The following is a 57,671-nucleotide window of genomic DNA, read 5'->3' as shown; positions in this document are numbered from 1 at the left end:
ACCAAGTGTATCATAAATTGCAGAATGTCCTGTGTACTCATAATCAGTATTATCTTTACCAACACGGTTAACGCCAATGCAATAACTCATATTCTCTATGGCTCTTGCTTTTAGGAGTGTATCCCAGGCTGTTATGCGTTGTTTTGGCCAATTTGCAACATAAAGTAATATGTCGTAGTCTTCGGTATTACGTGCCCATACAGGAAACCTTAAATCGTAACAAATTAAGGGGCAAATTTTAAACCCTTTATAAGTTACAATTAGTTTATTATTACCAGCTTGGTATACTTTGTTTTCGCCAGCTAAAGTAAAAGTGTGTTTTTTATTGTAGATATTGTAGGTTCCATCTTCAAAAACAAAAAATAGACGGTTGTATAAAATGTTATTTTCAGAATAAGCTATGCTTCCTGTAATAGCACAATTTTTATCCTTAGCAATTGCTTGCATCCACTTTAATGTTTTTTTGCCTTCTTCTATAGGTACATTGTTTGGAGTCATTGTAAAACCCGTGGTAAACATTTCTGGTAAAACAACTAAGTCTGTTTTGGTTGTTATTGCTTTTATTTTGGTAGATAAAACATTTCTATTTTCCACAGGATTTTCCCAAATAATAGGTGTTTGTACTAATGTAATGTGCAAAGTGTTACTGGAGCTCATTGTAATATCTATTTTAAACTTATGGTGTACTAGTATAAAAGTACTACTTTTAATATAAAAATAAGTAGCTCCTTGTTAGCCTATAGGGTAATTAAATAAGGATAAAAACGACATACGATATACAACCAAAATAATTAAAAAAATGAAGAAAGCAGTTTACGCATTGTTGGCAATACTACTATGTAGTTTTATGCCCTCTAAAAAAGGTTTAACTAATGCAGATAAGGAGTTAGTTGTTACTGAAATGACAAGGACAAGCAAAAAGTTGTTAAAAACTATAAAAGGGTTAAGTAATGAGCAGTTAAACTTTAAAGTAAGTCCAGAGTCTTGGTCCGTAGCAGAGTGCGTAGAGCATATAACAATATCAGAGAGTTCTATTTTTGGTATGGTAGAACAAGCGGTTAAAATACCAGCTGATGCAGCTAAAAGAGAAAAAGTTAAAGTTTCTGATGATGAGGTGATTGCTATAATGATGAATAGAAAAAACAAGTCTCAATCACCATCTGCTTTTCAGCCAAGTGGAAAATTTGGAAGCCATAAAGAAACCGTAAAAGCTTTTGTTGCTAAAAGAAAGCAAAACATTAAATATGCAAAAAAAACGGAGAACAACCTAAGAAACCATTATGGCGAAATGCGTTTTGGTACCATAGACGCCGTACAATTAATGGTTTTTATTTCTGCTCATTCTGAAAGACATACATTACAGATTGAGGAAATAATGAATAATGAAAATTTCCCTAGAAAATAGTGACAAGTTTTGGCTTTCTATTAAAATAGGCTGTGTTTTTTGTAAAAACACAGCCTATTTTTCTTTTAATTGATTGATATTTACTGTAGTTGCAATATTTTTTATCATTTTTGCACTAAAAAATAGTTTTTAAAGCAAGTTATTTCTTACTTGGTTAGAAATGTGCTATATTTAAAATAAAGAGAGGTTAAGTTTTGCAGAAAACACATACAAATATTTTTATTGATGATGCACCTATAGAGATAGGTGTTTTAGATGTTAATATGCATTTTGTAAAATGCTCCAAACTTTGGTTAAGTAAATTAGGAAAAACAGAAAAAGATATAATTGGTAAATCTTATTATGATGTTTTTCCTGATACAACAGATGAGGTAAAAAAAATTCATGAGTATTGCTTATTAGGCAGTTATATTAGTTTTGATGGGGAAAAAATTATAAATAAAGCCGGAAAAGTACAGTGGTTTAATTATAAAATTAATTCTTGGAAAAACGAAAAAGATAAAGTTGGAGGCTTAATTATAGTTAGGGAGGATATTTCCTTTAAACGGAACGAAGAAGAATACCGTTTAAAAGCACAGAGGGTTGCAAACGTTGGGGGCTGGGAAGTAAACCTAATTAGTAATGAAGTGTATTGGACCAATATCACAAAACAAATTCATGGTTTAGATGACACATATGTGCCTTCTCTAGAAAATGGAATTAATTTTTATAAAGAAGGTTATCACAGAGAAAAAATAGTTTCTTTAATAAGCGAAGCTATTAGTAATGGCACGCCGTGGGATGAAGAGTTAATTATTGTTACCGTAACTGGAGAAGAGAAGTGGGTTAGGGCTATTGGAAGAGTAGAGTATGTTAATGGAAAAGCTGTTAAGTTAACAGGTACGTTTCAGGATATAGATGAAAAAAAGCGAGCTGATTTAGAGCGTTCTGAAATTGAGAAAAGACTAAATATTGCTACTAAAACAGCAAATATTGGGGTTTGGGATTATGATTTGGCAAGGCAAGAGCTTAATTGTGATTATGAGACTTTAGCACTGTATGGAGCGGAAAAGTTTACTCACAAAAGTTTGTATGATGCCTGGAAAAAAATTTTAGTAGAAGAAGACAAGGAAAGGGTAATAAATGAAATGCATTTTGCGATACAAAATGATGATGAATTTAACACCGAGTTTAGAATCCGAACAAAAAACGGAAAGGTTAAGTATATAAAGTCCATAGGACAGTTGCACAAAGACCAAAACACAGGAGCCGTTAAAATGATAGGTGCCAACTGGGATATTACAGAGTATAAGCAAGTTGTTTTAAAGTTAGATAAAAGAAAAGAATCATTTGCAGGGGTTTTTAACAACTCTTCTGTAGGTATGGCTTTAATTGGTTTAGATGGCAAATGGTTAAAAATTAATAAAAGCCTTTGTAACAGTTTAGGTTATTCCAAAAAAGAGTTAATGAGTTTAACTTTTCAAGATGTAACCCACCCTGATGACTATTTAAAAGATCTAAATTTTTTAGATGAGTTAATAGCTGGTAAAATTGATAATTACCAAATAGAAAAAAGGTATTTTCACAAAAAAGGACACACTGTTTTCGTAATTTTATCTGTTACTAAGGTTACAAAAATAGACGGTACCTTATCTCATTTCATTTCTCAAGTAGTAGATATTACATCTCGTAAGGAGGCCGAAGAAAAAGTTAAGGCGGTATTAAAAATTACTGCAGACCAAAATGAAAGCTTAACAAATTTTGCGCATATAGTGTCTCATAACTTAAGATCGCATTCTACAAACCTATCTATGCTTACGGGCTTTTTAATTAATGAGACAGACCCAGAAGAGAGGGCTAATCTAATTAATATGTTAAATGAGTCTTCAGATAGTTTAGACGAAACTATTACCCATTTAAATGAAGTAGTAAGTGTTAAGTTAAATGTACTTGGTAAGTTAGAGGGTGTTAGAATTTTAGAAACCTTTGATTCTGTTAGAAAAAGTATAATAGCTTTGTTAAATGAAAATAACGTTATTTTAAATATACAAATACCTAAAGAGTTTGTGGTTAGTGCAGTACCTGCATATTTAGAAAGTATTTTGTTAAATTTGCTTACAAATAGTATTAAGTATAGTTCCCCCAAACGAAGATTGGTTATAGATGTGAAAACAAGACGTGAAAGAGGTAAAATTGTACTTACTTTTTCAGATAATGGTTTAGGCATTGACATGAAAAGGCATAAGCATAAAATTTTTGGAATGTATAAAACATTTCACAAGCATAAAAATTCTAAAGGTATTGGTCTTTTTATAACCAAAAGTCAAATAGAAGCAATGAACGGAAAAATTGAAGTAGAAAGTTCTGTGGACATTGGCACAACATTTACACTATATTTTAATTGTTTTAAATAATTTGTATGAATAAAGTTTTTAGCGCTTGTATAATAGACGACGATCCAATTTTTGTTTATGGTACCAAGCGTATAATGAAAGAAGTTGGTTTTTCTGAAGAAATTGAAGTTTTTGAAAATGGTTTAGATGCCATAGAGGAACTGACGCAAAAATCTATAGTTGAGAAAAAATTACCAAGATTAATTTTTCTGGATCTAAATATGCCAATTATGAATGGTTGGGAGTTTTTAGACGATTTTATAAAAATACCAGAGCATATTAGAAAAGATGTTGTAATTTATATTGTGAGTTCTTCTATTGATCCTAGAGATATAGAAAGGGTAAAGACCTATGATATTGTTACAGATTATATTCTAAAACCTGTAACTCCTAAAGATTTAAAAAATATGCTAGACGACTTAAGTGTTTAGTGTTCTCCAGGCGTAAAGTCTTCAGGTGCATTTTGTGGTAAATTTGTAGTGTTATTATTACCTGTGTCGTTAAATATAAACCACTGGTTAAATTGGTAGTTGTTAGAGCCTGTATTTATTGATTCTTTTCTTAGCGCTTTTCCGTCTTCAAACTCATGATTGGTATTAGTGCCATCTTCGCCAATAACACCAAAAACATCTATAGTAGTGCCAAATGGGTCTATTAGCACTAAATTATCATCGCCATTAGAATCTGCTACGCTATTTTTACCTATGCTTATGTCTGGTTCAATACCGTAGGTTGCAACAAACTCATCTTTATTTGGCGAAATTACAAGCGTACTTTTTGCATTAATACTATAGCCAGTTAGGTCTAAGCTAGAGCTAATATCTGTACTTGCGTTGGTGTACCTATTAATTTTCCAATTGTTTAAGTCTAAAGCTTCGTTGCTAGAGTTGTATAGCTCTATAAACCTTGCGCCGGTATTATTGTTAGGGTCTGCTAGTTCAGAGAAAAATACAGAGGTTGAGGTAAATTCTGTTACAATAGGCGCACAGCGGTTTTGAGTAAAATCTATATCAGTTAATGATCTAATTTTTAGTTTTAATTCGTTTTTATCTTCAATTAAAACAGCTGTAATATTTCCGCTTTTATTAGGTAGTATATTAGTTGCAAAATCTGCATAACCACTGTTAACTAGCTTTATTTGGTTTCCAACGCAATCTTTAATAGTGCGTTCTGTTTCTTCATTTTTATTTGCAAATGTGTTATTCAATTCTTCTTCAATAAACTCTACATTGTTTAAAACTACAAGTGTATTAATTTTGCTTGCTGTTAAATTTTCTATAGTGCTTTCTGTTGCTTGGGTGGGTGGGTTGCTGCAGGTTGTATACATGTGTTCTTGCACTTGTAAGCTAGGTAATCTGCCAACAGTTTGGTTTCCAAAGGATGTAAAAACACCGCCAATTACATATGTATTATTTTTTTTAGCAATGTAGAGTCCTTTTAACTTTATAATTACTTTTTGTCCTAGTTTGTATTGTAAATAATAATCTCTTAAATCTACTAGGAAAGAAATGCCGGTTGTAGGGTCTATAGCTTTGTCTTGAATGTGTATTGTTCCAAAAAAATTATTTTCAATATCTGATGATACAATATAGCCTTCTATAATTATGTCTTCTTGCACTTGTGTAATACCACCCTCAGTAATAGTGTTTAAGTTAATTAAGCTTAAGTTGTATGCCAGTTCTGCACATTTGGTTTCTGGAATGTTAAAATCCTTGTCCTTAACACAGCTTATTATTAAAAAAAATGAGATACTTATTGTTAGGTATTTTTTTAAAATCATATTAAAAACTAATTGCTAAGTTTAAAAAGAATGTACGCCCATAGCCATACCAGTATTTAGTGCCAAATGATGGGGTGGTGCTTAAATTGTCTTGTTTCATTTGTCCGTAGTTTCCGTTTCTACTCTGTTCATAACCACCAGTTTTAAAAACGGTATCAAACACATTATTAACACTAGCAAATACACTAACATATTTGCCATTTATAATCCAAGATTTTCCGCCAACAATGTTTAGTAAGTAAAAATCTTTCATTTTATTTTGAGCAAGTAATTTGTTTACGTTCTCTGGGGTAGCGTCTGTAAAGGGTTCATTTGTGTCTGGGTTTAAGTAAAAACTACGGGTTCTGGTAATGGTAGATATATTAGCGTAGTTATTACCTAAAAAGTTAGCAGAGCCACTAATCCACCAGTATTTAGGATCTCTATACTCTAAGCCTATTGCAATTGCTTTTTGTGGTCCTTGAGCAAGCTTGTAATTTTTAATGTTGCTTTCTCCTAAGTTGCTATATCCTTCTAAGTTTATTGCATTTTCATCATTGTTAGTGGTGTCAAAATTTATAGTAACATTAGGGTTGTTATTGTAGGTGTAGTCTGCTATTGCTGCTACTCCTGTAACTTTAACGGAAGAAGATAACTCATATTCCAAGCCAATTTCAATACCCTTGTGTTTTTTGTCTATTCCTGTAACTACCTCCTGTACAAAGTCAGACCCAATTCCAGATTCTACAAAAAAGAAATTAACATCAGTTTCGTGATTAAACAGAGAGTAAAATGCAGAAACACGACCAGTAAGTTTTGGCAAGCGTATAAAGTAATTTACATCTCCTGTTCTAATTGTTTGGTTTTTAATATTGTTAACAACAGCATTGTTTTCTCTTGGGTTAATAAAGGTATTTTGTATTGTTGGAGGTTTTTTTATAAATGCAAATTTGCCATTAACCCAATGTCTCCCATTTATTTTATAGGTAAAAGATCCTTTAAAATTTAGTGCATTAAAATTTACTTTTTTGCTTTGTCCTATTGATGTTTCTGGGTAGCGTTCATTTTTAAATAAACCGTTTCTTTGGTAACTAATTGTATTTGTGTTTATAGCCAAAGATGCATACCACTTTTTATACGTAGCTTTTATTTGTGCAAATGCATTTAAATTATTTGCGGTTAAGTTGTAGTTATAGCTAAAAATTTGATTGTTTGTTTTGTTGTTATTTCCATTAACATCATTGCTAGTGTTAGAGAATGTGTCAATATCCAAATGGTATTCTGCTCCTAATAAATCATCAATAATAGCATAATTTTTAGTGCTGAGGTTTTTGTATAATATACCAGAATCTATAGTGAAATGTTTGTTAATTGTAATATTTGCCGTAGAGTTAAAAGTTATAATTTTATCATCTACAACATCATTATATAAAACATAAGATGCCTTAGCATCTTCATAAGTGTTATTTGCGTTATAAATATTACCCCAGTTTATTTGAGAGTTTTTAATAAACGATTGTCTTGCTGTTTCTGCACTTTCAAAATTAGCGCCAATTGGACTATTTATATAAAAACTAGGAAGATAACGGTAGTATGTAGCATCTGGGTTTGGAGCATTGTAGTAGCCTAACCTACTTTTTTTATGTGGGCCAAATTTGTAACTAACTCCTGTATTTATAGTTGCGTTTTTAGTTGTATAAATATGATTAAACATTAAAATCGGTTGCGTAATTTTACGTTCTCTAGAATTTCTAATTTTGTTGTTTTGTAGGCCCCAATACGGATTATATTTTCTTCCTTTTAATAAAAAGACTTCTTCTGTTACTGCAGAAGACCTGCCTCTACGGTTAGTTGCAGCTATTGCTGTTGCTAATAATGTGTTTTTTGAATTTAACTTGTATTCCAAGGCGCCAAATACTGAATATGCATCATATAATGTTCCATTTAAATATCCTTGTTTTGCCCATCTTCTAGAGGCAGATATGCTGTAGGTTATCCCTTTTTTGTTTGTTGATGATGTATGGGTAGTCATTGCGCGTCCTGTATAAGTTCTGTTTGCTGCAGAAAATGAAACTCTTGTTCCAGGTCTCATTTTAGACGGTTGTGTGTTAATATTTGTTGTTCCTAAAATACCACCAAAACTATACTTGGCAGGTTGTAGTCCATAAGTAAATTCTTGGTTTCTTGTGACATCATTTAATCCTCCCCAGTTATTCCATTGAGGTCTTCCATCACTAATATTATTCATAGCAATACCATTTATTAATACTTTGCTATATTTAGAATCGTATCCTCTAACTCTAAAAAAAGCCTGTCCAAAATCAAAGGCTGCTCTTGATAAAAACACGTCTCTGGTTGCTTGTAATAAGCCCGAAGTAATTGTACTGGTTTCTTCTTCAGATAGGGCTGTATCTGTTAAGGTTATTAAGTTATCTACTTTCTCAACGGTAATATCTTTCTGTAAATAAATAGTACCCAAATCTATATTTTGGTTTGTAATTGTTATTGGTAGCTTTACTGTGCTGTAATCTTTAACCGTAATTTTTATGATGTAGTTGCCTTTGTTAACAGATATTTTGAAAGCATTATTTATAATACTTGTGGTAGAGTTTGTCTCTTGTATATCTACAGTACCAGCTAATTGTAATGATTTTTTTTGTGGATCTTCTACGGTTGCTTTAATGGTATATTTACCTTGAGCAACTACTATATTTACTGCAAATAATAAAGATAAAATATTGGCAAACAATCGCATAACTCTGTGAAAATAGAGTTTTTTAAGGAAATTTCCTTATTTTTATATGAAAAATTGCTAATAAAATGAATATCAAATGTAAATATATAAGTTTTTTCTTGATAATTTTTTTATGTACAGAGTTGGATTTAATGGCTCAGTCTAACCAACGTTATCAAATTAGAACTATTGCTTTTTACAATTTGGAAAATTTATTTGACACAATTAATAATCCTAATACTTTTGATGATGATCGTACGCCATTAGGAAAAGATAAGTGGACTAGCGGTAGGTATATGGCAAAACTTAAAAATATGTCTACTACATTGGCTAAAATTGGTAGTAGTGTTACTAATTCATCTCCAGATATAATTGGTGTTTGTGAGGTGGAAAATGATACGGTTTTAACAGATTTAATTCAGCAACCAGCATTAATAAATAAGGGGTATGGAGTTATACATTATAACTCTCCTGATGAAAGAGGTATTGATGTAGCGTTGCTTTATAAAAAGGATGCTTTTATACCAACATCATTTAAAAGTCATAGGCTATTATTGTTTAAGGATAATAATTATAGGGACTATACAAGAGACCAATTAATTGTTGGTGGTTTGTTAGATGATGAGGAGGTTTACTTTATAGTAAACCATTGGCCATCTAGAAGTGGAGGTGAAGCCCGTAGTAGGCCTAATAGAATTGCGGCGGCTAAGCTTAATAAAAAGATTATAGACTCTGTTAGGCGTTTAAATATAAATGCTAAAATTATTAGTATGGGCGACTTTAATGATGACCCAATTAACAAGAGTTTTAAAAAGGTGCTACAAACTGAAGGTAGATTAAAAAAGGTTTCAGATAGTATATTGTTTAATCCTATGGATGAGTTGTACAGGAAAGGTGAAGGTTCCTTAGCTTATAGAGATAAATGGAATATTTTTGATCAAATTTATTTTACAGGTAACCTTGTAAATAAAGAGCGTAAAACATACTCCTTTTGGAAGGCATTTATATATTCAGCACCTTTTTTAATAACCGATAAGGGTAGGTATAAAGGTTACCCTAAAAGAACTTATTCTGGTGGTAGTTATACTGGTGGTTATAGTGATCATTTTCCAGTTTATATTTATTTAATTAGAAAACAGGATAATTAATTTGTCTGCTTTTAGGCAAAAAAACCAAGTGAAGTGTATCACTTGGTTTTTTAGTATTTTGTTTTTTGTATTTATTTTAAAACCATTGTCCCCAAGGAATTCTACTTAAAAGGCATAGTAATCCTAAGCCATAAAAAATGGCTATTAATTTAAATTTTTTAGCGCTCTCCATTACTTTTTTGTGTTTAGACCACCCAATTGTAATAAGTACTATTGCAATTATGTTTATAAATGGATGCTCTACGGCTAGCAAACGAGCTGCAGAACTTAGTCCGCCCATTCCGTTGCTTGTAATTGCTTCTAATCCGTTAGGCGATACAAAAAATAAAATTAGGCCAATTAGTAGCTGTAAATGCGATAATATTAGTGCAAATAATGACACTCTAAAGTCTTTACCTAAGTTAAAATCCCTTTTAGATGTTAACCCAGAAATAGCATTTATAACAGCTAAAATTAAGATAGCTAAAACTATAAAAGCAAAGTAAGAATGTAAGTTTAAAATTGTAGTATACATAGTAAATTGTTTAACTATAAAAGTAATAAAAAATAAGGTTTTTTTGACTTATTCCCATTTATTTTCTGCTTCGTTACCACCCCAAATAATTGTAGCTAAATAAGGATTGTCTATAAATGGGTTTCGGTTTCCTTGTGCCTCTTCAATTACGTTATTACGTTGAATTTCGAAACCAGATACTGGGTCTGCTACATTCCATTCTAAAAATAAATCTAATGTGCCTACTTGTGTAATATCTTCATTATATCTAATATTTAAGTAAAGTACCATACGTGCAACATCTCCTCTCCAATCGTCACCAGGATACCATTTGTTGGTGCCTACTAGTTTGTAATCCCCAGAGCCATCTGTATACGCAAAATTACTTCTGTCTTCATTTACAATAGCATCACAAGAACGTAAATGGTGTAAATCTGAAACTGCGATATTAGAACCTAATTTAGACTGTGGGAAAATATGTTCTGTATTAAATGTTTGTGGAGAATGACTATTAGAACCTGACTGATATTCTCTGTGGTCTCTACTTTCACCCGAATACATTAAAATTACGTTGTCTGCTATAGTTTCATCTTCGTCTGCGTTATACAAATAATTGTGTCTTTGCCCGTAAGATAAAATAGTTGTGTGTTTGTTAGTTGTGTGCTCTTTTAAAGCGTTTAAGGTAACTTCTGCATTGTTGCTAAAAGCAACGTTAGAATAATATTCTTGTAATTCTGCGGGTATATTAAAACTTAGTTTTTCGGCAATCGTAATAGTAATTGTTGCTGTTGAGCAAGTAGCATTAGGCTTATCGTTATCACAAATGGTATATGTAAAAGTATCGTTACCAGTAAAGTTGCTTTGTGGTATATACACAATTTCTCCGTTACTGTTAAGTTCTACAGTTCCACTAGATCCACTGCCGTCTACAGAAGTTAATATAGCATCATCAATAATAGTGTCGTTATCTAAAGCAGTTGTAATTGTGGTAGCTGTATTTTCTACTGTTGCATAGGCATCATCTACTGCTAGAGGGTCTCCTTCATCTACAATAGAAACTGTTACTGTAGCTGTAGAACAGTTGGGAGTTTCTTCAGTATCACATATTGTGTATGTAAATGAATCAACGCCTATAAAATCTGCTTTAGGAGTATATGTGTATGTGCCATCTCTATTTTCAATAATTGTGGCGCCACCAGTGCTGGTAGCGTCAAAAGAAGTTATTTTGGCTCCTATTCTAGAATCATTTTCTAAAAGGTTACTTATAATTAAATCTTCGTTTTCTATACCTGTTACTTCATCATCTACAGCAATTGGTTTGTTTACAGGAGTTGGGTCTGGGTCTGGTTGTTCTGTACCTCCATCAGAGCTACTGCATCCTAACATAATAACTGATAATAGTATAGTGTATGCGTAGTTTTTAATATTTAAAATAAATTTCATCATCATCTCGTCTTAATAGTAAATTGATACTTATAAAATAATATTCTGCTAATTTAAGCTTTTTGTTTTTTTTGATATTAAACTGTATTAATAAAAAAACCTCTGTCTAGTTATAGACAGAGGTTAATTTTTTAAAATGTTAGCCTATTATTGTAGAACGTATGCTCCACCTTCTAAAATAACATTCATAATCCAAACTTCATTAGAACCTGAATATACACTGTATGTTACTGAGAATTTTTGACCTTCCTCAGCATCAGGGAAGTTAGCTAATAAAATTGTATTTATTTTAGCTAATCTAGATTCAACTGTAGCTTCAGCTTTTCCTTCTCTTACATCAAAATTGTTATACTGTCCGTTTCCTACTGAAGCGTAATCTGCAGCAGTTAACGTATATTTAATTGTGTTGTCTGGTACCCAAGTAGTACCGTCATGAGCAAACTGAATAGTTTCTGTAGCAACATTATTGTATTTAGACCAGTTAGCACCGTCAAATATAAAATTGCTAGTGTAAGTAACAGTTCCTCTAATGTCGTTACCGTCTGCATCTTCTCCTACTTTAGTGTAAAGCTCATAAGTTGCAACTACAATATCACCAGCTTCTTTAGCGTCAAATTTAAAACGTTCTGGTAAAGTAACAGGTATTTTTAAAGCTGCTTCATCATGGCTAGAAAAGTTAGGGTAGCTTTCTCCCATTGCGTTATATTCTGCAGGTGTAAAACCAACAAATCTAGTCCACTCTCCGTTTTCAAATAAGAAACCATCTGTAAGCTCAGTAGTACTACCAGCGTAGTACTCATAACGTAAAGAAACAAAATCACCTTCTTCAGCAGCAGGGTATTCAGCAGCTAAGAACTCAAATACATGATCTTCATCAGAAAAATTTCCAAATGTTTGACCTGTAATTTCATTATGTTCTTCTGCAGTTAATACTCTAATTTCTGCTTCATAAGTTGGTATTCTGTTGTACCAATCAAAAGTAACTAAAGCTGTAGAAACCTGCTCAATTTCTATATCATTATCGTAAGTTACACCTAAAAATGGGTAAGTTTCTGTTAAGTAGTTAGGTATTAATGCTTTTGCATCGTCTACAGAACTAAAGTTAGCAAAGTCAAACTCAAAGAAATCTTTGTAATCGTCCTCAGTAAATGTATACTCAATGTTTCCTATCTCAGAGTCAATAGCATTTAAAACATTTAACTCTTTGTTAATGTCTTCCATTGGGTCGCAAGAGGTTAAGAATAACCCAATTGCGATTAGTGAATAAATAATTTTTTTCATCTTAAATATACTTTTTTAATTAAAATCTAATTTTTGTGCTAACACTAAAAGTTCTACCAAAACCGTAGAAAACGCTAGCTGTTAATGCGTCGTGATCAGAACCATCTTGCGCATCTGCAATGTATCTTGTATCAAATACATTGTTCATTCTTAAAGTGATAGTTGTATCATATTCACCTAATTTGAAACCGTGTCTTAAACCAGCGTCAAATAAACCATAATCTGGAACTTTCCAAGCTTCTGGTGTAGAAGAGTCTCCACGGTCACTAGGATCGTAGTTAGCGTATAAGTTATCATAGTAGTTGTAATCTATGATTAAGTTAGTTTTAGGCATAACTTCGTAGTTAAGTCCTAAAGCCATTGTAGTTTGTGCAGCATCACCAACACGTAAGTCTTTAATAAAGATATCTACAGTATTAACTAAATTTTGATCTTCGTCAAAAATTTCTACATCAGTAACATTGTTTTGCCATCTCCAGTCTCCTAAAGAAGCCATACCTGTTATTGTTAACTCTTCTGTAGCTCTATAAGTAAAGTCTAATTCTATACCTTGGTGCAATGCATTTACTCCTAATATGTTTGCAGTACCTAAAGTTCCATCAGGATTGTTAAATGTAGCTGTTTCAGTTCTGTCATTCCAAGTAGTTCTGTAAATGTTAAGGTTTGCAGCTAATTTTTCACTACGGTAACCGTATCCTATTTCTGCGCTAAATATTTTTTGGTTTTCTGCATCTGGGTTTTGGTTTTCGTTGTCAAATCCAACAAATACACCGCCAAAGTTTGCAGCCTTTTCAAAGTAACCAATGTTAGCAAAAACATTATGGTTGTCATCTAAATTGTAGTTAGCACCACCTTTTACACTATAACCTAAAAAGTTATATCTGTCTGTCTTCTGATCAGGATCAGAGTCTAAATAGTTAAAGTAATCTATTCTTTGGTAAGATGTGTTTGAGATAGCTGTAGATAAAAATGCAGAAAGCTTGTCTTGTGAGTACTCTGCTTGTGCAAAGAAACCTTGCCAACCTACATTACCAACGTTGTGGTACTGACGCTTGTCACCAACTTGTAATCTAGCATTTGGGTTATTCTCGTTGTCATTATCTAATGCATAGCTACCACCTAATAAATCAGTAACTTCAGAATAGTGATCTCCTGTGTAATCTCTTAAGTCAATACCTACTAATAAATCTAAGTTTTCAGTTAAAGAGTTTTTGTAAGTAGATAAAAATCCAAACCACTCGTGGTTGTTTATAGATGCTCTTAAGTATGCCTCAGATCCAAAACCTTGACGACCGTTTTCACGGTTAATTTCTACGATGTTGTCTAAGTCTACTGGTTGATCAAAACCACCTAATCTAGTGTTAAATAAGTCTGTGTTACCAGCAGTACCACCACCACCACCTTTACCCCAAGAGGCATATAAAGCAGAAGATAAAATAGATTTGTCATCAATATTCCAATAGTGGTTTAAAGATGTTTGAGATTTGTGGTAGAAGTTATCTTCTATATGAGTAACTTGACCGTTTTTGTATCCCCAATCTGGGTTAAATCTAATACCACTTTCAGCATTTCTGTAAGTGTCAATAGAACTTCTGTTTTGACGTTGACCGTGTGTTTGTGGTGCACCAAAAGAAGTTAAAGATAATTTGTGATCGTCGTTAATTTGCTTAGATATGTTCACAAAGTAGTTAAAACCATTAAATTGTGTACCATCTACATAACCTTCACCAGTTGTTTTAGATGCAGATACTGTTGCAGCAAATCCATTATCCATTAAACCTGTTGATATTGTAGCACCATATTTTTGGTATCCGTCGTTACCAACACCACCAATAATACTACCACCTCTTTCTACGTCAGTAGTTTTAGATAAGATGTTAATTGTACCACCAATAGAAGGTACAGCTACTTTAGAAGCACCTAAACCTCTTTGTACTTGCATAGAAGAAGTAACGTCTGATAAACCAGCCCAGTTACTCCAGTATACTCTACCGTTTTCCATATCGTTAACAGGTACACCGTTAATCATTACAGCAACGTTTTCAGAATCAAAACCTCTAAGGTTAATTCTACCATCACCAAAACCACCACCAGATTTAGTAGCGTATACACCAGGTGTAGATTTTAATACCTCAGGAAATTCTTGAGTTCCTAATTTTAATTCAATGTCAGCAGCTTTAATAGTAGAAACAGCAACCGGAGTTTTTCTGTCTACAGCTACAGAAGCTACAATAACAACTTCTTCTAGAGCTTCAGCGTCTGGCATTAATGTAATTTTACCTAAATCTCCAACAGCATTAAAGCTTACTTCTTTGGTGATGTATCCTATGTATGATACAACTAATACACCAGAGTTACTAGGTGCAGAAATAGTAAAGTTACCGTCAAAATCGGCAGCCATACCATTTGTAGTTCCTTTTACAACTACACTTGCTCCTGGTAGAGGTCCTCCTAAATCACCATCCATAATTTTACCAGTGATGGTTCCTTGAGAAAATGCGAATGCCGTACATAATAACATAGCGACAAAAACGAAGTACTTTTTTTTCATTTTTCTTTTGTTCTTTAGTTTTTTTATTAACGGCACAAAAGTGTATAATTTATACTACTTGTACGTTAACAGAATGTTAAATCAGTTAACGCAAAAATAACATAAATTTAAGTTAAAATGGCGTTGATAAACAATAAGTTATCAACGCCATTTTAATAATTTTAGTAGGTGGTTTCTATTTTTTATAGGAATCTAAAATTTGTAGTGTAGATGGGTCATGTGTTCCATTTTTGTCAGAATTTATATCTTTTAAAATAGTATTGGCTAATTGTTTGCCTAATTCAACACCCCATTGGTCGTAGCTAAAAATGTTCCAAATAATGCCTTGAACAAATATCTTATGTTCGTAAAGAGCTATTAATTTTCCTAAACTTTTTGGCGTTAATTTGTTTATTAGTAGCGTAGTTGTTGGTTTATTACCTTCAAAAACTTTAAAAGGTAGTAGTTCTGTTATTTCTTCATCTGATAGCCCTTTTGCTTTTAACTCTGTGAGTACTTCTTCTTTAGTTTTACCATTTAAAAGTGCTTCTGTTTGTGCAATAAAGTTAGCCATTAGTTTGTCTTGATGGTCTTGGTCTCCAAATAGTGATTCTTTAAAGCCTATAAACTCTGCAGGAATAACTTTGGTGCCTTGGTGTATTAATTGAAAAAATGCGTGCTGAGAGTTAGTTCCTGGTTCTCCCCAAATAATAGTACCTGTTTGGTAGTTTACAGCATCACCGTTACGGTCTACACTTTTTCCATTACTTTCCATAATACCTTGTTGCAAATAAGCAGAAAATCTACTTAGGTACTGTGAGTAAGGAATTATAGCCTCGGTCTCTGCATTATAAAAATTGTTATACCATATAGTTAGTAAGGCAGAAATAACTGGAATGTTTTCTGAAAACTCTGTGTCTTTAAAGTGTTCATCCATTTCATTAGCGCCCATTAGAAGACTATCAAAATTAGAGAACCCTACAGATAGCGCAATGCTTAAGCCTACGGCGCTCCATAAAGAGAAACGTCCGCCAACCCAATCCCACATAGGAAAAACATTATTGGCATCTATACCAAATTCTGCAATTTTAGCAGCATTTGTAGATACGGCAGCAAAATGTAAAGCAATATCGCTTTCTTTGGTTTTAAATTCTGGATTTAAAAACCATTTTTTTATAGTTGTAGCGTTGCTTAATGTTTCTTGTGTTGTAAATGTTTTAGATACAACTACAAATAATGTTGTTTCTGGGTTTAGTTCTTTTAGTATTTGGTGTACGTGGTCTCCGTCTACATTACTTACAAAGTGCATTTTTAAATGGTTTTTGTAAAACTTTAAAGATTCTACAACCATTGCAGGTCCTAAATCAGACCCTCCAATACCAATATTTACTACATCTGTAAAAGCTTTTCCTGTGTAGCCTTTACTTTTGCCAGAAATTATACTTTCTGTGTAATTTTTAATTTTTTCTTTAACAGCATAAATTTCAGGTATTACGTTTTTACCATCAACTAAAACGATGTCAGATTTTTTTGCTCGTAAAGCAGTGTGTAAAACAGCCCTACCTTCAGTTTGGTTTATTGGCTCTCCTTTAAAATAGCTTTTTATGGCGTCTTTTAGGTTTACCTGGTTTGCCAATTCTAATAAGTGTTTTACAGTATCTTCTGTAATTCTGTTTTTAGAATAGTCAAATATAAAATCGTTATCTTTTATGGTTAATTTTTTAGCACGATTTTCATCGTCCTTAAACAAATCTTTAACCTTAAGGTTTTTAGTATTGTTGTAGTTTTCTTGTAGTTTTTGCCAAGCGGCAGTTTTAGTAGGGTTGGTGTTCTGTAATGCCATTATTATGGATTAATTATGTTTTCTTCTTTATCTTCTTCTTGAGTAATTATTTTTTTAGGAAAAACAATTTTGTCTAATTGGTTTATTTTTGGTTTAATATGTGCCAAGTATCCTGTTTTTAAACTGTCGGCAATTGCTTCTGCAGTTGGTAGTTTTTCTCTAAGCGGATCTACTTGTTTTCCATTTTTCCAGAACCTATAACAAACGTGAGGGCCTCCAGTATTGCCTGTCATCCCTACCCAGCCAATTACATCTCCTTGCAAAACGTAGTCTCCTTTTTTTACATTTTGGTTTTTCATATGCAAATATTGAGTGCTGTAAGTTCCGTTATGCTTAATTTTAACGTACTTACCATTACCGCCGCGCCTTGTAGACTCCACAACGGTTCCGTTTGCAGTGGCAATAATAGGTGTGCCAATTGCAGCAGCATAGTCTGTGCCCTTATGTGGTCTTACTTTATATCCGTAATATTTTATTCTTCTTTTTAAATTATAGCGAGAAGATATTCTGTAATTAAATTTAATTGGAGCTTTTAAAAATGCTCTTCTTAAATTATTTGCTTCTTGGTCATAATAATCTGCTATTTGCTTTAATGAGTCTGTTACGTACTCAAAAGCATAAAAAGGTTTGCCGTTGTGTTCAAAATATGCAGCTTCTATAGGTTCAGATCCTGCATATATTGTATCATTAATATAGCGTTCTTTATAAATAACCTTAAACTTATCTCCTTTTTGTAGTCTAAAGAAATCTATAGACCAAGCATATATTTCAGACAGGTTGTTTGTTACGTTATAATCTATACCTTGTTCTAATATTGCTTCAGATAAAGAAGTATTTATGATGCCAGATGCCTCACGTTCTACATAAGTAACTTTTTTCTTTTTTTTGTAAACATTTACAGAGTCTCGTAAGTCTACAACAGTATAATTAATACGGTCGTTTTCGTAAATAAAGTATTGAGCAATTTCTGAAGTATCTTTAGACTTTAATATAACGTAAGGTTTGCCAACTCTAATGCGGCGCACATCAAAACTGTCTTTATATTCTTCAGAGATTTTATATATTTTTGGGTAGTCTACCTTGTTATTGGTCATTAACTCACCAAAACTATCACCGCTTCTAATAGTATCTTGTAAAACAGTAAAGTTATCTAAATTAAAACCATACTCCATTGCAACTATTGGTTTTTCTATAGTTACTACTTCTGGTATATTGTCATTAGGTTTTACCTTGCTATCCTTGCAAGAGATAAAAATAGAGATTGTTAAAAGTGAAAGAAGAAATTTTTGCATTATTTAGATTTTTCGGGGTTAAAGATATGGTCTATCCATTCTTTTCCCCAATTATTTAACTCTTCTTTTGTATATAAATATGGAAAAAACACCACTTTTTGAAAGCTAGGAGGTAAATATTGTTTCCAATTAGTTCCTCCTGTAGCATCTATGGCTTGTTTGTCTTTAGCTAAATACTTGTATGCAGAACCCATATGCATAAGCGGCCAGTTTACATTGGCATTAATGTCTAAGGCTTTTAAAGCTTTTATTAATTCTTTATTTTGTTGGCTTTCTTTAGGTAGAGCTAAGTATTTATGATAAATAGTATTGTTTTTAACCTGGTTTGCTATGCGTATTAAACGCGGTGTGTACCTGTACTCAAATTGTTTAAGTGTTAAAGTTTTTTCGCCAGTATCTTTATCTGTTGCTCCGTTTTTCCAGTAAATTTCTTCGTAAAGTTCTTCAATACTATTTTCTCCGGTATATTGTTCTCTTTTTGTTTTATGAACTAGGTTTTCTAAAGGAGCCGAATATAGTTCTATCATTCTATATTGTGCAGATTGAAAACCACTTGCTGGTAACAGCGCCATTCTGTATTTTAAAAATTGTTCTCTATCCATCCCATTTATCATAATACTAAATGAAGAAATAAGAACTTTAAAATAACTGTTTATTCTATTGGCTTTTTCAGTGAAAAATGCAACATCTTGAGATTTGTCGTCTACAATTTGTTTTTGTTCGTGTAATATAAGCTTAAAGTACAATTCCGTTATTTGATGATACATTATAAAAATTTCCTCATCCGGAAAATGTGTTCTTGGTATTTGTAAACTTAAAAGTGTGTCTAAATGAATATAGTCCCAATAGGTTAAGTACTTTTCGTAAAGTAAACCGTCTAGGTATGAACTTAAATCTTGACCAGATCCTTTGTATTTTTCTTCTAATTTTAAAATTTGAGACGCTATCTTTTCTTTATTGTCCATTAAATGTTAGTCCATTATTATTTTAAACTGATGCTTTAATCCGGCGTAACCATCTAGGTCTGCCTTTATAGAGCCAACAGCTAGGTCTGCTTTTATTCTAATAGGAATTCTATTGTCATCGTTAGAAACCCATAGTGATAAGCTTTCTTGTTCTTTAAAAACACGGCCAGACTCTACATAGGGTCTAAATTTATGACATTCTACTTTACCGTATTTAGTTTTTAAAGTTTCTTTTCCTAAATATTTTAGTTTAAATTTAAAAATACCATCATCATCATAAAGCAAGTTTAAAACAACAAATTCACCTTTTTTTAAATCTTCTGGTTTGTAATTGTTTCTTAGGTAATAAAATGCAGAAATTAAATCTTGAATTTTGTTGTCTATAGAAAAGTCTAATTTTCTATCTTTTTTATGATCATTTAAGGTTGCTTTTTTATTGGTGTAATCAAAATCAATATCCAAGTCTAAGGTATAGCTACCTTCACTAACTTTTCTAACAAATTTATAGGGCTTACCGTTATTTTTGTCAAAATAACTTTCGTAGGTATCATCTACTTTAAAAAATACACGAGCCAAACCTGTTGTTCTGCCCTTGCCCACCACATGGTACACAGACTTGCTGTCTATCTTATCATTTTTCACTTGTAGTGTGGCGTAACTAGCATTAAAAATTCCGTAATGAATTCTAAAGCGTAGCCATTCTCCTGCTTTAAACGCACTGTGCGTATTTTGGGAGTTAGCAGAAAAAGTTGCTAGTAATAAAAGGGTTATGTATACTTTTTTCATATCGTTATGATGTAAAATTACTAAAATTGAAAATACAATTAAATGTCTTTACAATTATTTAAACAATTTTTGTTCCAAAGTATTGCATAAAAAAAAGCCCAGTCTTAAAACTGGGCTTTTCCTAAATAACCAACCAAACTTTAAATTATGAAAAACCAATACTTAAAGTTAATAAGGGAACCACCCCTTATGCCGTCAAAAGTACTACATTAATTTAGAGTTGTAATTGGTTTTAACTTACTTTAACTAAAGTGTTAACACTACTTTAGCTTTTAAATGCAAAAATTACTGCATTCATAATAATATAGCGCTTTTGTTAAAGGGTTCCTCTAGATTCTTGCTCTCTTTCTATTGCTTCAAACAAAGCCTTAAAGTTTCCTTTACCAAAAGACTTAGCGCCTTTTCTTTGTATAATTTCTATAAACATTGTAGGCCTGTCTAAAATAGGCTTTGTAAATATTTGTAATAAGTAGCCTTCATCATCTCTATCTATTAAAATGCCAAGGTCTCTTAAAGGAGCTAGGTCTTCGTCAATTTCACCTACTCTGTCTAAAACATCTTCATAGTAAGATCCTGGAACAGTTAAAAATTCTACTCCACGATCTCTTAATGCAGTTACAGTTTCTATAATATTATCTGTAGCTAATGCCATATGTTGTACACCTGCTCCGTTATAAAAATCTATGTACTCTTCAATCTGAGATTTTTTTCTTCCTTCTGCGGGCTCGTTAATAGGGAATTTTATGCGCCCATTACCGTTACTCATAACCTTACTCATTAGAGCTGTGTATTCTGTAGATATGTCTTTATCATCAAAAGAAACTAACTGTGCAAAGCCCATAACTTTAGCATAAAACTCACACCATTTGTTCATTTCATTCCAGCCAACATTACCCACCATGTGGTCTATATATTTTAAACCGGTATCTGCTGGTTTGTAATGTGGGTTCCAAGCTTTATAACCTGGTAAAAACACTCCTTTGTAGTTGCTTCTTTCTACAAATACGTGTACGGTTTCTCCGTATGTATGTATTCCAGAAAAAATAACTTCTCCGTTTTCATCTTCCTCTTTTTTTGGCTCAAAATAGCTTTCTGCACCTCTGCTAGTTGTTTCATTATAACTTTTTGTGGCGTCATCCACCCAAAGAGCTACAGTTTTTACACCGTCTCCATGGGCATCAATATGTCTGTTAATATCTCCGCCAGAATTTAATGGAGAAGTTAATACAAGCCTAATTTTTCCTTGTTCTATTACGTAAGAAACACGGTCTTTTAAACCTGTTTCTAATCCAGCATATGCTAATGGCTGAAAACCCCAAGCAGACATATAATAATGGGCAGCTTGTTTTGCATTGCCTACGTAAAGTTCTACATAGTCTGTTCCTAATAGTGGTAAAAAGTCTTCTGCTTCTAAATTTTCTTTAGGTAATTTTAGGGATGTATTGTCTAGTGTTGACATGATATTTTGTTTTAAAGTTTATATAATTTGATATGATAAAATTTTCATCTTTTACTTAAAGATGAAATGCAGTATTAAAGTATGTGTTTCACCACATAGCCCTAAGGTGGGCGGTAATATCAATTCTAAATAATAACATAAAACAGTTTTGTTCTTACAAATATCGTAAAAATAGATGAACCATAGGTTGGGTTACAGTTAAATGGTAAATTAAAACCAGTAACCTATGCTAAAAAATAGTCTTCCCTTGTTTTTTTCTGGAGACCAAGAGTATATGGTTTGTATTGGCCCTAAAAAGGATTCAAATCCATAACCAACACCATAACCTGTATAATCGGGTAGTTTAAACCACTCTGCGGTTCTAAAAATATCATCATCTATGTTAGCAAAATTTGCAGCTAATAATAAATGATTTTTTGGGGTAAACTCATAATCTAACCTAGTAAGTCCTTTTATGTAACTATTACCAGTTAAACTTATAAAATCATACCCTAAAAAGGAAACGTATCCGTCTCCTAAATTGTTTCCATAACCACCCATAATAAAGTCTAAAGACCTAACATTAGAGTTTCCTAGTTTAAAGCCACCACCAGCTTCAATATTTAAAGATAGGTTGTTAGTTATAGGAAAAGCTGAACCTACGGTACCTTGGGCAATAGAGAATTCTTTAAAATTATTATTGTAGTCTGATGAAAACATATAAAAGTGTAAATCACCACTAAAATATACTCCTTTGCTAGGGAAATATTTGTCATTATAAGTATCTAACTTTAATTTGGCAAAAGTACTGTAGTAGTTGCTTTTTTCAAAAATGGTCCTAAAGTCTTCATTGTTTTCAGTATCATCTTGCTGTAGTGTTCGCGAAGTATATTTTAAAAACCTATGTTCTGCACCTAAACTAAAGGCAAATTCTTCATTCCAAACGGTTTGTATATATGCCTGGTTTGTGAGGTTAGTAGCATTTATGTTAATGTTGTTAATACCCGTGTCTGGAACAACAAAATTAGATTTAATAATGTTGTAATCTATTTCGTAATTGTAGTCGTTAAAAGTAGAATTTAGTCCAAAACTCCAGTAAAAACCTTTATCTAGGTAGTATTGCATTTTGTACCTAATATTATCTCCTAAAATTAAATCAAAAGAACCAACATCATCTTGTAAAAAAATATTTTTTTTAGTAAGGTTTATAATGGCTGCACTTTTATAAATATCATCATAATGAGCACCCATTTTAATAAACATTTTGTTTTTATTTTCTTTTATTTTAAGTAATAAAACAAGTTCATCTTCCTCTGAGTCTAAAGATGGTCTGGTGTCTAGTGTGTAGCGTATTGTTTTAAAGTTATTGGTAGCCGCTAGGTTATTAATACCTTGCTGTAACTTGTTAAAAGATATTTTTTTGTTTAAATCTAGTCGTAATTTGCCTTTTATATAAGCTCTTGTGTAATCTTCATTACCCGAAATTATGAGTCTATTTATTGCTATAGAGTCATAGGATTTTATACATTGTTTTTGTTTGGTTGCAATGCCACGTTGTTTAGCAATACTTTTAAGATCATTTATTTTTTCGCGAGCAGCAATTTCACCAGACTCTATAATTTCTGTTCCAAGATCAAAATCTATTACCGAGTATTTTTCTATTGATGGTTTTATAAGTACGTCTGTTAATTTAGCTTTACTTTTCATATCATTAACAGTTCTGTAATTGTTAATTTGCAGTAAAACTTCTGTGCCAGAGCTAAGCTTATCTCTGTCTGCTAGGCCATCTTGAACATCTATACCAATAACAATATTTGCTCCTAATTTTTTTAATTTTTCAATAGGGTAATTGTTAACTACGCCACCATCTATTAATATTTTATTGTCTATTTCTGCTGGCTCAAATAAAGATGGGAATGTACCACTAGCCATAATAGCCTCTGGTAAATACCCTTTGTTTAATAAAATTTCTTGTCCGGTTTCTACATCTGTGGCAATGCAGAAAAAAGGAATAGGAAGTTTATTAAAATCTTTAGTGTCTTTAACATGGTATAGTAGTTTTACCAATAGGTTGTAAATATTTTGTCCGCTTGATATTGCAGACGGAAAAGAAACTTTAAAGTTATTAAAAGGCAAACTTAAAGCATACCGTTCCGCATCTTCTTTATCATAAAAAGTTTTTGCTCCTCTAGGTAAATTGTCTTGTATAAGTAAAGAAACATCTACGCTTTTAAAAATAGAATCTAGTTCATTGGCAGAATAACCAGATGCGTACAAAGCACCTATTATTGCTCCCATACTGGTGCCTCCAATGTAATCTATTTTAACACCAGCTTCTTCAATTACTTTTAACGCACCAATATGGGCGAGACCTTTGGCGCCACCACCGCTAAGTACCAAGCCAACTTTTACACTGTCTTTAGAAGATTTTGTTTGCCCTAAAACGGTGTAGCTAGCCAAAAGTAGTATTATAATTACTGCTGTTTTTTTCATTTTTTTAATGAAAGGTGTTATAAATTTTATGAGCTTTAGACATTCCAACTACTTCGGCAAGTTTTTCTATGCTGGCTTCTTTAATTCTTTTTACAGATTTAAATGATTTTAAAAGATCTGTTGCTGTTTTTTCTCCAACGCCTTCAATTCCTTCTAACTCAGAATTTATAGCGGCATTACTACGCTTTTTTCTGTGAAAAGTAATGCCAAATCTATGGGCTTCATTACGTAATTGTTGTACAATTTTTAAACTTTCAGATTTTTTATCTAAATATAACGGAATTGAATCTCCTGGAAAATAAATTTCTTCTAATCTTTTTGCAATACCTATAATTGCTATTTTGCCTCTAAGTTCTAAAGCATCTAAGCTTTTTAGTGCAGAAGATAATTGCCCTTTTCCGCCATCAATAACAATTAATTGTGGTAGTGGTTGGTTCTCCTCTAATAATCTTTTATAGCGTCTGTAGACAACCTCTTCCATAGATGCAAAATCATCTGGGCCTACAACTGTTTTTATATTGTAATGTCTGTATTCTTTTTTTGCTGGTTTTCCATTTTTAAATACAACACATGCGGCAACAGGATTTGTTCCTTGTATGTTAGAGTTGTCAAAACACTCTATGTGTCTGGGTTCTTCAGACAAGCGCAAATCTTTTTTCATTTGCGCCATGATTCGATTGGTGTGGCGGTCTGGATCCGTAACCTTTAATTGTTTAAAACGCTCCATTCTAAAGTATTTTGCGTTTCTTTCTGATAATTCTAATATTCTTTTTTTATCACCAAGTTTGGGTATTGTTACTTTTAAGTTGCTATCTACTGTTACAGAAAAAGGTAAGTAAAGTTCTCTTGAGTGCGATTTAAAACGTTGTCTAATTTCTATAATTCCTAATTGAAGGAGTTCTTCATCGGTCTCGTTTAATTTTTTCTTTAGTTCTAGTGTGTGAGATCTAATTATTGCACCATGTGATAGCTGTAAGAAGTTAATGTACGCATAGCTTTCATCAGATATAATAGAAAAAACATCTACATTATTAATTTTAGGGTTAACAATAGTTGTTTTTGCTTGGTAGTTTTCTAAAACTTCTATTTTTTCTTTAAAATCTTGAGCTTCTTCAAATCTCATTTCTGAAGCTAAAAATTTCATTTTGGTTTTAAAATGATGTAAAGACGATTTAAAGTTTCCTTTTAAAATGTCTTTAATTTCTACAATTTGTCTTTGGTATTCTTCTGTAGTTTGGTAACCTTCACATGGGCCTTTGCAATTACCTAAATGATACTCCAAACAAACTTTGTATTTGTGTGCGTTAATTTTTTCGGCAGACAAATCATAATTACAAGTGCGCAATGGGTATACACTTTTAATTAAGTCTAGTAAAACCCTAACGGTCTTCATATTTGTATATGGCCCAAAATATTCAGACCCATCTTTAATTAAGTTTCTTGTGTAAAATACACGCGGAAAACGCTCGTTTTTTATGCAAATCCAAGGGTATGTTTTATCATCTTTTAGTAAAACGTTATACCTAGGTTTGTACTTTTTTATTAAGTTGTTTTCTAGTAATAGCGCATCAGACTCTGTGTCTACTACAATATGTTTAATATATACTATTTTTTTTACAAGAACCTTAGTTTTGCCATTATCATGTGTTTTGTTAAAGTAAGAGCTTACTCTTTTTTTTAAGTTTTTAGCCTTACCTACATATAATATTTTCTCTTCTTTATCGTAAAATTGATACACTCCTGGACTATTAGGTAATGTACTTAATTGTAATTTTATGGATATTTCTTGCGGCATAGAGTAAAAATAATCTCTTTTTTTGATTGTGCTTGTTTTAGCGTAGTCTTTTTACTTATGCTAACGCTTTTTTAACAATTAAATATAGATTTTACTGTATGTTGTAAAAGTTTTATATATTGATGTACTTCTCCTGTAAAAAGTAGTATTATTTTTATTAACGATACTTTTAATCGGTAAAAATGCACCCTTAATCGATTTTTGTAAAAAAAAATGATTACATTGTAATCCTAAAATTTTGAAAAGCATGGAGTTATACGTTGTAGCTATGGGTGCTTATTTATTAATGATGATTTTTTTGGTAATTTACGAAGCTATATCATCTAATGAATAAAAACGCTATTTAAAAATAAATGATAAAAAAAGAATTACGCGCAAAGTACCTTTTGCTTAGGGAAAAAATGAGTGCTGATGCCGCAGACAATTACAGCGTAGAAATTGCCAACCAACTGCTAAAAATGCCTATTTGGGATTTTAATTATTATCACATTTTTTTATCTATAGAAGAAAAAAAGGAAATAGATACAAGTACTATTTTAACAATATTACAAGGTAAAGATAAACACGTTATTTTACCTAAAATGAATGCTAACAATACACTTACTAATTTTTTACTTACAGATAGTACGGTAATAAAAAAGAATAGGTATAATGTGCCAGAGCCATTAGACGGAATTGAAATACCACCTAATAAAATAGAAGTTGTTTTTATGCCACTTTTAGCTTTTGATAAAAAGGGAAACAGAATTGGTTATGGTAAGGGTTTTTACGATGCCTTTTTAAAAGAATGCAAACCCAATGTATTAAAAATAGGGTTGTCTTTTTTTGAAGCAGAAGAACAAATTACAGATGTTTATAAAAATGATGTTCCTTTAAATTATTGTGTTACTCCTCAGCAGATTTATGAGTTTTAGTGCCAAAAGCTTTTTTGTTAAAAACTAATAATATACCAACACCTGTACTTATTGCTGTATCTGCAATATTAAAAACTGGTTCAAAAAAACTGAACGTATTGCCTCCAATTATAGGTATCCAAGATGGTAAAACTGCGTTTTGTACAATAGGAAAATAAAGCATATCTACAACTTTACCATGAAAAAGACTGCTGTATGGTTCGTCTGAAAATAAAGTAGCTACTTTGCCATAGCTTTCGTCAAAAATTGCTCCGTAAAAAACAGAGTCTATTATATTGCCTAAAGCACCAGCAAAAATTAATGAAACAGCAAATATTAGTACTTTTGGCGATTGTTTTTTTATGGTGTCAAAAAGCCAATAGCCAATACCTGCAACAGCAAATAGTCTAAAAACGGTTAGTATTAATTTTCCTGTGCTGTCTGCAATAGGGAAAATATCACTTAATTTAGCACCCCAAGCAGCGCCTTCATTTTCTATAAATAGAATTTTAAACCAACTAAATACTTCTACAGATTGTTGGTACGTAAAAGTAGTTTTTACGTATATTTTACTTATTTGGTCTACTAATAAAATTAGTATTACTATTAATGCAGATTTTTTTAAACTCATTCTTTACAAGATAGATTTGGCAAAAATAGACAATTATTTGGTTTTACTTATGTGTATGTCTCCAGTAATAGAAGATAAGTTAAAAATTGTATTTCCTTTTAGGAGTTTATCTTGGTAAATTTTACCATATTTAGTAGATGCTTTTACAATAGCATTATTGCCTTTTACTATTATATTGCCACTCTGGGTGCTAGCGGTTATAGCCTCAGAGATGTTCTGTAGCATACAATACCCGTCTAATAAAGTAATGTTTAAATTTTTGTAATTACCAGATGCTGTAATGTTAGAACTTTTGCCATATAATTTTACATTTTTGTATTGTGGTACTATAATATGTAGTGATATTGAAATTACTTTATGTGCGCTAAGTTTGTCATTGGGAGAAGTAAAAGTAGGGCTAAAGCCAGTAGTAATAAAAATGCTAGCAGCTTCCTCTTTAATTTCTAAAACTAAATCTTTTTTGTATTCTCCTTCTATATTTGCGGAAACAACTACATCTTCGGTGTTACCCGTTTCTAATGTTACCTTATAGCAATTTTCTGTATCTATATTAATTAATGATATATGGTCATTTAAAACTGTTTTTTCTACAATTTTCTGAGCATTTAAAAAACCGAAAGAAAACAGTAATATTATGTATAATGTATATTTCATATATGGTATTAAAAAACGCCCTAAAAGGGCGTTTTTTTATTTTTGCATATTTTTAGCTTCTATACTAAGTGTAGCATGTGGCACTAATTTTAATCGTTCTTTGTTAATTAGTTTGCCAGTAACTCTACATACGCCATAAGTTTTGTTCTCTATACGTAACAAGGCATTTTTTAAATCGCGAATAAATTTTTCTTGACGAATTGCTAGTTGTGTATTTGCTTCTTTGCTCATTGTTTGTGAGCCTTCTTCAAATGCCTTAAATGTTGGCGATGTATCATCGGTACCATTGTTGCCGTCATTCATATAAGCACTTTTTAAAAGTTCTAAATGCTCTTTAGCTTTATTTATTTTTTCAGTAATTAAAACTTTAAATTCTTCTAAGTCTTTGTCACCGTATCTCACGTTTAAATCTTGCGCCATAGTTTTTAATGTTTTTGGATAAACAATTTTGTATTTACTTCATCAAAAGCAATTGTTGTGCCATTGTCCAGTTTTTCCTCAAAATTAAGTTCCGCTGTTAATGTTTCAGTTTTAATATATGTTATGTTGTCTGCAACAGCATTTTCTACATAACCATCTTTTAATATTTTAATATCAATTTTGTCAGTTACTTCAAAACCAGATTCTTTTCTTAGATTTTGAATTCTATTTACCAACTCTCTAGCAATACCTTCTTTTCTAAGATCTTCACTAATTGTAACATCTAAAGCAACGGTTAAACTACCGGAGCTAGCAACTAGCCAACCTTCTATGTCTTGAGACAAAATCTCTACATCTTGTAACTGTAAATTAATACTTTTATTCTCAATAACAATAATTATTTCGCCGTTTTGCTCAATTTTTTGGATGTCATCTTGGTTTAATTCTCCTACTGCTTTGGCAATCAGCTTCATATCCTTTCCGTACTTAGGACCTAAAACTTTAAAATTTGGTTTTATTTGTTTAACCAGTATGCCAGATGCATCATCTAAAAGCTCAATTTCCTTTACGTTTACTTCAGATTTTATTAAATCTGCAACAGCTTCAATCTCATTTTTTTGTTTGTCGTCTAGTACAGGAACCATTATTCTTTGTAGTGGTTGGCGTACTTTTATTTTTTCTTTTTGACGAATAGACAATACTAATGATGATATAGTTTGTGCCTTTTCCATTTTACTTTCTAGCTCTTTGTTTACAAGTGCTTCGTTGTATTTTGGAAAATCAGCCAAATGTACACTTTCAGCTTTTTCTTTAGTGGTTGCTTGGGTTAAATCTTTGTAAAGTCTGTCCATAAAGAACGGAGCAATAGGAGAAGATAATCTAGCAACAGTTTCTAGGCAAGTATATAACGTTTGGTAGGCAGATATTTTATCTTGTTGGTAATCTCCTTTCCAAAAACGTCTTCTGCATAAACGTACATACCAGTTACTTAGGTTTTCTTGTACAAAGTTAGATATTAACCTTGCAGCTTTTGTTGGTTCATAATCTGCATAGGCTTGGTCTACCTTATGTATTAAGGTGTGTAATTCTGATAGTATCCACTGGTCTATTTCTGGTCTTTCATTTAACGGAACATCTTCTTCAGTATAGCTAAAGTTGTCTATGTTAGCGTATAAAGCAAAGAAAGAGTAGGTGTTGTATAATGTGCCAAAGAATTTTCTTTTTACCTCTGCTATGCCCTCTAGGTCAAACTTTAAATTGTCCCAAGGGTTTGCATTAGAAATCATATACCAACGGGTAGCATCTGGCCCAAACTCGTTCATGGTTTCAAACGGGTCTACAGCATTGCCTAAGCGTTTAGACATTTTTTTGCCGTCTTTATCTAAAACTAAACCATTAGATACTACATTTTTATAGGCAACAGAATCAAAAACCATTGTAGATATTGCGTGCAGTGTATAAAACCAACCACGCGTTTGGTCTACACCTTCTGCAATAAAATCTGCTGGATATGCTTTGTTTTCATCTATTAGTTCTTTGTTTTCAAAAGGGTAGTGCCATTGTGCGTAAGGCATAGAGCCACTGTCAAACCATACGTCAATTAGGTCACTTTCTCTTTTCATTGGCTTTCCGCTAGCAGAAACCAATGTTATTTGGTCTACAATGTTTTTATGAAGATCTATTTTGTTATAGTTTTCTTCAGTCATATCACCAACAACAAAATCTTCAAAAATATCTTTTTCTAGAATGCCAGCAGCAACTGCTTTTGCCATTTCTTCTTTTAATTCCTGTACAGAACCAATTATTATTTCTTCTTTACCGTCTTCTGTTCTCCAAATTGGTAATGGAATACCCCAGTAACGAGATCTAGATAGGTTCCAATCATTTGCATTAGCTAGCCAGTTACCAAAACGGCCTTCTCCAGTAGATTTAGGTTTCCAGTTTATAGTTTCATTAAGGCTAAACATTTTTTCTTTAACGTCTGTTACCTTAATAAACCAAGAGTCTAATGGGTAGTATAATATAGGTTTGTCTGTACGCCAGCAATTAGGGTAACTGTGTACGTATTTTTCAACTTTAAAAGCTCTGTTTTCCTCTTTTAATTTTATGGCAATTTCTACATCTATAGAACGTTCAGGAGCTTCGCCATCTGCGTAATATTCATTTTTAACATATTTGCCTCCAAATTCTTTTAGTTCTTTTCTAAACTTACCTTGTAAGTCAACTAAAGGAACAGGGTTGTCATTCTCATCTAATACCAGCATAGGCGGTATTTCTGGAGTAGCTTGTTTGGCAACCATAGCATCATCTGCACCAAAAGTAGGAGAGGTGTGTACAATACCAGTACCATCTTCTGTGGTAACAAAATCACCTAAAATTACTCTAAATGCGTGTTCTGCATTTTGGTATGGTAATACATAATCTATAAGCTGCTCATAAGTAGCATTTAATAAATCTGTGCCTTTTACCTCTGCAATAACTTGGTACGGTATTTTTTTGTCTGTTGAGCTGTAGCTTTTTAAATCTTCGCTACTTTCTGCTGCAAAAAACTTACCACTAAATTGCTTACCTACTAGGTTTTTTGCCAGTATAACTTTAATAGGCTCAAAAGTATATTGATTAAAAGTTTGTACTAAAACATAATCTATTTTAGGACCAACAGTTAATGCTGTATTAGATGGTAATGTCCAAGGAGTTGTTGTCCAGGCAATAAAGTAAATGTCTCCGTCTTCATTTTTAAAAGCTTCTGGTAAGGTTTCTTTATGAGCCTTAAACTGTGCCGTTACTGTAGTATCTGTAACATCTTGGTATGTGCCTGGTTGGTTTAGTTCATGAGAACTAAGTCCGGTACCCGCCTTAGGTGAGTATGGTTGTATTGTGTATCCTTTGTAAATTAAGTCTTTGCTATAAATTTGTTTTAGCAACCACCAAACAGACTCCATATATTTAGACTTGTAAGTAATGTAAGGGTCTTCCATATCTACCCAATACCCAACTTGTTCAGTCATTTTATTCCAAACATCTGTGTAGCGCATTACTGCTTTTTTACAAGCTGCATTATATTCTTCTACAGATATTTTTTTTCCAATATCTTCTTTAGTTATCCCTAGTTCTTTTTCTACACCAAGTTCTATTGGTAGACCGTGTGTGTCCCAGCCAGCTTTACGCTTAACTTGGTACCCCTTCATTGTTTTGTAACGAGGAAAAATATCCTTAATGGTACGTGCCATAACGTGGTGAATGCCTGGCATACCGTTTGCAGATGGTGGGCCTTCAAAAAATACATATCCTTCTCCGCCTTCTCTATTGGTAACACTTTTTTCAAAAATGTTGTTTTCTTTCCAATATTCTAGTATGTTTTCTGCTACTTTAGGTAAATCTAATCCTTTATATTCCTCAAACTTCATATTAAGTGCTTCTGGTACTACATTTTAAGTTTGCAAAACTAATCAATTTTGTGTAAAAAACACTTTTTCAAAAGCAAAAGAGCCCCCTTTTTAGTTGTTTCTTTTTTTTTGTTGATATTTTAATAGTTTATCTAATGTATGTGGGTAAAGCAGATAATTTTTGTAAGTGAAGTAATTATTTTTTTAACGTTTATAAAACATTAATTTATAGTCAATTGCTTATATTTTTATGTTTTTGTTAACATAATTGCCAAAGTTTTTATAGGTTTGTACGTCTAAATTATGTTTTGTAACGTAAATTAGGTATAACATATATTATAACAAACAATAAAAACTAAAAAGAATGAAAAAATTAATCTTAGGTTCTGCATTAATGCTAGCTTTTAGCGTATCATTTGTATCTTGTAAAGAAGCTACTGACAAAGCTAAAGAAGCTGCAGAGACAGTTGAAGATACAGCTAAAGAAACAGCAGACAAAGTTGCTGATGAAACTAGCAAAGCTGCTGATGAAATAAAAGAAACTGCTACAGAAATGGTAGATGGTATTCCTAGTTTTGATGACGCTGCTGTAGCAGAATACGTTAAAACATATGACGAATATGTTAGTGAATATAAAGAAGCTGCTGAAAGTAAAGATATGACTGCTTTTGCTGCTTTAGGAACAAAAGGTCAAGAATTAGCTACTAAATCTCAAGAAGTTATGAAAAACCTTTCTGCTGATGATGCTAAAAAGTTAACAGAATATATGACAGCTAAGTCTAAAGAATTGCAAGAGTATGCAACTAAAATGACTAACTAAGATATATTTTTAAATATACTTTAAGAGCCCGATTATTAATTTAATCGGGTTTTTTTTATGTCTAAAATTTTTAAAATTGATAACTAATAGATGAAATTAGGTTTGTGCCTGGCGCTACAATACCAGATGAGTATGTTCTGTAACGTTGGTTAGTAATGTTTTGCCAACCAACAGTAGCTATTAAATTATTTGTTAATTTATAACTGGTATTAAAGTTTAGTGTTTGCCAATTTGGACTATATGGATTTCCATTACTGTCCGTTGCATAAATGTAGTCTTTACTACGCTCTGATGATGATAAGTTACTGTAAGATACCTCTCCGTTAAAGTTAAAAAATAAGTCTGTCTTTATTTTGTCATTTTTCCATATTAAATGGATATCTCCAAAAGTTGGTGCCACATGTCTCCCTGGTGTTTCTGTGCCATCTTCTTCTTCTTCAATACCTTTTGTAAATGTTAAATTAGAACTTAATGATAAGTGTTCTGTAAAATAAGCGTCTACACCAAGCTCCACTCCATGAACATAAGCTTTTGCTGCATTTTGTATTGCTTGTACGTTGCTTAATTCTCCGTGGTATTCTATTTCTTTTTCACCGTTAAAGGTAAAATCTCTACGTACTAGTGCATCTACTAAATAAGTGTAAAAACCTGTAGCGTTTACAATTACTTTGTCATTAAAATTCTTTTGTATGCCTAAATCTACATTATAAGCATATTCTGCTTCTAAATCTGGGTTGGGTACAACTACAGAGCCCGGTTCAGAATCAAATATTTTACCAACATCATCTATATTAGGCGCTCTAAAACCAGTAGAGCCATTAAAAGTTATCTGTAAATTTTCTTTAGGAAACCAACTAAGCCCAATGCTACCTGTAAGAGCTCCGGTATTTAAATTGGCATCATTAAAAGGAAAAGGATAAAAAGTTTTGTCAAATTCTGCATTAATCCAAACGTGACTGTAACGTAAGCCAGATAGCAGTGTAAGGTTTGGTTGTGCTTTGTATTCTGCATTAATGTAGCCAGCAGTTGTTTGCCAAGTGGCACCATCTGGATATCTGGACGCAGCATTAGTAACTTGGTTATTTTCTATATCGGTATTAAAACCTTTAGAATTCACTTTGTTAAATACATACTCTAGGCCGTAATATAAGCGTAAATCTCCAATACGTTTATTTTCTAAATCTATATTTGTAGACAATGCGTGTACATTTTCTTTTGTACTGCTTAACGTTGTAGATCCAAAGTTTCTATCGTTTCTACTTTCTCCAAAATGTTGGTAGGCAGTGTTTATTTTTAGTCTATCATAAAATTTTCCTTTGCCATGGTGCTGCAAACCTATTTTGGACATAAACCATTTTTGTGGTCCATAAAACCATTCTGCAGAACGTAGGCCTTCGCCGTCACTAGTTGGTCTTATTAAACGATCATACCTGCCATAGTCAGATGTTTCGGAAAAGTAAATACCCAAATCATAATTCCAACTGTCATTGGGTTTAAAAGCAATCTTTTGCATTGCGTTAATTTGGTTATATGCAGAGCCAACTTGTTTTTTAGGATTACTATTTGTTTTTAATTGGTCTTCTTCATTAATGGTAGTTACATAATTGTTTCTTAAATAAGAGCTTGGTCCATTGTTTCCCATTTTTAAATCATCAAAATCTGTATAACTAACACTTGTTAAAAAGGCCCATTTTTGTTTGCCGTAATTTATATCGGCATGTATTGTATTTTCTGTATTTGCAGTAGAATATCTGTAAGTTGCATTACCGCTCATTAAGGCGTGTTCAGATTTTGAATATTTTGGCTTTTTGGTATAAAAATTTAAAACTCCACCAATAGCGTCACTACCATAAATAACAGATCCTGGGCCAAAAATAACTTCTGTGTTTTGTATAGAAAATGGATCTATAGAGATTACATTTTGCAAATTCCCTCCTCTAAAAATTGCGTTATTCATACGTACACCATCAACAGAGATTAACAGCCTGTTGGTTGCAAAACCTCTAATCATAGGGCTACCACCGCCAAGCTGACTTTTTTGAACAAATATTTTACCGCTATTTTGTAATACGTCTGCAGCAGTTTGTGGGTTTGTAAATGCTATGGTTTTAGTTGTTATGGATGCTACTTTTTGAGGGATATCTTTTTTTTGCTGCTCCCATTTAGAGACCGACATAACAACACCGTCTAGCTCCTGGGCAGTAAGTACCATATAAATAGTGTTACCTCTTTTTAGAAGTAAATTTTTTGTAGTTTTTTTTGTTTGGTAGCCAATATGTTTTAAAACTATTTTCTCATTTTTATTAAAAATTGATAAATCTGCACTACCGTTTTTAGAGGTTAATGCCGTTTTTGTTTTGGTAGTATTGAAAATAGCAACATCTGGTATAGGCTCATAAGTATCTTGGTCTACAACAACAATCTCTTGGGCAAAGGCACCAAAAAAGAGCAATAAAAAAAATATAAAAAAGGTAGTACGCATACTAACGGAAAATTTCATTTAAAATAACAAGAGACTTTGGTTTTCTAAATCCTTGTAAATGTAATTCAAAATATAAAATAAGCGACTTTAGCAGCTCTTGCCTGTCGGTTTTAGTCATTTTAATTGTATATATAGCATCAAAATTTATGCCTAAGAAGGTTTTAAAATAATTTAAATTATTACCTTCTATAATTGGATTTAAAGATGGTTTGTTTGTAAAACTACCTTCCAGCAAATCAAAATATAATAAATGGTTGTTTTTATCGTCTGGATAAAAACCTAAATACTTGGTAATACTTAGTAAAAAGTGAAGATGAAAATTTGCAATTTGAGTTTCTGTATCTAACCATTGCAAAGCTGCTTCTATATAATTAAAGAGGTTTTCGTTTGGCTCTTCTTCAAATAAACTATTGCTTAACATTTCAGCTAAAAACTGTGTCATTGCATTTTTTGCAATATTAGTGTGTAATGTTTGGTAATAATAACTGGTTTTAGCTTCTCTAATGCTTTCTAGTGTTCCTTTATTTTTGTGTACGGCAATTAACTCTAATTGAGTTAAAGGTTGAAAATAAGCGGCCTTAATTTTTCCTTTTTTAGAAGACAAAACTCCTTTTAGTAAATATGATTTTAATCCGTCTGATAAGGTATATGCTTTAACAATTAAACTATTGTCGCCATATTTAAGGGCAGAGAGTACAATAGCTTTTGTGGTTACTTGCATTAGTAATTTTTAGGTAATGTAAAGATAGTAAATTGATAAGTTTTTTAATTGAAAAAGAAAAAGCTCCATTAAGAAAACTTAATGGAGCTTTTTAATATTTATATGTTGTTTTAAATAACGCCTTGAGCTAACATAGCGTCTGCAACCTTAACAAAACCAGCAATATTTGCTCCTTTTACATAGTTACAGTAACCATCTTTATCTTTACCGTATTCTATACATGAATTATGAATATCTTCCATAATTGTTTTTAATCTTTGGTCTACTTCTTCTCTTGTCCAGCTAATACGCAATGAGTTCTGAGACATTTCTAAACCAGAAGTAGCAACACCACCAGCATTAGATGCTTTTCCTGGAGCAAATAATATTTTTGCTTCGTGAAATTCGTGGATAGCTTCTGGTGTAGAAGGCATATTAGCACCTTCTGCAACACAAATACATCCATTTTTAATTAATGCTTTTGCTGCTTCGCCGTCTAATTCATTTTGTGTAGCACATGGTAAAGCAATATCACAAGCAACATTCCAAGGAGTTTCTCCTTTATGAAAAGTTGCTGAGGTATATTTATCTGCATATTCAGATATGCGTCCTCTTTTATTGTTTTTAAGATCCATTACATATGCAAGCTTATCAGCATCAATACCATCTTTATCTAAAATGTAGCCTTGAGAATCTGACAGAGTTAAAACTTTGGCTCCTAATTGTAATGCTTTTTCTGCGGCAAATTGTGCAACATTTCCTGAACCAGAGATTACTACATTTTTACCAGCAAAATCTTTTCCTTGAGTTTTAAGCATACTTTCTGCAAAGTAAACAGTACCATAACCAGTAGCTTCTGGTCTAATTAAAGAACCACCCCAAGAACGACCTTTACCTGTTAAAACACCTGTAAACTCATTTCTTATTTTTTTATACATTCCAAAAAGGAAACCTATTTCTCTTCCTCCTACACCAATGTCACCAGCAGGTACATCTGTATTTGGTCCAATGTGACGGCAAAGCTCTGTCATAAATGCATGGCAAAAACGCATTACTTCGTCATCAGATTTTCCTTTAGGGTCAAAATCAGATCCACCTTTACCACCACCCATTGGTAGAGTAGTTAAACTGTTTTTAAATACTTGCTCAAAAGCTAAGAACTTAAGAATACTTGCATTAACACTTGGGTGAAAACGCAAACCACCTTTATAAGGTCCTATGGCAGAGTTCATTTGTACTCTGTAGCCTCTATTTACATGGATGTTTCCATTGTCATCTACCCATGATACTCTAAAAGAAATTAATCTTTCTGGTTCTACCATACGCAAAAGTATGTTTTTGCCATTGTAAATATCATGATCAGCAATATAGGGGATCACTGTCTCGGCAACTTCTTGTACCGCTTGGATAAATTCTGGTTCATGACCGTTACGGGTCTTAACCTCATCCATAAATGCATTTATTTTTGCTTCCATATAGAAACCTTTATAATTGTTAAATTATTGAATTAAAATTATAACGGCAAAATTATACTATTTATATAATTTACACCTTGTTTTTTTAAAAATTTGATAAAATTATTATCCAATGGCCTGTTTAAGGTCATCAATTAAGTCGTTTTCATCTTCAATACCAACACTAAGTCGTATTAAAGAGTCTACAATTCCGTTTTTTTCTCTTTCTTTTTTTGGCATGCTAGCGTGTGTCATACTAGCAGGATGACCAGCTAAACTTTCTACCCCGCCTAAACTCTCTGCTAGTGTAAAAACCTCTAACTTTTTAATTATCTCTATAGCCTCATTATAATCTGCTCCTTTTGGTATAAAAGATAACATACCACCAAAGCCTTTCATTTGGCTTTTAGCAATATTGTAATTTGGGTGTGTATCAAATCCTGGCCAAAACACTTTTTCAACTTTAGGGTGGTTTGCAAGGTAATTAGCAATAGCCTTACCGTTTTCGCAGTGGCGCTGCATTCTAACATGCAATGTTTTTATACCTCTTAAAACTAAAAAACTATCCATAGGGCCACATATTGCACCACTAGCTTTTTGTATAAAATATAACTTATCTGCTAAATCTTTATTGTTTACAATTAAAGCACCCATAACAACATCACTATGGCCTCCTAAATATTTTGTAGCAGAATGCATTACAATATCTGCTCCTAAATCTAAAGGGGTTTGTAAATAAGGAGTAGCAAAGGTATTGTCTACAGCTAAAGGTATATTATGTTTTTTTGCTATTTTACCGGCGGCGGCAATATCAATAATATTCATCATTGGGTTTGTTGGTGTTTCTACCCAAATAAGTTTTGTGTTACTATTAATATAATTTTCAATAGTACTAGTGTTAGACATATCTACAAAATGAAAAATAATTCCAAATTTCTCGTAAACTTGTTTAAAAAGTCGGTAACTTCCTCCATACAAATCACTTGTAGAGATAACCTCATCACCAGGGCTTAAGAGTTTAATAACAGCATCTATAGCAGCAATGCCGCTACCAAATACAAGTCCATAATTTCCATTTTCTATACTTGCTAAAGATTTTTCTAATGCGGTTCTGGTAGGGTTTGCACTTCTAGAGTACTCATAACCATTATGCACTCCAGGAGCAGTTTGTGCATAGGTAGAGGTCTGGTAAATAGGTGGCATAACAGCTCCGTACGCCTTATCTGGTTCTTGACCTCCGTGAATAGTTTTGCTGTTAAATTTTAAATTATTTTTGCCCACACTTCTTTATTTATAACACAAATGTATCGTTATCTTTGCAGAATACAATGCGCTTGCACAATCTTATTTAACTATGAATAATAAATTTTTCTTATTCCTTTTTTTAATTGTTTTAATTGGCTGTAATAATAAAAAAGAGGTTTCTTTTGGTGCTCTAAATTTTACTACAGAAAAAGAAACTAATAAACCGCTTGTTGTAATTAATGTTCCTAAAGCCGTAAAGCAAACAAAAGTTAGTGAAACAATTAATAATACAATTAAGGAGAAAATAATATCGTTATTAATTTTTGATGATGATATAACTGTTGATAATATAGATGATGCAATTTCTTCTTTAAACGACGAATTTTTAAGTGTAAAAGAAAAATTACCTGGAGATGCTACACGTTGGGAAGTAACCATAAATGGGGAAGTAGTTTATGAAACAGATAAAATTATTACCATAGATTTAGAAACGTATGAGTTTACTGGTGGTGCTCATGGTTATGAGTCTAGTATTTTGTTAAATTTTGATGCTGTAAAAGGAACTTTACTTTCTAATGAAGAGTTAATTGCTAGCAAAGAAGAATTTTACAACTTAGCAGAATTAAAGTTTAGAACGCAAGAAAAAATCCCGGCTAATGTACCTATAAATGACACGGGTTTTATGTTTGAAGAAGAGGTGTTTACTTTGCCAAGTAATATAGGGTACACAAAAAAAGGTTTAAAGTTGCTTTACAATACGTATGAAGTTGGTTCATACGCAGATGGGCAAATAGAAGTGTTGTTACCTTATAAGGAAGTAAATAATATGCTTGTTGTAAAAGGTAAAGAACAAGAGTAACCTTTGTATAAGATTACTCTTTGTTTGTTGTTATTTTCCAATATTTCTTTTTAAGGCTAATATAGATCCTATGTGTATGCCTTCATGCAGTGCGTTAAATTTCATAGCCTCTACAGCATTACTTAATGTAATATTTAAGCTTGTAGTATATGGAGTGTAACTTTTAAAATTTCCGGCATTATAATCTAGATCCGTTTGTTTTAAAGTGCTAAACAAAAGTTCTTTAATTTGTGTTATTTCTTCATCTGTAGCTGTGCCATCTGGAAAAGTACCTTTTTTGTATTTTTCCACCATTTCATCAGAAACCAGCATAGGCATACCGCTAAATTTGTAAACAAGTAGTTGTTGTGTAACTACAACATGCGCAATGTTCCACCAAATGTTGTTGTTAAAATTTTTAGGAATTTCTAACAGTAAATCTTTAGGAGTTTCATCTAAAATTTTTAATAATATTTTTCTAATTTGCTTAGAGTTGTCAAGTAAATATTCCACTATTATGTTTTTTGATAAAAATAGTACAATTCAACCAAATTGGGTTTCTTTGCACTTAGTTTTTTGTTTCTAAATAATATTCTAAATCGTTTAATAAAAATGAAGAAAATATATCATTTAAGTACCTGTGATACTTGTAAAAGAATTTTAAAAGAATTACAACCTCTAGATGGTTTTGTATTACAGGATATTAAAACCGAAGAAATAACAGAACAACAGCTGCAAGAAATGCATAGCTTAACCGGTAATTATGAAGCTTTGTTTAGTAAAAGAGCAAGACTTTACAAAGAAAAAGGTCTGGCACAAAAACAATTGCAAGAAGAAGATTATAAAAATTTAATTTTAGAACATTATACCTTTTTAAAAAGACCTGTGATATTGGTAAACAATGCAATATTTGTAGGCAACAGTAAAAAAGTGATTGCCGCAGCAAAAGAAAAAATTCACAATTGAGTAAAAGAACATTAGCTATACTGGCTTGCTTAGGAGCTACCACTATTTATGGTATAAACCATACAATAGCAAAGGGTGTAATGCCAACTTATATTAAACCTTTTGGATTTATAATGGTGCGGTTGCTTGGTGCTTCTTTTTTATTTTGGATGTGTTCTTTTTTTATACCAAATCAAAAAATAAAGCGTACAGATTGGGGTAGACTATTTTTATGTGCCTTAACTGGTATGGGAATAAATATGCTTACTTTTTTTAAGGGTTTAGAATTGTCTACGCCAATAAATAGTGCTGTATTAATTACTATAGTTCCAATACTAGTAGTGGTAATGTCTGCTATTTTTATAAAAGAAAAAATTACATTGCAAAAAGGATTTGGTATAGCACTTGGTCTTGTTGGGGCATTATTTTTAATTCTTTATGGAGCAGAATTTAGGCAAGATGCACCTAATATTCCATTAGGTAATGCATTATTTGTTGTAAATGCAATTAGCTATGGTGTTTATTTAATTTTAATAAAAAAGCTATTAGAAAAATACCATATGTTTACTTTATTAAAATGGCTTTTTACATTAGGCTTGGTTTTATGTTTTCCAATTACAATTTCAGAATTTAGAGAAATTGAATGGAGCACAATACCAACTAGTGGTATTGGCTCTATTATTTTTGTTATTGTAGGGACTACTTTTTTAACTTATTTATTTAACGTTTACGGATTGTCGCAATTAAAGGCATCTACCGTAAGTGCTTTTTCTTATGCGCAACCATTAATAGGAATTTTATTTGCAGTTGTAACAGGTAAGGACAGTTTAACTATGGTTAAAGTAGTAGGTACCGTTTTAGTTATTTTAGGATTGTATTTGGCAACTAAAAAAAATAAATTGCAAGTAAAAACCTAAACTTCTAAATCTTTAGGAACCTTTGCAAATTTACGAGTGTCTTCTTTTGTGAGTAATTTAAAGTCATTAGCTTTTTCAACTCTAGAAAAAGCGTTCATAAATTCTTCAGGTAATCCAGTTAAACTTCTTGTTTGTAAATCTATCCAAGCCCCTAAAATTTCACAGTGGGCAAAATTTCTTCCTTTAGAATCAAAAAAGTTATGATGAAATTTAAAAAATTTTCCGTCTTCACTTAATCCCTTTAATTCTAAAGATACTTTTACAGGTTTGCCAAAAAATGCCTCTTTAAAGTAATAAATGTGCTCGTAAAAAACCACAGGGCCAATTTTATAATCTGCCATAGTTTTTTGGTTAAAACCTAGTTCCATTAAAAAGCCCATTCTAGTTTGGCTCATATAATTTACGTATGCAGAATTGGCTAAATGCCAGTTAGCATCAATATCACTCCATCTAATTTCAAACTCTTTTAAGTACATATTTTTTTAGAATTAATTGTTATGCATGCATAATAAATGATAAAAATACTATAGTTTTGAGAAACTTAAACATATTACTTTATAAAAAGTAGTTAATTTTTTAAATTTATAGTATTAACAAAAAACCAAATTCATGAGAACAATAGCCCCATTTGTAAAAGATCTTTCTTTGCCTGTTATAGCCGCACCAATGTTTTTAATATCAGGACCAAAGTTGGTTATAGAATGTTGTAAAAACGGAATAGTAGGTACTTTTCCTGCATTAAACCAAAGAACAAGTGAGGGGTTTGAAGAATGGTTAATTCAAATAAAAGAAGAGCTAAAAACGTTTGAAGAAGAAACAGGTAAAAAAGCTGCTCCATTTGGTGTTAATTTAATTGTGCACCAAACAAATCCGCGTTTAGAGGCAGATCTTATGTTGTGCATAAAACATAAGGTGCCTTTAATTATAACTTCTTTAGGTGCGGTATCTCAGGTTGTAGATGCTGTGCATAGCTATGGAGGTCTTGTTTTTCATGATGTAATTAAAAAGCGTCATGCAGAAAAAGCAGCAGAAGCTGGGGTAGATGGTTTAATAGTTGTTGCTGCTGGTGCAGGTGGTCATGCAGGTACATTAAACCCTATGCCTTTGGTTGCAGAAATTAAAAAGTTTTTTACTAAAACGGTTATATTATCTGGTTGTATTAGTACAGGAAGAGATATAGCTTCTGCAAGGCAAATGGGCGCAGATGTTGCTTATATGGGAACTCGATTTATAAATACCACAGAAAGTAAGGCTACAGAAGATTATAGAAAAATGATTATTGAAGCCGGAGCTAGTGATGTTGTTTACACGGCATCTATATCTGGTGTGCACGCTAACTTTTTGGGAGCAAGTTTAAAAGCGGCAGGTATTACAGAAGAAGATTTAAAAAAAGATACTAAAATAGACTTCGGAAAAGAAATGGACACCGAGGCTAAAGCTTGGAAAACAATTTGGTCTGCAGGTCAAGGTGTTACAAATATTAACAATGCAGTTCCTGTAGCTGATTTAGTTGCTACTTTAAAAACCGAATTTGTAGAAGCTATAGAGGAACAAAAGAAATTACTAGAAGTTTACCCTAAATAGTATAATGCCAATATTAGAATCAGCTTATAACCCTCCTTTATTTTTTAAAAGTGGGCATTTCTCTACACTTTACACAGGTTTGTTTAGGTCTGTAGTAGTGCCAACGCAAAAAAGAGAGCGTATACAATTGGCAGATGGCGATTTTTTAGATTTAGATTGGAGTTTTACAGCTACAAAAACAGATAAAGTTGTTATAATTGTACACGGTTTAGAGGGTAACGCACAAAGACCTTATATTTTGGGTGCAACCCGAGAGCTTTTGCTATGTAACTATAATGTGTGTGCGGTAAATTTAAGAGGTTGTAGTGGAGAAGCTAATGTGTTATTTAGGTCTTACCACTCTGGCGCTACAGAAGATCTAGATGCCGTTGTGCAGCATATTTTAGGTTTAAAAACATATTCTAAAATAGTATTGCAAGGTTTTAGTTTAGGCGGTAATTTAATTTTAAAATATTTAGGAGAGAATAGGCAAAGACCACCAGAAATTAAAGCTGGCATAGGAGTTTCTGTTCCCTGTAACTTGGCTAGTTCTTTAGAAGAATTGCTAAAGCCAAAAAATATACTGTATGCTTCTAATTTTAAAAAACGTTTGCTACAAAAATTGCGAATAAAATATAAGCAATATCCAGATAAAATTAATGAGTCAGAAATAAACAAAATAAAAACCTTAAAAGATTTTGACGATGTGTATACTAGTAAAGCAAATGGTTTTATAAACGCTTTAGATTATTATGAAAAAGCTAGTTGTTTGCAGTTTTTGGATAAAATAAAAGTACCAACTTTAATTATTAATGCTAAAAACGATTCTTTTTTAGGTGCTGCTTGTTATCCTGTTAAAGAGGCAAAGCAAAATAGTAACTTATTTTTAGAAATGCCATTGTATGGAGGTCATGTTGGGTTTTATGATAATAATAACATCACGTACTCAGAAAAAAGGGTAGTTAAATTTTTAGAAGAGAAGGTTTAAATAAGAGTATTGCTTATATTAGTGCTTTAAAACTTAAACACATGAAAAAATTATTTTTAATCTTAGTTGCAGGCGTATTTATGGCGAGTTGTGGCGACAAAAAGGAGGATAAAAAATCCGATGGTTTTGAAATGAACCGTACCAAAAAGGAAGATAAATCGGCAGCAAAGCAAGAAGGAGTTCCTGTAGATATGGACAATAAGGGTGTTGGCCCTATAAAGTCTGTAGATTTAGGTGCAGAAGTAGATAAAGAAATGGCTGCAACAGGCGAATCTATTTTTAGTTCTAAATGTGTTGCTTGCCATGCAACAGATATGCGTTTAATTGGCCCAGCTGTTAAGGGAGTATTGGACAGAAGAAGTCCGGAATGGGTTATGAATATGATATTAAACCCTGATGGTATGCTAAAAGAAGATCCTATAGCTAAAGCTTTGTTTAAAGAATATAATAATGCTTTAATGACTAATCAAGGCTTAACAGAAGAAGAAGCAAGAGCTATAACGGAGTATTTCAGGACGTTATAAAATAAATCTTTAATTTTTTAAAACAGCGTTTTTCTAAACATAGATTAACGCTGTTTTTTTATTGTAAAATCTGTAACAAATGCCGGTTTATATGTTTGATTAAAGTATTTATTTCCCTAGATTTGGTTAAGAACATGAAGAATTTTTACCACATTAATGACTATGAAATACGTAAAATTACCGCATACTAATTTAGAGGTAAGCCAAATTTGCTTAGGCACAATGACTTGGGGCAGGCAAAACAATATTGACGACGCTTTTAAACAAATGAATTATGCTTTAGAACAAGGAGTTAATTTTTTTGATACTGCAGAATTATACCCTGTTCCGGCAAAAGCAGAGTTGTATGCAGAAACTGAAAAAATTATTGGTAAATGGTTTAAAGAAACAGGTAATAGGGATAATATAATTATTGCATCTAAAATTGCTGGTAAAGCAGATTTTACAAAGCATATTAGAACCACTGGTTTCCAAAAAGAAGCTCTAATAACTGCGGTAGAAAACAGTTTAAAACGTTTACAGACTGATGTTATAGATTTGTACCAGTTACATTGGCCAGAACGGCAAACAAATTACTTTGGGCAAAGAGGTTATGAGCATAAAATAAATGACTTTTGGGAAGATAATATTCACCAAGTATTAGATACTTTAGGCGATTTAGTAAATGACGGAAAAATTAAGCATATTGGCTTGTCTAATGAAACCCCTTGGGGAACTATGCGTTTTTTAGAGGAAAGTAAAGTGCACAGAAGATTGCCACGTATGTCTACCATACAAAATCCGTATAGTTTATTAAATAGGACTTTTGAGGTTGGTTTGGCAGAAATATCTATGAGAGAGGATATTGCGTTAATACCATATTCTCCTCTGGGTTTTGGGGTGTTAAGTGGTAAATACCTTGGAGGTTTACAACCTGCAAATGCAAGGGTAACTCTTTTTCCTAATTACAACAGATATAGTGGAGAAAATGCACAAAAGGCAACACAAATGTATTGTGATTTAGCCCGTGAGCATAGCTTGTCTTTACCGCAAATGGCATTGGCATACGTAAACTCTAGACCGTTTGTAAAAAGTACAATTATAGGAGCTACAAATTTAAAGCAACTAGAGGAAAATATTGGAAGCGTAAATGTAAAGTTAACAGATGAGGTTTTAGAAGGTATAGAGGCTATACATAAGCAAATACCTAACCCAGCTCCTTAATATTTAATAGACAAGTAAAATAGAAAAGAGGCTGTACATATTGTGCAGCCTCTTTTTTGTTTATAGAAGGATTAAAACTCCTAGATTAATATTGCTTGTTGATAAATTAAAATTAAAAGTGTTGCTTTCTCTTTTAGAGCTAGCTGAGTCAATATCATATTTATAAGAACTATAATTGTACCCAAGACTACCAATAGTAGCTTCTAATGCTATTTTATTACTTAAAAAATAGTTGAGGCCTGGTCTTAAGCCAATGAATAATCTTTTACTTGGATCTTCATAACTATCAGAATCTGAATATTTTTTCTTGTATAATGAATATCTACCTTCGGCCTGAAGAAATAAACTTAAGTTTTTGCCAGCTCCAAAGTTTTTTCTAATGAATGGGTTAATTATATATCCTAGGCTTTTATTTGTGTACTCTTCATCGTTATAATTATCTTCAGATTTATCAAAGTCTATTCCTATTCCAAGTCCAACTGTTAAGTCATTAGCTATAGTGTATCCAATTTTTGGTATAAAGCCGAATGAAAAACCCTTACTGTAGGTGTTGTCGTCTTGATTGACTTCAAAGTTTTCAGTTTTGCTTGAGCCAATATTTAGGCTGCCACCAATACTCCAGGTGTCTTTTGGAATTACTCTTTTGATTTCAGTTTCTTGAGCAACACTTGTTCCGTAGATTGCTAAAAAGGTAATAAGTAATAATTTTTTCATCTTATTTTTTTAAGGATTAAGACTACTTATTATCAAGGTTTATACCACAATATAGGGTGAGAGTATTATTTAAAAGTTAAATAACTTAAGTTTTTTAATTAAACAAAACTCTCACAACATCTTCAATTTTTGAGACTAATTGTACTTTAATAACTGTATTTTTTAAGGTAATTTTATTATTTTTAGATACAAATATAGCTTTAAAACCAAGTTTTTCTGCTTCGGATATACGTTGGTCTACGCGTTGTATGGGTCTAATTTCTCCTGCTAGACCAACTTCAGCGGCAAAACATACACCTTTAGGAATTGGAATGTCTGAGTTGCTAGATAAAATTGCTGCAATTACAGCTAGGTCAATAGCTGGGTCATCTACAGAAATACCTCCGGTTATATTCAAAAAAACATCTTTGGCACCTAACATGAAACCGGCACGTTTTTCTAAAACAGCTAATAACATATTAAGTCTTTTTGCATTAAAACCTGTTGTAGATCTTTGTGGTGTTCCATATACGGCAGTGCTAACTAGTGCTTGTATTTCTATCATTAAAGGTCGCATACCTTCTATAGATGCAGAAATAGCTGTTCCGCTTAGTCCTTCATCATTTTTAGAGATTAAAATTTCGGAAGGATTGTTTACTTCGCGTAAGCCGCTACCCAGCATCTCATAAATTCCTAATTCTGCAGTAGAGCCAAATCTGTTTTTTAATGCACGTAAAATTCTGTAAACATAGTTTCTGTCGCCTTCAAACTGTAAAACAGTATCTACCATATGTTCTAAAATTTTTGGTCCGGCTATAGTACCATCCTTTGTAATATGACCAATTAAAATAACGGGAGTATTTGTTTCTTTGGCAAACTTTATAAGTTCTGCAGTACATTCTCTAATTTGAGAAATACTTCCTGCGGCAGACTCTATGTAGTCTGAGTGGAGTGTTTGTATAGAGTCTATAACTAAAATATCTGGTTCTATAGCTTCAACCTGTTTAAAAATATTTTGTGTTTTGGTTTCTGTAAGTATAAAGCAAGTTTCATTATCCGTGGTTATACGGTCTGCCCTCATTTTTATTTGTTTCTGACTTTCTTCGCCAGATACATACAGTGTTTTATAGGGTAATTTAAGTGAGATTTGTAATAGTAGTGTGCTTTTGCCTATTCCGGGTTCTCCACCCAAAAGTGTTAATGAGCCTGGAACCAAGCCTCCACCTAAAACCCTGTTAAATTCAAGATCATAGGTGTTTAGGCGTAATTCTTTTTCTGTACTAATTTCTTTAACGCGTAAAGGTTTTGTAGCAACCTTGGGTGTATTACTAGGTGTTTTCCAGCTACTTTTTTCCTCTTTTTGTATAACTTCTTCAACAATAGTGTTCCACTCTTTACAAGCGCCACATTGCCCTGCCCATTTAGCATATTGTGTACCGCAATTCTGACAAAAAAAAGCTGTTTTTGTTTTAGCCATTACCTAATTTGTTGGTTTAGGCCAAAGGTACTACAAAGTTTATAATTTTATTTTTAGCTTATAAACTAGTCTAAGGTATTAATAACCAAAGTCAGCCTTTAAAGCATCAATTTTTTCTAAAGCCATATCTTTGGTTAAAAAGTCAATTTCTTCCATTCCAAAGGCTTTTTCAAAAGTACGTAGCGCTTTCTTTGGTTCCCCAATCTCTTCAAAGTACTCTCCTTCAAAATAAAAACCTAGCATAGTATCTGGAAATTCTTTTTTACACAAATCAGATAATTCTTTTAAAGACTCTGGATCCTCTTTCTTTTTACTTGCCGAATAAATAGCCATAACATCATTAAGATCTACTCTTTTTGTAAAACCAAATGTTTCTTTAATAATAGTGTATTTGGTTTCTAAATATGCATAAGCAGGCTCTTCTGATGTTAAAATTTTAGTTTTATATTCTTTAGGGCTAATTGGTTTAAATATTTCAAAAATATCATCAAAAGCTTTTCCTAAACCATATGTAGCTATAGATGTGTGGTCTGTGTCGTACACATCAAAATAGTATTTAAAAGTTTCCTTTTCTATAGTTTTTAAAGATGTGTTAAGTTCTGCTAGCTCTTTAGCATTTCTATTTTTTTCTACAATTAAATGATAAAAAATTTGCTTGTCTATTGCTCCAATTCTATTGGCAACTCTAGATTCCATTTCTGGTGCTAAAGTTGGTGATATGCTTATGTATGAGCTAAAAAGTGGATTCTCTTTAAACAGATAAAAGTTTTCAAAGTTGGCTGTAATGTCATAACCTACAATCATTTTAAAAGGCGAAATGTTGTAAGTACTTTCTATATTAGGAACAACTTCCATCCCTAAAAATTCAAAAAAAGCTTTTCCTTCTTCTGTAGGTAAGCCATTGTCTTCACTAAAAGAACAGTCTTTTAGCCTGTTTTGCTGAGCTTGTTGGTGTATGCCTACAACTATAGCAGGTGGCATACCATGAAATCTGCTATAAAATTTTGCTTTGGCAACAACATCATCAAACAAATACTCTGCGTCTAATACAACAATTAGTGTGTGTTGGTCTTCTTCATTGTAATCTTCTGGAATATAGTAGCTAACATCTCTTTTTTGTTGAAGCTTAAAAGATTCAATAATTTCAGTTTTTACTTGTGCAAATGCATTTAACCCTATAAATAGGGCCAAGGTTAAGGTAATTTTTTTCATTTTTGGGTTTGTTCTTTAGTCTTAAAAAACTATTTGGTTCTTTTTAATAACGGCAATAGTAGAAAAGATATTGCCCCAAAAACAACAACTAGTAAAGTTTGTGAAATCCACATAATCCAACCAAAAGCATCACCAGATACACTACTAATACCAAATATAGTTAGGGCGCTGCTTACAACAATAGGGTAAAGTCCTATGCCGCCATTAGTGGCTGTCATAGCAAATGCACCAAAAATAAACGCTACTAATAATTGACTAACCGATAGGGATATGGTTTCTGGAACAGTATATTTTATAACCCAAAACATACCAATATAAACACTCCAAATAAACAATGTATGAAAAATAAATGCCCATTTATTTTTCATTTTAAAAATACTAGTAACTCCTTGTAAAAGCCCGTTTACAAAGTCTTTAATTTTTACTAAAAAGGGGTGTGTGGATTTTTTAATAACATAAAAGAAAGCTAAAGCTATAACAGCTGCGGACCCAAGTAGTAATAGTATTTTTGTAATATTAAAACCTTTTGATTTAAAGAAATCAATAATAATTTCAGTCTGTAAAAAAAAGGTAATAACAATAATTAAAAGTAACATTATAAGGTCTATAACCCGCTCTGTTACAATGGTTCCAAAACCTTTTTCAAACGGAACATCCTCGTAGGTAGTTAACGCAGTTGCACGTAAAATTTCTCCAGACCTAGGAATGCCTAAATTGGCAAAGTATGATGTTAAAATAATAAGTATGTTATTAACAATTTTTGGTTTGTAGCCAAGTGGTTCTAAAAGATAGTTCCATCTAATAGCTCTAGAAACGTGGCTTAAAACACCCATCAATAATGAGATACTAACCCAAAATAAATCGGCCTCCTTTATGTAATAAATTATTTGTTTTCTGTCTTCTTCAGAAGTAGAATTGTATGAATACCATATTAAAAACAGCCCAAAAGCAATTGGTAAAACTGTTTTTAATGTTTTTTTTAAGGAGGCGGTCAAGTATGTTAGTTTAATAAATTATTTTCTTCATTAGGGAATACTAAAGACGGGTTAAATTTTTTAGCCTCTTCAATATCCATACGTGCGTAGGTAATTAAAATAAGTATATCGCCAGCGGCAACTTTACGTGCAGCAGCTCCATTAAGTGTAATTTCTCCACTTTTTCTAGGTCCTGGTATTGCGTACGTTTCTAATCGTTCTCCGTTATTGTTGTTAACAATTTGTACTTTTTCTCCTCTAATAATATTAGCGGCATCCATTAAATCTTCATCAATAGTAATGCTACCAATATAGTTTAAGTCTGCACCGGTAACTTTTACACGGTGAATTTTAGATTTTACTACTTCTATCTGCATAATACAAAGGTAATTAATTTAAAGCTATATTGTCTATAAGTCTTATGTTATTAGCATAAACGGCAATAAAGGCTCTATATTTTTTATTTTTAGATTTTCTTTTTATTGTTTGTAAATTATCTGCATTGGTAATGGTAAAATATTCTAAGTCTAGCAGCTTGTTTTTATCAAATTGTGCAGTAACCCACTTACTTACTTGTAAAGCACTTTTTGTGCCAAATTTTATTTTAGCTTCTTTTAAAGTCTTATAAATAAAAGCTGCTTCATTACGTAGTTCTGTAGAAAGGCGTTCATTTCTAGAACTCATTGCTAGTCCGCTTTTTTCTCTTACTATAGGGCAACCAATTATGTTTACTGGTATTTTTTTAATGTCAACTAGCTTTTTTATAATTTGTAGTTGTTGGTAGTCTTTCTCTCCAAAATAGGCATTGTCTGGTTTGCCAATAGTTAATAATTTCTCAACAATTGTGCCAACTCCGTCAAAATGACCGTCTCTAAACTCTCCTTCCATAACTTTTTCTAGTCCGCCAAAGTTATAGCTGTCAGATTTTATGTTACTGTTGTAAATTTCTTGTGCAGAAGGAGCAAAAACAACAATTTTGTCCGATGCTTCTTTTAAAAGGCTAATATCTTCTTGTAATGTTTGAGGATATTTTTCTAAATCTTCGGCGTTATTAAATTGTGTAGGATTTACAAAAATGCTTACAATTACGTAATTATTCTCTTTTAAGGCTTTTTTAACTAAAGAAATATGTCCGCTGTGCAAAGCGCCCATTGTTGGTACCATACCCACAGTTTCTTCTTTAGATACGGTAGAAAAATGATTTTTTAACTCTACTATTTTGTGAAAAATATGCATATATTTAATTTAAAACGACAGCAAACTTACTATAATTAGCGTTAATCTCTATAATTTTTGTAATTTTGCATCCTACGCTTTTTTGATAAATAAAAATCAGCTTCTATGAATGGTAAAAAGATATTGTTTGTATCTTCAGAATTAATGCCCTATCTCCCAGAGAATCAAGTTTCCCAAATGTCTTATGAAACACCACGTATGGTGAACAGTAAAGGCGGGCAAATAAGAATATTTATGCCGCGTTATGGCAATATAAATGAAAGAAGGCATCAGTTGCACGAAGTAATTCGTTTGTCTGGTATGAATTTAGTAATTAACGATATGGATATGCCGTTAATTATAAAGGTTGCTTCAATCCCTAAAGAACGTATTCAAGTTTATTTTATAGATAATGAAGAGTATTTTAAAAGGAAAGCAACTTTTACTGATGAAAATGGGACTTTATTTCCTGATAACGATGAAAGAGCTATCTTTTTTGCAAAGGGTGTTGTAGAAACCGTTAAAAAACTTAACTGGTCTCCAGATATTATTCATGTGCACGGTTGGATGGCTTCTTTAGTGCCATTGTATCTAAAAGAATTTTACGCTGATGAGCCATTATTTGCAGAAAGTAAAATTGTTACATCTGTCTACAATAAAGGTTTTGATGAAGAATTAGATAAGGACATAGTTAAAAAAATTGCCTTTGATCAGATTGCAGAGGATAAAGTTGATGTTTTATCAACGCCTAACTATAATAATTTGTTAAAAGTAGCTGTAGATTATTCAGATGCTGTTATTTTAGCCTCAGAGGAAGTGCCAGAAGAATTAACAGAGTATGTTGCTGGTCTTGAAAAACCTGTGTTGTCATACGTTCCTCTTCAGGAGTTTGAAGAAGCGTATACCAACTTTTACAACAATGAAGTTATAAAATAAGTTACATGAATTTTTACAAGAAGTTTGTTTATTCTGCGTTTGCAGGGTTTTTTATAATGTCTGCATTTGTTTCATGTGAAGACGAGCTAAATACAATTGGAGGCGAGGTAATCTCTGGCGAACCTTTTACTGCTAAAAAGGCTGTTTATGATGTTTTTGCATACAATAAAAAGGTAAAATCGGTACAAACAAATGGTTTGCCAATTTATCAGCTTGGGACGTTTAATGATCCAATTTATGGTAAAACAACCGCTTATGTAAATTCTCAGTTAAGACTTGCTGGTGGTGTTGGTAATCCTACTTTTGGTTTGTATAGTCAAGCTGTAGAAGATGAATCTGATACAGATGAGAGCGTAACAACAATTGAAGAGAATGAAACAGTAACTGGGGTTACTTTATTTATTCCTTTTTTAACAAAATCAGATTCATTAAGAGATACTGATGGTGATGGTGTAGATAATGAATTTGATGATGAGCCAGAGGATCCGTCTAACGATACAGATGGAGACGGGCTTACCAATGCAGAAGAAGTTGCTTTAGGTACAAATCCTCAAGATGCAGATACAGATAATGATGGTACTAATGATGGTGATGAGGAAGATATTATTGAAGGTGCTTATGCAAGACAGTACCAAGTAGATAGTATTTATGGTAGTGTTAATGTTCCTTTTAACTTTAAGGTAGAGCGTTCTACATATTTTCTTAGAGATGTAGATCCAACGCAAAACTTTGAAGAAAGACAAATTTATTATTCAGATTTTGAATTTTCTCCTAATTTTATAGGTGAAACGCTTTATGATGGTGTCGCAAATTTTACAGATACAGAAACAGTAACTTACTATGAAGTTGATGATCCTGATACAGATGAAGATGAAATAGGAACGGTGAAGAGAAGATTGGCTCCGGGTATAATTGTTGATATGCAAGATGTTATTCCGTTTTTTCAAGAAAATATTTTAGATAAAGAAGGTCAAGCGGAGTTGCTGAGTCAAACTAATTTTCAAGAGTTTATCAGGGGTTTATATTTTACTGCATCTGGTGGTGAAGGTGATCTTATGATGCTGTTGAATTTTGATGCGGCTAAAATTTATGTAGATTATTTATTTGATAGGGTAGACACTAATGATACTGCAGATGATACGTCTGATGATACCATTATTAAGGAAGAGTCTACGTATATTTTAGATATAAACGCAGCTTCAGGTAATACAGTTAACTCTTTTGTTAATGATGAATACCCGGTGGATATTGCAAATAAAATGGATACGGGAGAGAATTCAGATCGTATTTATTTAAAAGGTGGTGCGGGTTCTTTTGCTGAAATTAAATTGTTTGATGAGGAAAATGGTAGAGATGCTATTACAGAAATTAAAAATAATAATTGGATTATTAACGAGGCAAATTTAGTTTTTTATATAGATAGAGAAACGTTAGATGCCGCAAGTGTTGGTGGTAATAGTGTTGTAGAACCTCCTAGACTGTATTTGTATAATGCAGAGGATAATACATCAATATATACTTATCCGTTAAGTAGTACAGATGTAGAAAATGGACCATTAAGTTTATTAGCGTTAACTGGTTATGACGGTATAATAGAAACTTCTAGTGATGGTAAAGGTATTAAATATACAATTAGAATTACAGAGTATATAAACAATTTGGTTGTTCGCGATGCGGAGAATGTTACATTAGGGTTATCTTTAACTTCAGATATAAGATTTAGTGTAAATGCACAGGCAATGTTAGAAGATGGCGAAGGGCAAATTCCACTTTTATCTGTTGTAAATCCATTAGGAACCGTATTGTATGGTAGTAATATAGACGATGAAGATAAAAAACTTAAGCTTGAAGTTTTTTATACAGAGACTAACTAAAAGCCAGTCAACTTATACCTTTTGTAGTATTTTTAGGTGATTACAACTGTAAAGTGCTTTTAGTTTTTACATTTATATATAGATTTGCCTCAAACATTAACTATAATAATTAATAACTAATACATTATGTGTGGAATTGTAGGGTATATAGGTCATAGAGAGGCTTATCCCATTATTATAAAAGGATTAGAGCGTTTAGAGTATAGAGGATATGATAGTGCAGGAGTTGCATTATTTGATGGAGATAAAATAAATTTAGCTAAAACTAAAGGTAAAGTATCTGATTTAAAAAAGAAGTCAGAGGATACAATATCTACTAAAGGTTCAATTGGTATTGGTCACACTAGGTGGGCAACTCACGGTGTTCCTAATGATGTTAACTCACATCCACATTATTCTAATTCTGGTGAGTTGGTAATTATTCACAACGGAATTATAGAAAACTACGAGTCTATAAAAACGGAATTAATCAAAAGAGGGTATACTTTTGAATCAGATACTGATACAGAGGTTTTAATCAATCTTATAGAGGAAGTTCAGAAAAAAGAAAATGTTAAGTTGGGTAAAGCAGTTCAGTTAGCCTTAAACGAGGTTGTTGGCGCTTACGCTATAGCTGTTTTTGATATTAAAAAACCGGATGAAATTGTAGTGGCTAAATTAGGTAGTCCATTAGCAATTGGTATGGGAGATAATGAATTCTTTGTGGCTTCAGATGCATCTCCTTTTATCGAGTTTACAAATAATGCTGTTTATCTAGAAGATGAGGAAATGGCTATTATTAGACTTGGTAAAGAAATTAAGTTAAGAAAAATTAAGAATGATGCTGTTGCATATCCAAATATTTTGGAATTGCAAATGAATTTAGAGGAGATAGAAAAAGGTGGTTATGATCACTTTATGCTAAAGGAGATTTATGAGCAGCCAAGAGCTATTTTGGATACCTATAGAGGTAGATTGTTAGCAGATCAAAAGCTAATAAAAATGGCTGGTATAGATGAGCATTTAGATAAGTTTGTAAATGCAAATCGTATAATTATTGTTGCATGTGGTACATCATGGCACGCAGGTCTTGTAGCAGAATATATTTTTGAAGATTTAGCTCGTATTCCAGTAGAGGTGGAATATGCGTCTGAATTTAGGTATAGAAATCCCGTTATTACAGATAAAGATGTTTTAATTGCAATTTCTCAATCTGGTGAAACGGCAGATACATTAGCAGCTATTAAGTTAGCTAAAGAAAACGGAGCATTTGTTTTTGGTGTTTGTAACGTGGTTGGTTCTTCTATTGCTAGGGAAACTAACGCTGGTGCTTATACGCACGCTGGACCAGAAATTGGAGTTGCTTCAACTAAGGCTTTTACTACTCAAATAACAGTGTTAAGCTTAATTGCGTTAAAATTAGCTCAAGAAAAAGGGAGTTTAACAGATGAACAGTTTACAAACTTTTTAACAGAGTTAGAATATATACCAACAAAAGTAGAGGTAGCTCTACAATCTAATGATGCTATAGAGCAAATAGCCGAGGTGTATAAAGATTCGCCTAATTGCTTGTATTTGGGTAGAGGTTATAATTTCCCTGTTGCTTTAGAGGGGGCATTAAAGCTAAAAGAAATTAGTTATATCCATGCAGAGGGATATCCAGCTGCTGAGATGAAACATGGACCAATTGCTTTAATTGATGAATCTATGCCGGTAATTGTAATTGCAACTAATAAGGGGCATTATGAAAAAGTGGTAAGTAATATTCAAGAAATTAAATCAAGAAAGGGTAAAATCATTGCGGTTGTGACCGAGGGTGATGTACAGGTTAAAGAGTTGGCGGATCATGTAATAGAGGTGCCAGAAACCTTAGAGGCTCTTACACCGCTGCTCACTACTATTCCTTTGCAATTGTTGTCTTACCATATAGCCTTAATGAGAGGTTGTAATGTGGATCAGCCACGTAATTTAGCAAAGTCAGTTACTGTAGAGTAATTTAAACTATAAATTATTTTTAAAAGCTTAGAGTGTAAACTCTAGGCTTTTTTGTTTTGTATGTAGGCTTTGTAGGTTTTAGGAGGGATTAATTCTGATTTATGTTAACGTAAACGTAAATCCTTTAGTCTAACAATCGCCTTTTTAGGGGTAGAGTAATGTTGTTTTAGGCTAGTTTTTAATGATAAGCTTAGGTTTGGTAAAAAATAGGTTAAAAGTATTTTGTTTTAAGTGCTTGAAAAATAGCGTGGTAAAGCTTGTTTTAAAAATACTTTTAAAAAAGATGTAAAAAAGGCTTGTGGTGTTCAAAAATGAGAGTATATTTGCAGCCGCTAACGGACAAACGAGCAGTTATAAAGTTAGCAAAGTTCATTGATTAGGTTGTAAAATTAGTATTGTAAAAAGGTTAAAAAATAAGTTTACAAAAGCTTGTTTAGTAGCAATTAAAAATACTATTTTTGCATTCCCAATTTGCTAGGGTTGTTAAAGCGAAAATAAGCACTAAAATAATTTAAATTTTTATTTTGTCAGTTTAAAAAAACGTTTTACATTTGCAACCGCTTTCAGAGGGGTAAGAGTTAAGAAATTTTGGAATGATTATATTGTTAATCAACTAGTTCGAGTCTAGTATTTCTACAAGAATTAAAAGTTCATTTGACATATTGAAGAGACAGCAAAATAATGCTACTTAGTAGTATTATTGAATTAAAAAAGAGAATGAGTTTGGTTTTAGACGATTTTAGGTTGTTAAGAATATTTACAAAACAACGATGAAGAGTTTGATCCTGGCTCAGGATGAACGCTAGCGGCAGGCTTAACACATGCAAGTCGAGGGGTAACAGAGGAGCTTGCTTCTGCTGACGACCGGCGCACGGGTGCGTAACGCGTATACAATCTGCCTTGCACTAAGGGATAGCCCAGAGAAATTTGGATTAATATCTTATGGTTTATAATTATGGCATCATATTTATAATAAAGGTTACGGTGTAAGATGAGTATGCGTCCCATTAGTTTGTTGGTAAGGTAACGGCTTACCAAGACTACGATGGGTAGGGGCCCTGAGAGGGGGATCCCCCACACTGGTACTGAGACACGGACCAGACTCCTACGGGAGGCAGCAGTGAGGAATATTGGACAATGGAGGAGACTCTGATCCAGCCATGCCGCGTGCAGGAAGACGGTCCTATGGATTGTAAACTGCTTTTATACAGGAAGAATAAGGACTACGTGTAGTCTGGTGACGGTACTGTAAGAATAAGGACCGGCTAACTCCGTGCCAGCAGCCGCGGTAATACGGAGGGTCCGAGCGTTATCCGGAATTATTGGGTTTAAAGGGTCCGTAGGCGGGCTGTTAAGTCAGGGGTGAAAGTTTGCAGCTCAACTGTAGAATTGCCTTTGATACTGATGGTCTTGAATTATTGTGAAGTGGTTAGAATATGTAGTGTAGCGGTGAAATGCATAGATATTACATAGAATACCGATTGCGAAGGCAGATCACTAACAATTGATTGACGCTGATGGACGAAAGCGTGGGTAGCGAACAGGATTAGATACCCTGGTAGTCCACGCCGTAAACGATGGATACTAGCTGTTTGGATTTCGATCTGAGCGGCCAAGCGAAAGTGATAAGTATCCCACCTGGGGAGTACGTTCGCAAGAATGAAACTCAAAGGAATTGACGGGGGCCCGCACAAGCGGTGGAGCATGTGGTTTAATTCGATGATACGCGAGGAACCTTACCAGGGCTTAAATGTAGATTGACAGGTTTAGAGATAGACTTTCCTTCGGGCAATTTACAAGGTGCTGCATGGTTGTCGTCAGCTCGTGCCGTGAGGTGTCAGGTTAAGTCCTATAACGAGCGCAACCCCTGTTGTTA

46 protein-coding genes and 1 rRNA gene (2 of these 47 cut by a window edge) are annotated in these 57,671 nt (G+C 32.5%); 17 read left to right on the top strand and 30 right to left on the bottom strand.

The genetic code is table 11. The features are described from left to right. A protein-coding gene (locus tag PBN93_RS05390) for a nitrilase family protein (RefSeq protein ID WP_077405001.1) crosses the window boundary here: on the bottom strand, positions 1 to 657 show its 5' portion. Its footprint begins 120 nt before the window's first position; only the first 657 of its 777 coding nucleotides appear in the window; it begins with the start codon at positions 655 to 657; its stop codon lies beyond the left edge, outside the window. Between the two features lie 142 nt (positions 658 to 799). Here PBN93_RS05390 and PBN93_RS05385 point away from each other — a divergent pair, with 142 nt between their 5' ends. The 3 genes from PBN93_RS05385 (at position 800) to PBN93_RS05375 (ending at position 4,208) form a co-directional block, all read left to right on the top strand. Then, positions 800 to 1,405 carry a DinB family protein gene (locus PBN93_RS05385; RefSeq protein WP_077404998.1) on the top strand — a complete coding sequence of 202 codons (606 nt, stop codon included), beginning with the start codon at positions 800 to 802 and terminating at the stop codon, positions 1,403 to 1,405. Between the two features lie 194 nt (positions 1,406 to 1,599). Beyond that, positions 1,600 to 3,798: a PAS domain-containing sensor histidine kinase gene (locus PBN93_RS05380; RefSeq protein WP_077404995.1), complete on the top strand. Its 2,199-nt coding sequence runs from the start codon at positions 1,600 to 1,602 to the stop codon at positions 3,796 to 3,798. A 5-nt stretch (positions 3,799 to 3,803) separates the two neighbouring features. Further along, a complete protein-coding gene (locus PBN93_RS05375) occupies positions 3,804 to 4,208 on the top strand; it encodes a response regulator (protein ID WP_077404992.1) in 405 nt (134 codons plus the stop codon). On the opposite strand, the gene PBN93_RS05370 is transcribed toward PBN93_RS05375, so the two are convergent. Together PBN93_RS05370 and PBN93_RS05365 are read right to left on the bottom strand one after the other, a co-directional pair. Then, positions 4,205 to 5,557 carry a DUF5689 domain-containing protein gene (locus PBN93_RS05370; RefSeq protein WP_077404989.1) on the bottom strand — a complete coding sequence of 451 codons (1,353 nt, stop codon included), beginning with the start codon at positions 5,555 to 5,557 and terminating at the stop codon, positions 4,205 to 4,207. The genes PBN93_RS05375 and PBN93_RS05370 overlap by 4 nt on opposite strands. Before the next feature lies 1 nt (position 5,558). Further along, a complete protein-coding gene (locus PBN93_RS05365; RefSeq protein ID WP_271081627.1) occupies positions 5,559 to 8,291 on the bottom strand; it encodes a TonB-dependent receptor in 2,733 nt (910 codons plus the stop codon). Positions 8,292 to 8,356: 65 nt separating this feature from the next. On the opposite strand from PBN93_RS05365, the gene PBN93_RS05360 reads away from it, so the two are divergent. After that, positions 8,357 to 9,418, top strand: coding sequence for an endonuclease/exonuclease/phosphatase family protein (locus PBN93_RS05360; protein WP_077404984.1), 1,062 nt, complete (start codon positions 8,357 to 8,359; stop codon positions 9,416 to 9,418). Between the two features lie 76 nt (positions 9,419 to 9,494). Here the strand turns inward: PBN93_RS05360 and PBN93_RS05355 are convergent, their stop codons facing one another. From PBN93_RS05355 to uvrC, 11 genes are all read right to left on the bottom strand, one after another. Then, positions 9,495 to 9,932: a hypothetical protein gene (locus tag PBN93_RS05355; RefSeq protein ID WP_077404981.1), complete on the bottom strand. Its 438-nt coding sequence runs from the start codon at positions 9,930 to 9,932 to the stop codon at positions 9,495 to 9,497. 48 nt (positions 9,933 to 9,980) lie between these two features. Continuing rightward, positions 9,981 to 11,360: an endonuclease gene (locus PBN93_RS05350; RefSeq protein WP_077404978.1), complete on the bottom strand. Its 1,380-nt coding sequence runs from the start codon at positions 11,358 to 11,360 to the stop codon at positions 9,981 to 9,983. A gap of 141 nt (positions 11,361 to 11,501) precedes the next feature. Continuing rightward, complete coding sequence (locus tag PBN93_RS05345) at positions 11,502 to 12,635, bottom strand: hypothetical protein (protein WP_077404974.1); 1,134 nt, start codon at positions 12,633 to 12,635, stop codon at positions 11,502 to 11,504. A gap of 19 nt (positions 12,636 to 12,654) precedes the next feature. Continuing rightward, positions 12,655 to 15,186: a TonB-dependent receptor gene (locus PBN93_RS05340; protein ID WP_077404971.1), complete on the bottom strand. Its 2,532-nt coding sequence runs from the start codon at positions 15,184 to 15,186 to the stop codon at positions 12,655 to 12,657. Between the two features lie 175 nt (positions 15,187 to 15,361). Further along, positions 15,362 to 17,008 carry a glucose-6-phosphate isomerase gene (gene pgi / locus PBN93_RS05335; RefSeq protein ID WP_271081626.1) on the bottom strand — a complete coding sequence of 549 codons (1,647 nt, stop codon included), beginning with the start codon at positions 17,006 to 17,008 and terminating at the stop codon, positions 15,362 to 15,364. Between the two features lie 2 nt (positions 17,009 to 17,010). Continuing rightward, complete coding sequence (locus PBN93_RS05330) at positions 17,011 to 18,300, bottom strand: peptidoglycan DD-metalloendopeptidase family protein (protein ID WP_077404965.1); 1,290 nt, start codon at positions 18,298 to 18,300, stop codon at positions 17,011 to 17,013. After that, positions 18,300 to 19,265 (bottom strand): tryptophan 2,3-dioxygenase family protein, encoded by a 966-nt coding sequence (locus PBN93_RS05325; RefSeq protein WP_077404962.1) that lies wholly within the window; start codon positions 19,263 to 19,265, stop codon positions 18,300 to 18,302. Before PBN93_RS05325 ends, PBN93_RS05330 begins: the two co-directional genes overlap by 1 nt. Before the next feature lie 6 nt (positions 19,266 to 19,271). After that, positions 19,272 to 20,051: a DUF3108 domain-containing protein gene (locus tag PBN93_RS05320; RefSeq protein ID WP_077404959.1), complete on the bottom strand. Its 780-nt coding sequence runs from the start codon at positions 20,049 to 20,051 to the stop codon at positions 19,272 to 19,274. Between the two features lie 316 nt (positions 20,052 to 20,367). Beyond that, positions 20,368 to 21,510, bottom strand: coding sequence for a 4-hydroxyphenylpyruvate dioxygenase (gene hppD, locus PBN93_RS05315; protein WP_077404956.1), 1,143 nt, complete (start codon positions 21,508 to 21,510; stop codon positions 20,368 to 20,370). A 210-nt stretch (positions 21,511 to 21,720) separates the two neighbouring features. Further along, positions 21,721 to 23,982 carry a patatin-like phospholipase family protein gene (locus tag PBN93_RS05310; RefSeq protein WP_077404953.1) on the bottom strand — a complete coding sequence of 754 codons (2,262 nt, stop codon included), beginning with the start codon at positions 23,980 to 23,982 and terminating at the stop codon, positions 21,721 to 21,723. Between the two features lie 4 nt (positions 23,983 to 23,986). Continuing rightward, complete coding sequence (uvrC, locus tag PBN93_RS05305) at positions 23,987 to 25,777, bottom strand: excinuclease ABC subunit UvrC (protein WP_077404950.1); 1,791 nt, start codon at positions 25,775 to 25,777, stop codon at positions 23,987 to 23,989. Between the two features lie 353 nt (positions 25,778 to 26,130). On the opposite strand from uvrC, the gene PBN93_RS05300 reads away from it, so the two are divergent. Continuing rightward, positions 26,131 to 26,691, top strand: a complete 561-nt coding sequence (locus PBN93_RS05300; RefSeq protein ID WP_077404947.1) for a 5-formyltetrahydrofolate cyclo-ligase — start codon at positions 26,131 to 26,133, stop codon at positions 26,689 to 26,691. On the opposite strand, the gene PBN93_RS05295 is transcribed toward PBN93_RS05300, so the two are convergent. The 4 genes from PBN93_RS05295 to ileS are packed head-to-tail and all read right to left on the bottom strand — an operon-like array spanning position 26,663 to position 31,782. After that, positions 26,663 to 27,301, bottom strand: coding sequence for a lipoprotein signal peptidase (locus tag PBN93_RS05295; protein WP_077404944.1), 639 nt, complete (start codon positions 27,299 to 27,301; stop codon positions 26,663 to 26,665). The two genes, PBN93_RS05300 and PBN93_RS05295, sit on opposite strands and share 29 nt — an antisense overlap. Before the next feature lie 33 nt (positions 27,302 to 27,334). Further along, the gene (locus PBN93_RS05290; protein ID WP_077404941.1) at positions 27,335 to 27,955 is read right to left on the bottom strand and encodes a hypothetical protein; all 621 of its coding nucleotides are present in this window, start codon (positions 27,953 to 27,955) and stop codon (positions 27,335 to 27,337) included. 36 nt (positions 27,956 to 27,991) lie between these two features. Next, complete coding sequence (locus tag PBN93_RS05285; RefSeq protein WP_077404938.1) at positions 27,992 to 28,375, bottom strand: TraR/DksA family transcriptional regulator; 384 nt, start codon at positions 28,373 to 28,375, stop codon at positions 27,992 to 27,994. 5 nt (positions 28,376 to 28,380) lie between these two features. Further along, positions 28,381 to 31,782 (bottom strand): isoleucine--tRNA ligase, encoded by a 3,402-nt coding sequence (gene ileS / locus PBN93_RS05280; RefSeq protein ID WP_077404935.1) that lies wholly within the window; start codon positions 31,780 to 31,782, stop codon positions 28,381 to 28,383. A 343-nt stretch (positions 31,783 to 32,125) separates the two neighbouring features. Here ileS and PBN93_RS05275 point away from each other — a divergent pair, with 343 nt between their 5' ends. Continuing rightward, on the top strand, positions 32,126 to 32,581 hold the full coding sequence (locus PBN93_RS05275) for a hypothetical protein (protein WP_077404932.1): 456 nt from the start codon (positions 32,126 to 32,128) through the stop codon (positions 32,579 to 32,581). A gap of 70 nt (positions 32,582 to 32,651) precedes the next feature. On the opposite strand, the gene PBN93_RS05270 is transcribed toward PBN93_RS05275, so the two are convergent. From PBN93_RS05270 to PBN93_RS05255, 4 genes are all read right to left on the bottom strand, one after another. Next, on the bottom strand, positions 32,652 to 35,081 hold the full coding sequence (locus PBN93_RS05270) for a TonB-dependent receptor (RefSeq protein WP_271081625.1): 2,430 nt from the start codon (positions 35,079 to 35,081) through the stop codon (positions 32,652 to 32,654). Continuing rightward, positions 35,065 to 35,784 (bottom strand): DNA repair protein RecO, encoded by a 720-nt coding sequence (recO, locus tag PBN93_RS05265; RefSeq protein ID WP_077404929.1) that lies wholly within the window; start codon positions 35,782 to 35,784, stop codon positions 35,065 to 35,067. The genes PBN93_RS05270 and recO overlap by 17 nt, the downstream gene beginning before the upstream one ends. A 110-nt stretch (positions 35,785 to 35,894) precedes the next feature. Continuing rightward, positions 35,895 to 37,238, bottom strand: coding sequence for an NADP-specific glutamate dehydrogenase (gene gdhA / locus PBN93_RS05260; RefSeq protein ID WP_271081624.1), 1,344 nt, complete (start codon positions 37,236 to 37,238; stop codon positions 35,895 to 35,897). 105 nt (positions 37,239 to 37,343) lie between these two features. Beyond that, the gene (locus PBN93_RS05255) at positions 37,344 to 38,498 is read right to left on the bottom strand and encodes a cystathionine gamma-synthase (protein ID WP_077404924.1); all 1,155 of its coding nucleotides are present in this window, start codon (positions 38,496 to 38,498) and stop codon (positions 37,344 to 37,346) included. 73 nt (positions 38,499 to 38,571) lie between these two features. Here PBN93_RS05255 and PBN93_RS05250 point away from each other — a divergent pair, with 73 nt between their 5' ends. Beyond that, positions 38,572 to 39,321 (top strand): DUF3298 and DUF4163 domain-containing protein, encoded by a 750-nt coding sequence (locus PBN93_RS05250; RefSeq protein ID WP_271081623.1) that lies wholly within the window; start codon positions 38,572 to 38,574, stop codon positions 39,319 to 39,321. A gap of 30 nt (positions 39,322 to 39,351) precedes the next feature. Here PBN93_RS05250 and PBN93_RS05245 read toward each other — a convergent pair whose 3' ends face one another. Continuing rightward, positions 39,352 to 39,813: a DinB family protein gene (locus PBN93_RS05245; protein WP_271081622.1), complete on the bottom strand. Its 462-nt coding sequence runs from the start codon at positions 39,811 to 39,813 to the stop codon at positions 39,352 to 39,354. Between the two features lie 99 nt (positions 39,814 to 39,912). On the opposite strand from PBN93_RS05245, the gene PBN93_RS05240 reads away from it, so the two are divergent. After that, a complete protein-coding gene (locus PBN93_RS05240; protein WP_077404915.1) occupies positions 39,913 to 40,266 on the top strand; it encodes an arsenate reductase family protein in 354 nt (117 codons plus the stop codon). Further along, positions 40,263 to 41,162 carry a DMT family transporter gene (locus tag PBN93_RS05235; RefSeq protein WP_077404913.1) on the top strand — a complete coding sequence of 300 codons (900 nt, stop codon included), beginning with the start codon at positions 40,263 to 40,265 and terminating at the stop codon, positions 41,160 to 41,162. Before PBN93_RS05240 ends, PBN93_RS05235 begins: the two co-directional genes overlap by 4 nt. Here the strand turns inward: PBN93_RS05235 and PBN93_RS05230 are convergent. Continuing rightward, the gene (locus tag PBN93_RS05230) at positions 41,159 to 41,638 is read right to left on the bottom strand and encodes an acyl-CoA thioesterase (RefSeq protein ID WP_077404910.1); all 480 of its coding nucleotides are present in this window, start codon (positions 41,636 to 41,638) and stop codon (positions 41,159 to 41,161) included. The genes PBN93_RS05235 and PBN93_RS05230 overlap by 4 nt on opposite strands. Positions 41,639 to 41,771: 133 nt before the next feature. Here PBN93_RS05230 and PBN93_RS05225 point away from each other — a divergent pair, with 133 nt between their 5' ends. From PBN93_RS05225 to PBN93_RS05210, 4 genes are all read left to right on the top strand, one after another. Then, complete coding sequence (locus PBN93_RS05225) at positions 41,772 to 42,746, top strand: NAD(P)H-dependent flavin oxidoreductase (RefSeq protein WP_077404907.1); 975 nt, start codon at positions 41,772 to 41,774, stop codon at positions 42,744 to 42,746. 4 nt (positions 42,747 to 42,750) lie between these two features. Further along, complete coding sequence (locus PBN93_RS05220) at positions 42,751 to 43,713, top strand: YheT family hydrolase (RefSeq protein WP_271081621.1); 963 nt, start codon at positions 42,751 to 42,753, stop codon at positions 43,711 to 43,713. A 41-nt stretch (positions 43,714 to 43,754) separates the two neighbouring features. Further along, a complete protein-coding gene (locus PBN93_RS05215; RefSeq protein WP_077404901.1) occupies positions 43,755 to 44,237 on the top strand; it encodes a c-type cytochrome in 483 nt (160 codons plus the stop codon). 162 nt (positions 44,238 to 44,399) lie between these two features. Beyond that, positions 44,400 to 45,440: an aldo/keto reductase gene (locus tag PBN93_RS05210; RefSeq protein ID WP_171974509.1), complete on the top strand. Its 1,041-nt coding sequence runs from the start codon at positions 44,400 to 44,402 to the stop codon at positions 45,438 to 45,440. 60 nt (positions 45,441 to 45,500) lie between these two features. Here the strand turns inward: PBN93_RS05210 and PBN93_RS05205 are convergent, their stop codons facing one another. The 6 genes from PBN93_RS05205 to panC form a co-directional block, all read right to left on the bottom strand. Further along, the gene (locus tag PBN93_RS05205) at positions 45,501 to 46,154 is read right to left on the bottom strand and encodes a porin family protein (RefSeq protein WP_077404894.1); all 654 of its coding nucleotides are present in this window, start codon (positions 46,152 to 46,154) and stop codon (positions 45,501 to 45,503) included. 94 nt (positions 46,155 to 46,248) lie between these two features. After that, positions 46,249 to 47,610: a DNA repair protein RadA gene (radA, locus tag PBN93_RS05200; protein ID WP_271081620.1), complete on the bottom strand. Its 1,362-nt coding sequence runs from the start codon at positions 47,608 to 47,610 to the stop codon at positions 46,249 to 46,251. A 78-nt stretch (positions 47,611 to 47,688) separates the two neighbouring features. Further along, positions 47,689 to 48,822, bottom strand: coding sequence for an alpha/beta hydrolase (locus PBN93_RS05195; protein ID WP_077404888.1), 1,134 nt, complete (start codon positions 48,820 to 48,822; stop codon positions 47,689 to 47,691). Between the two features lie 29 nt (positions 48,823 to 48,851). Further along, a complete protein-coding gene (locus PBN93_RS05190; RefSeq protein WP_077404885.1) occupies positions 48,852 to 49,817 on the bottom strand; it encodes a lysylphosphatidylglycerol synthase transmembrane domain-containing protein in 966 nt (321 codons plus the stop codon). Between the two features lie 5 nt (positions 49,818 to 49,822). Continuing rightward, entirely contained in the window at positions 49,823 to 50,173 is a 351-nt protein-coding gene (panD, locus tag PBN93_RS05185) for an aspartate 1-decarboxylase (RefSeq protein WP_013620629.1), read from the bottom strand. A gap of 13 nt (positions 50,174 to 50,186) precedes the next feature. Beyond that, positions 50,187 to 51,032 carry a pantoate--beta-alanine ligase gene (gene panC / locus PBN93_RS05180; RefSeq protein WP_271081619.1) on the bottom strand — a complete coding sequence of 282 codons (846 nt, stop codon included), beginning with the start codon at positions 51,030 to 51,032 and terminating at the stop codon, positions 50,187 to 50,189. Positions 51,033 to 51,137: 105 nt separating this feature from the next. Here panC and PBN93_RS05175 point away from each other — a divergent pair, with 105 nt between their 5' ends. The 4 genes from PBN93_RS05175 to PBN93_RS05160 form a co-directional block, all read left to right on the top strand. After that, the gene (locus PBN93_RS05175) at positions 51,138 to 51,947 is read left to right on the top strand and encodes a glycogen/starch synthase (protein WP_077404879.1); all 810 of its coding nucleotides are present in this window, start codon (positions 51,138 to 51,140) and stop codon (positions 51,945 to 51,947) included. Between the two features lie 5 nt (positions 51,948 to 51,952). Next, complete coding sequence (locus tag PBN93_RS05170; RefSeq protein WP_077404876.1) at positions 51,953 to 53,821, top strand: DUF4270 domain-containing protein; 1,869 nt, start codon at positions 51,953 to 51,955, stop codon at positions 53,819 to 53,821. Positions 53,822 to 53,947: 126 nt separating this feature from the next. Beyond that, complete coding sequence (glmS, locus tag PBN93_RS05165) at positions 53,948 to 55,795, top strand: glutamine--fructose-6-phosphate transaminase (isomerizing) (RefSeq protein ID WP_077404873.1); 1,848 nt, start codon at positions 53,948 to 53,950, stop codon at positions 55,793 to 55,795. 767 nt (positions 55,796 to 56,562) lie between these two features. Beyond that, positions 56,563 to 57,671 (top strand): 16S ribosomal RNA (locus tag PBN93_RS05160) (it continues 411 nt past the right edge of the window).

It is taken from the genome of Cellulophaga omnivescoria, from assembly GCF_027915275.1.
GTDB lineage: Bacteria > Bacteroidota > Bacteroidia > Flavobacteriales > Flavobacteriaceae > Cellulophaga > Cellulophaga omnivescoria.
Note: the sequence above shows the minus strand (reverse complement) of the source record. Positions and strands in the feature narration are given on the sequence as shown.

Bases quoted from the DNA above. Each gene is read 5' to 3' on its own strand.
- PBN93_RS05385 (WP_077404998.1), top strand. From the start codon at position 800: ATGAAGAAAGCAGTTTACGCATTGTTGGCAATACTACTATGTAGTTTT.
- PBN93_RS05375 (WP_077404992.1), top strand. From the start codon at position 3,804: ATGAATAAAGTTTTTAGCGCTTGTATAATAGACGACGATCCAATTTTT.
- PBN93_RS05370 (WP_077404989.1), bottom strand. From the start codon at position 5,557: ATGATTTTAAAAAAATACCTAACAATAAGTATCTCATTTTTTTTAATA.
- PBN93_RS05365 (WP_271081627.1), bottom strand. From the start codon at position 8,291: ATGCGATTGTTTGCCAATATTTTATCTTTATTATTTGCAGTAAATATA.
- PBN93_RS05360 (WP_077404984.1), top strand. From the start codon at position 8,357: ATGAATATCAAATGTAAATATATAAGTTTTTTCTTGATAATTTTTTTA.
- PBN93_RS05355 (WP_077404981.1), bottom strand. From the start codon at position 9,932: ATGTATACTACAATTTTAAACTTACATTCTTACTTTGCTTTTATAGTT.
- PBN93_RS05350 (WP_077404978.1), bottom strand. From the start codon at position 11,360: ATGATGATGAAATTTATTTTAAATATTAAAAACTACGCATACACTATA.
- PBN93_RS05345 (WP_077404974.1), bottom strand. From the start codon at position 12,635: ATGAAAAAAATTATTTATTCACTAATCGCAATTGGGTTATTCTTAACC.
- PBN93_RS05340 (WP_077404971.1), bottom strand. From the start codon at position 15,186: ATGAAAAAAAAGTACTTCGTTTTTGTCGCTATGTTATTATGTACGGCA.
- pgi (WP_271081626.1), bottom strand. From the start codon at position 17,008: ATGGCATTACAGAACACCAACCCTACTAAAACTGCCGCTTGGCAAAAA.
- PBN93_RS05330 (WP_077404965.1), bottom strand. From the start codon at position 18,300: ATGCAAAAATTTCTTCTTTCACTTTTAACAATCTCTATTTTTATCTCT.
- PBN93_RS05325 (WP_077404962.1), bottom strand. From the start codon at position 19,265: ATGGACAATAAAGAAAAGATAGCGTCTCAAATTTTAAAATTAGAAGAA.
- PBN93_RS05320 (WP_077404959.1), bottom strand. From the start codon at position 20,051: ATGAAAAAAGTATACATAACCCTTTTATTACTAGCAACTTTTTCTGCT.
- hppD (WP_077404956.1), bottom strand. From the start codon at position 21,510: ATGTCAACACTAGACAATACATCCCTAAAATTACCTAAAGAAAATTTA.
- PBN93_RS05310 (WP_077404953.1), bottom strand. From the start codon at position 23,982: ATGAAAAAAACAGCAGTAATTATAATACTACTTTTGGCTAGCTACACC.
- uvrC (WP_077404950.1), bottom strand. From the start codon at position 25,777: ATGCCGCAAGAAATATCCATAAAATTACAATTAAGTACATTACCTAAT.
- PBN93_RS05300 (WP_077404947.1), top strand. From the start codon at position 26,131: ATGATAAAAAAAGAATTACGCGCAAAGTACCTTTTGCTTAGGGAAAAA.
- PBN93_RS05295 (WP_077404944.1), bottom strand. From the start codon at position 27,301: ATGAGTTTAAAAAAATCTGCATTAATAGTAATACTAATTTTATTAGTA.
- PBN93_RS05290 (WP_077404941.1), bottom strand. From the start codon at position 27,955: ATGAAATATACATTATACATAATATTACTGTTTTCTTTCGGTTTTTTA.
- PBN93_RS05285 (WP_077404938.1), bottom strand. From the start codon at position 28,375: ATGGCGCAAGATTTAAACGTGAGATACGGTGACAAAGACTTAGAAGAA.
- ileS (WP_077404935.1), bottom strand. From the start codon at position 31,782: ATGAAGTTTGAGGAATATAAAGGATTAGATTTACCTAAAGTAGCAGAA.
- PBN93_RS05275 (WP_077404932.1), top strand. From the start codon at position 32,126: ATGAAAAAATTAATCTTAGGTTCTGCATTAATGCTAGCTTTTAGCGTA.
- PBN93_RS05270 (WP_271081625.1), bottom strand. From the start codon at position 35,081: ATGAAATTTTCCGTTAGTATGCGTACTACCTTTTTTATATTTTTTTTA.
- recO (WP_077404929.1), bottom strand. From the start codon at position 35,784: ATGCAAGTAACCACAAAAGCTATTGTACTCTCTGCCCTTAAATATGGC.
- gdhA (WP_271081624.1), bottom strand. From the start codon at position 37,238: ATGGAAGCAAAAATAAATGCATTTATGGATGAGGTTAAGACCCGTAAC.
- PBN93_RS05250 (WP_271081623.1), top strand. From the start codon at position 38,572: ATGAATAATAAATTTTTCTTATTCCTTTTTTTAATTGTTTTAATTGGC.
- PBN93_RS05240 (WP_077404915.1), top strand. From the start codon at position 39,913: ATGAAGAAAATATATCATTTAAGTACCTGTGATACTTGTAAAAGAATT.
- PBN93_RS05230 (WP_077404910.1), bottom strand. From the start codon at position 41,638: ATGTACTTAAAAGAGTTTGAAATTAGATGGAGTGATATTGATGCTAAC.
- PBN93_RS05225 (WP_077404907.1), top strand. From the start codon at position 41,772: ATGAGAACAATAGCCCCATTTGTAAAAGATCTTTCTTTGCCTGTTATA.
- PBN93_RS05220 (WP_271081621.1), top strand. From the start codon at position 42,751: ATGCCAATATTAGAATCAGCTTATAACCCTCCTTTATTTTTTAAAAGT.
- PBN93_RS05215 (WP_077404901.1), top strand. From the start codon at position 43,755: ATGAAAAAATTATTTTTAATCTTAGTTGCAGGCGTATTTATGGCGAGT.
- PBN93_RS05210 (WP_171974509.1), top strand. From the start codon at position 44,400: ATGAAATACGTAAAATTACCGCATACTAATTTAGAGGTAAGCCAAATT.
- PBN93_RS05205 (WP_077404894.1), bottom strand. From the start codon at position 46,154: ATGAAAAAATTATTACTTATTACCTTTTTAGCAATCTACGGAACAAGT.
- radA (WP_271081620.1), bottom strand. From the start codon at position 47,610: ATGGCTAAAACAAAAACAGCTTTTTTTTGTCAGAATTGCGGTACACAA.
- PBN93_RS05195 (WP_077404888.1), bottom strand. From the start codon at position 48,822: ATGAAAAAAATTACCTTAACCTTGGCCCTATTTATAGGGTTAAATGCA.
- panD (WP_013620629.1), bottom strand. From the start codon at position 50,173: ATGCAGATAGAAGTAGTAAAATCTAAAATTCACCGTGTAAAAGTTACC.
- panC (WP_271081619.1), bottom strand. From the start codon at position 51,032: ATGCATATTTTTCACAAAATAGTAGAGTTAAAAAATCATTTTTCTACC.
- PBN93_RS05175 (WP_077404879.1), top strand. From the start codon at position 51,138: ATGAATGGTAAAAAGATATTGTTTGTATCTTCAGAATTAATGCCCTAT.
- PBN93_RS05170 (WP_077404876.1), top strand. From the start codon at position 51,953: ATGAATTTTTACAAGAAGTTTGTTTATTCTGCGTTTGCAGGGTTTTTT.
- glmS (WP_077404873.1), top strand. From the start codon at position 53,948: ATGTGTGGAATTGTAGGGTATATAGGTCATAGAGAGGCTTATCCCATT.